This window comes from Sphingobium aromaticiconvertens, assembly GCF_037154075.1.
GTDB lineage: Bacteria > Pseudomonadota > Alphaproteobacteria > Sphingomonadales > Sphingomonadaceae > Sphingobium > Sphingobium aromaticiconvertens.
On the sequence record NZ_JBANRJ010000001.1, the window covers coordinates 1152844 to 1210514 of the forward strand.

A 57671-nucleotide genomic window follows, 5' to 3' on the forward strand; every position below is an offset into this window, starting at 1 on the left:
CCAGCCAGATCGGCCACCTGCTCTTGCGTCAATCCGGCGGCCAGCCTCGCCTGCCGCAGGAGTTCGCCGAGTTCGCGCAGGGTTTCAGATATAGCGCCCATAATGATCCCCATACGATTCAAAATGAAATCACATGAAGCGTCTACATATCTTACTTCGGCCGGCACGTCAAATTTGAATGATCCCTTTCCATATCATATAAGCTGAATGAGATATGTAAACATATCACGCTCTGGATGACGTCTGCCAGTTCAGGAGGGAAGAGAACGAGGCGCTGGTGGCGACGAGGCGCTGAAAAATGCCCATCTTAGGGTCTGGCGGCTCATAATCTGTCCGAAATTTGCAGTCGTATTTCGGACAGCGTTGGCTCCTCACCCTAGCGCGCGATACGCTGGGTCGAGCGCTTCGGGATGCGCAGATTTTAGGTTTATCGTGCTGCGCGAAAATTAGGTTTTCGTGTTTGAGAGGTCGGAATCGTACCATCCGAATCATTGGCCTGATTGATCTGTTTTTAGGTCGGAATTTTCCGTCGAGGGACTCGAACCTCCGAAGCAAAAAGTCCCAGGGTATCGATTATGGTATCGACAGATGACAACCACAGTAAAATATTGAATTATAATAATAAATATGCCGTTTTCGAGTCCTCTTCTGGCACCAGCACTTCTCAAGTGCTTGAAATCTCTTGGGGATCGTCCAGAAAACGGTCCCCAGAGAGCATCTGCTACTCCAAACTGCTACGGGAAAATGGCCCATCGTCAGGCCGAAAATCCCGGAAAATCGTGCCTGTTGAGGGCTGTGTTTGCTACGGTAAGCTGCTACGGGATTTGCCTCGCGGCGTGCTTCGACGGGGGCAAAAACTCTACTATCGGCACTCGATCCCGGTGGACGCTCAGCGTCTGCTGAATCGGCTCGAAATCTGGCGCTCGCTGCGCACCGACAGCCTTGCCGTTGCCATGCGTCGATTACCGGGAGTGATGGCCCGGATCGAAATGGAGATTGAGCATGTCCGCGCAATGGCGGGCTTGCCAGTCGATGCGATGCTCATCCGACCGTTGGACGACGATCTAGCCGACGATAGGATTTCGATCCCCGTCGTGTCGCTGGCCACTGAACGCGGCCAACTCGACACCCCACTCACGCTGGCTGAAGCGTATCGCAACTACATCGACGATCCGACACGCGCATGGACCGCCAACAGGCGGGAGGCGTATGAGACGAGCCGGAAGCTGGCCGTTGCCCTGATCGGTGAGGCGGTCCCCGTCGCATCGATCTCGCGTGCGCATTGTCGCGATATGCTCGATGTGCTGCGCTTCCTGCCCGCCAACGCGGGAAAGCTGTTTCCGAAGCTCTCGCCGCGCGAGGCGACGGATCGCGCCCGCCTGCGCGGCGACATCAAGGTGATCAGCGCGGCGAATGCCAACTCGCTGATGTCGAATATGAGCAGCTTCCTCAACTGGGCAGTCAACGAGGAACTGCTCGCCCGCAACCCGGCACGAGGGCTGCGCCTGCCCGATCCCATCAACAAGCAGGACAAGCGCTCACCGTTCGACCGCGACCAGCTTCATGCGATCTTCAACGCGCCTCTTTATCGCGGCTGCGTCGATGGCGCGCGCGGATATAATAAGGTTGGCACCCAGCGCCCACGCAATGCGCGGTTCTGGGTGTCGCTCATCGCTTTGTTCACCGGCGCGCGATTGGGCGAAATCTGCCAGCTTGATGCCACGGATATACGCCCAGACGATGGCAGAGCGCGGTTTTGCGGCGATCGCGCTTGACCCCTCCTATACCGGCGAAAGCGGCGGCGAGCCCGGCATGTCGGAAGCGTTCGCTCAAGACGCGTTTCGCTTGCTTATTTTTTCCAGGGAAAAAGCGGGTGTCCAGAGCTCCGGTTTAGGACTGGCAGTCGTTCACGCGATTGCGCGCGCATGGCGGCGAGACCACCTACGCCATGGCCGACGGAGTTTCGACTTTCCGCATCATCATCCCACGGCGGATCATCGTGGCGATCAGCAACGGGACTAAATCCGACAATGCCCAATGACGGAGCTGGTTTTGGCATAAGCCGACATCGCCGCAGCGGCGTACGAACGGCGCCTAGCCGCCTGGTCAAAAGCCTCATCGAAGGGGCAGCTTTCCTGCACTCGCCTTTCCGGACCTGACATTCCGCAAGCAGCCAAGAGCCGACATTCGCGGGGTTCACGGCATCCTGTTCCCGAACGAGCAAGTCTGCCGGTCCGGGCATAGGCGAATGTCCGGTCCTGAGAGAGGGTGCTGGGATAGCTGCCGTTCGCCTGGCGTCGCCTGCCGACCATTTGCCGTTCTAGGGCAAATTCCAGGTTTCGGAACCGGTCATTCATTCGGACTCCAAGCCGGACTCATATGGATGAATTAAGATAGTCAGTTTCGCCATGAGCTTCAGCGCAAGCCTAAAACAAGTTTCAGCCCAACTTCTGCTTCGCAATGTAATCCTCGATACCGGTCGAAAGAACAACAAGCGGTGCCGCGCCGGTCTGGATCACCGCATCATTAAAGTCGCGTATGTCGAACTTTGGCCCCAGTTCCGCCTTGGCCTTTTCGCGTAAACGCACAATTTCGCTGTGCCCGACTTTATAACCGCAGGCCTGCGCGGGCGATGCACAGTAGCGGTCAATTTCGCTGGTGCATGCTACCCTCGCGCGACCGGTGCTTGATGCGAGATAGTCGATCGCCTGATTGCGCGACCATTTCTTGGTGTGGAGGCCGGTATCGACCACCAGGCGAGACGCACGGAAGCGCATCGCTTGGTACATGCCGAGCTGACCGAAGGGGTCGTTCTTGTAAAAGCCCAGTTCGTCGACCAACTGCTCCGCATAGAGCGCCCATCCTTCGGTATAGGCATTGAACCCCATGATCGAGCTGATCAGCGGCACGTCATCGCGATGCTCGGCAACATAGGCGCCTTGCCATGCATGCCCCGGCAGGCCTTCATGCGCCGAAAGCGACGGAATGGTGAATTTTGGCCAATTTCCTGTGTCCTGAAGGTTGATATAGTAGATGGCCGGCCGCTTGCCGTCGAGCGACGCGAAGTTCATATAACCCAACGCTGCGCCCGCCTCGATGTCAGGTGGCACTCGCTTTACCTGGATGTCGGCCTTTAGCTGCATTTTCGAAATTTGCGGCAACATCGCGCGCAGTTCCGAGATTTTGCTCTGAACATAAGCGACCGCGTCCCCCTTGCCTGCGTCGGTGTTGGGGAAGAGTTGCCGGGAATCTTTACTGAGGGCTGCCAGCCGCTCGCCGATCGTGCCCTGCGTCAGGCCCTGGGTCTTGAGCACCGCATCCATATGGCCGTCCAACTCGCGGCCCTGGTCGATCCCCATCTGGTGGACCTGTTCAGGCGTCAGGTCTGTACTCGTAGCATATTGTAGCCCCCAGCTATAATAGGCTTCGCCCTGCGGCAGCTTCCATACACCAGCATCGCTTGTAGCCTTGGCGCGTGCAGCGGTAACAGCAGCAAGTTGGCGATCTAGCGCAGGATAGACGGTGCCGCTGACGATTTTGGTCGCGCGTGCGCTCCAATCTCCGGCGATGCCTTTCTCTTGGGTGCGACGCGTGATCGAGGCGACCATACGCAATTGTGCCGCCGGGGTAGCGCGCAGCCCCTTCATCTGGGCGAGCGCCGTGTCGAGCACGAAGTCGGGGGGCAACACCCCTGCCGCCACATCATGCCGAAACTGTTCGGTTTCCTGATCCAATACAACCGCAAAGGCCGCGAGGCGGGACAGATAGGCTTCTGCGTCTGCACTGACTTCTATCCGGTGTACCGAGTCGAGAAATTCAGGGATGCTTTGATAGGCACCATCCTGCTGGCTAATGACATAAGGTGAACCGCCGCCGAAAGTGCCGACGCTACCATAGGAAAAGCGTGCACCGGCTGCGCCATTCACCAGTTCATAGGCGACCGAATCGTAAAGCAGCACATCATGCCCCTGCAGGGATGCGCGATCGACGCTGGCGAGCATCTTCTGATATTTAGCGATGTTGGTAAAAGTCCTGGCGCGCGCCTTTACTGATCTATCGTCAAGTTTTGTACGGGCTGAGGCGCGATTGCCGCTGTCCATGCCCAGATAACTCAACTGCTCGGGCGATATGGCTAATTCATCATCGACGATCGCGTCGAGCATGGTTGCGAGCTTTGGATTGATTGCGGCAAAGGCTGGCCACCCCATACCTGCAAGGGCTGATGCAGCGGTCGAAGACAGGATAAAATTTCTGCGGCTGACGATCATGCATGGCTCCTTTTGCAGGGATGGCGCGCACGTTAGCGACTTCTGTACATGTGTACAACGGGCCGGGTTGGTGCGCATGTGCGCGGCGAGCGCCCAAGGATCGTGTAGCTTTATATTTCAGCCGTCCGTCCCAAATACGCAGAGATCACGCGCTCGTTCCTCATCCAAAGCTTCCGAATCCGATCACCGAAGCAAAATCTTGTGATCGACGCCATGGCCTGACAATGCCACAATGAACTAGACTAGGCTTCAAGTTCTGGGGAGGGGACAAGCAGATGGATATTCAGCTGGGCTGATGGCGAAGGCAGTCACCGACGCATCCGGGGAGGGACGCACATATCGGGCGTTTCTCAGCTACAGCCATGCTGATGAGCACGCCGCGCGACGGTTGCATCGATGGCTGGAGGCTTATCGCATCCCTTCACATCTGGTCGGTTCCGTATCGCCCTTGGGGGTGGTTCCGCGTCGATTGAACCCGATCTTTCGGGACCGCGCCGAACTGCCAGCGGCATCCAGTCTCGACAGAGAGGTTCGGCGGGCATTGTCCGCGTCGGACGTATTGCTCGTCCTCTGTTCGCCGTCCGCCAAGGCATCTCGATGGGTCGATGCCGAAATCGCCTTATTTCGCACTCTGCATCCCGATCGCCCAGTTATCGCGGCCTTGCTGACAGGCGACCCCGCCGACAGCTTTCCCACAGCGCTGCTCCAGCCGGACGCGAAGGGTGCGAAACATGAGCCGATCGCGGCGGATTTTCGCCCGGAGCACGACGGCGCGAAGCTGGCCCGGCTAAAGATCGTTGCGGGTCTGACCGGCGTGGCGCTGGATCAGATCATCCAACGGGAAGCGCAACGCCAATTGCGGCGCGTGATTGCCGTCACGCTCGCCACCTTCCTTTTGGCGCTATCCATGGCCCTCATGCTGATCTTCGTCATACGTGCGCGGAACGAGGCGGAAGATCAGCGGCAACAGGCAGAAGGGCTGATCGAGTTCATGTTGACCGACCTCAGGCAGAAGCTGCAAGGCGTGGGCCGACTGGATATTCTGCAAACGGTCAACAAGCGGGCGCTCGCTTATTATGCTGATCAGTCGGATCTGAAGACCCTGTCTGCCGATTCGCTGGACAGGCGCGCCCGTATTCTCCATGCAATGGGTGAAGATGATCACAGACGTGGCGATGTGGCTGGCGCCCTAGGGAAATTCCTCGAAGCCCATCGCGTGACCGGCGCCCTTCTTGCGGCCGCCCCCCGCGATCCAACGCGCCTGTTCGCCCATGCCCAGAGCGAGTTCTGGCTTGGTTACGTCGATTTCATACGCTCTCGCTACGATACCGCTTTGCCGCGTTTTACGGCTTATCGGGCCTTGGCGAACCGTCTTGTCCAATTGGTTCCGGACAATCAGGCCTATTGGCGGGAACTGGGCTATGCGCAGGGGAATATCTGCACTATCGCGGTATCGCGCCGCGGACCGCCTGCACATCTCAATGAATGTCGCAACGCGCTGGCCACGATGGAACGGGTGGGCCGGATGGTCCCGGATGACCAAAGCCTAGATGCAGACATTGCCAACCGTCATGCTTGGATGGCAGATGCCCTGCGCGTGCATGGGCGGGATGCGGATGCCCTGCGCGAGCGAACCCGCCAAGCCACGATCATCCAGGCTCTGCTCAGAGACGATCCGAAAAATGCGAGTTATTTGCAGGACTGGATGCTTGCGCGCTATTCCGTGTCACAATTACTCTATGCATTGGGTAGGACGGAGCGCGCGGAGCGGCTTAGAGAGGAAGCGCGTCGCGATGTGGACAAGTTGATCGTGTCGGACCCGGAAAATAATGACTGGCGCCTTTGGCAGAAAAAGCTCGAACAACCTTTAGACCGTTAAGGGGAATTATCATGTCGGCATGGAATTATAAGCAATATGCATTAGCGCCACTACCGCCCCTCGACATCACGTGCGAAAAACCGATACGCTTCAACGTCATTCTGAAAGCCGAAGACGGGAAGATCGTCCTGCGATACGAGCAGCCCGATGCGCCCGACCGGAACTATATCGCCATCACGCAAGATACGGTGGTGGAGGTGGCGCTGCTGGGGGATCAGGTCTATTTCTCAAATGAACTCGATGCTATCACGACCAAGGAAGCTCTGTCTTCCTTCTATGGCGGCCTGGAATATGATGGCTATGATGAGAAGTTGGACCGCTACAAGATCGTTCGTTTTCGGGCGCGCTATAACCAGGGTGGCAGATATGGCACGCGTCATCGGTTCAACATCAATGTCGATCTTTTGCAACTATCTGAGTGCGGAGAGCCGCATTGGATTACGCTGTCCATCGATCCCGATATTAAAAATCCGCCGCCCAAGGCTAACTGATTTCGGCTTTACCGAGCGATGATGTCATGAATCTTCCTATACTGGCCCAAATCAGGCAAATCGCGCGCGCAGGAGACACGCTCCGCGCCTGGCGCATGTTCGAGGGCGCAGGTCTTGTTGCATCGGAGGCGTCCGATGCGCTGAGTCTCAAGGGCAAGCTGTTGAAGGACCGGGCGCTTCGCAGTGGTAATCCAGAACGGAACTCGCTCCTTGGAGAGGCGCAAGATGCCTATTTGCGTTCCGCTGGAGATCGCCGCGCCACATATCCTTTGATCAATGCGGCGACGATCGCGTTTCTCAATGGCAAGAACGATCATGCCCGCCTGCTCGCCGAGCGGGTTCTATCCCTGCTGGAGAGCCGCGAGCATGAGCCAGAAACACGCTATTGGCTTGGCGCGACATCGGCAGAAGCACAGCTTCTTCTGGGCAATATAGATGCCAGTCGGGCGGCGCTCGAACAGGCAGTCGGTACTGCCCCGGACGCGTGGGAAGACCATGCGGCGACGCTCCAGCAGCTCAAGCAAATACTGGATCGGATGGGTGAGCCAGCCGGAATCTTCGATCATCTATGCCCACCCCCCAGCCTTTATTTTAGCGGAATCATCGGGCTACCGAACGATGAGGCAAGTACACTGCAAATGCTTGGAGCCGCGCTGGATGAAATCCGGCCTGGAGTGGTTTTCGGAGCGCTGGCGGCTGGCGCCGACATTGTGATTGCCGAAATGGCGATGGCAAGGGGCGCTCAACTTCATGTCGTTCTGCCGACGACCATTGATATTTTTCGGGCAACATCTGTCGCGCAATTTGGCGTTCAATGGGCCGAACGGTTCGACCGTCTGATCGACACTGCCCACATCGTCGAAACGCTCGATCGAATTCCGTATTTATCCAAAGCCGCGATCTTGCAGGGTTCGGAAACCGCCATGGGCCTGGCCCTGCGTCGTGCCCGCACATTGGCGACCCATGCTATCGCGCTACATATCGGCCGGGGGTCCGACGTGCCGACGCCACCTGAGATTATATGGCGCGAACAGGGCCTGCCGTTTCAAGACCTGATCCTAGAAGAATCGTTACCACCGAGCGGGCAGGATATGGAGGTTGCAATCAGCAAAGCAATCTTGGCCTCGCCCGATCCTTTTTCTGCCGGTCCTGGTTCGTCCGTTCGGAAGTCGGAAATAACCACCGATGGTTTTTCGATCCTGCAAGTGGATGACTTGACGGCGGCCATGGATTTGGCCGTCGCGATTCTACGGGCGACGCCAGATAGCCGATTGGGGCTTAATTATCGCGTCGTGTCGCCGAGGGAGGGCGTCGAGGAGTGGGGCAAACTGGCGACGTTGTTAGCGCAGGCCGCACCACAAGGCAGTATTTGCGCGCCCTGGCCTCAAATCGCGGCAATCGACTTATATGCGCCACATCATGGTTTCGAAACTGCTGGTGAGATTGTTACGCCGCTTGGTGATTTCCCGATTGGCCTGTTTTGCTTGCCTTCCTTAACCTAATTGACGACCCTATGCCGCTTCAGCAAATCAGTTCGAGTAGCATACGTGGAGCATGAACTGTCAGCGCATCGTCATCCCGGCTGACAATCCCGCGCCGGATTAATGCCGCGATAGCCCGAGATGCCGTTTCCCTGGTAGTGTTCGCACTCAGAGCCAAAGTGGTCACCCGCGGCGGCGGCGCGATATGGTCACGTCCATCTGCCAGCGCCAGCAACTCAGCATAGACACGCCCCGCCGCACTGTAGGTTGTGCGAGCCACCATCCGGTCAAGTGCCCGGTCAAGCTGCCGGGCAAGCAGCCGGGCCATGCCAGCGCCGATCTGGGCCTCTGTGGAAACAAGTGCGGCGATTATGGTCGTTTCCGCGCGGAGCAAATACGTATCGACAAGCGCGCATGTCTCGGCGCGATGGGTTGTCGGGACGGGATAGGCACCGAAAAACTCGCCTGGTCCATGCTGGGCGAGCTGCTGGCGCTGACCATCCATTCTAAACGCTTCGATTCTTACCCCGCCATCAATCACCAGCCAACAGTGGTGCGACGGTTCCCCTTGATGGGCCAATATCTGCTTTGCAGCGACGTGCTGAGGTATCAGAATGTGGCTGAGCAATTCCGCTGATCGACTGTCGCATCGAAAAATGGCACCGATCGCATCAATTTTCTCTTCGAAATTCAATGATACTGCCCCTTGCCGGATCAGTCGCCAACCGTCCTCTGCAGCCGGCATAGCCGATTCTGGCAGTTATGCGGAATAGGCAACACGCATCTGGTTTTTTGAGGTCCGTGATCTTGGTCACGCGCAAGGTGAATGCGGTCCGCTATTAAAGACTTGCGACCCGAAGGCCGCTTCTTAACAAGCAGCCTTTTCCTGGCCCGGATGCATTGGTGTCCGGGCCTTTTTTCATAGGTGAGGTGCGGCCCTCTCTTTGTCTGTGAATAATAGCCTTCGAATAGCTGCAAATAGCACATCTGAAGGTGGATTATGCCATGAGCGAACGGAGTCTTGCGTACTTTCCCAATCCGAAACCTGCACAACAGTTTAGTTCCAAAGTATGTCCGCTTTTCACGCCCGCCCCCTCGGAGCGGACAATCTGCAAGTCTATGGGTTTCGGGCGCCGGCAAGCGTACGAAAGCCTGACATGTACGACCCGCGGGGCTTGGCAAAGGTCTATGAGGATTTCGCTTTTCGGACGGTCCTGAGGAGCCATTGGTCGGTTATGAAGCCGGCGGCGTTCAATGCAGACGGGCGATATTGCTGCCGGCTTCGATACTTGTTTCGGCGAGAGTCACCTGCAAACAGCATCGACAAGAGCACGGGATTGGGAGGCGGCACAAGGGCGCCGCTGCCCCGGAGCAAGATGCCCACGAGCATCGTTACTGTCATGCCATGCCGGGCCATGGCGCGACCTCCCGGGTCGGCAATGCAGAGAACGGCGGCGGCCGGGGCTGTCGCCAGTGCTCGAAGGCCTCGATGATGATCATGCGCCCACCAGGGTGGACGCAGGTCGACAGGACTTTCCGGTTCGCCCTCCTCGGGTGTTGGCGGGACGACGTCGAGCAGTTCGCGGGCACGCGCAAGACTGGTTTTGCGCGAGGAACTGGCGAGCAGGCCATAGTGGCGGATGCGGTGGAAGCCGCGTGGCAGGACGTGAAGCAGGAGGCGGCGGATAAATTCGTCGGCGCTGATCGTTATGATGCTCTGCCGTTCGTCGCTGGCGCGCCGGTAATCTTTATAACGGAACGTAACGTCCTGACGGTCGAACGCGACCAGGCGCCGGTTCGAGATGGCGACCCGATGAGTGTAGCGCGAGAGATAGGCCAGTACGGCCTCGGGACCGGAGAAGGGCGGCTTGGCATAGACCACCCAGCGCTTCTTTCTGACCGGTGCCAGATGACGCAGGAAGGCCCGCTTATCGGCAAGGCCGGCCATGGATCCGAAGAAGGCGAGCTTGCCGGTGCGGTGCAACTGGATCAGCCGGGCGAGGAAGAGACGGCGGAACAGTGCGCCCAGAACCCGCACCGGAAAGAGAAAGGCGGGGCGCGAGGAGATCCATCGCGTTCCGTCCAGCGCAAGCGCAATACCACCGCCCGGCACGATCATGTGAACATGCGGATGATGTGTCATGGCCGATCCCCATGTGTGAAGTACAGCCGTGATGCCGATGCGGGCGCCAAGATGCTTCGGATCGGCCGCGATCGTCAGCATCGTCTCCGAGGCCGTGCGGAACAGCAGATCATAGACGACCGCCTTGTTCTGGAACGCGATATCGGCGACCTCTACCGGCAGGGTGAAGACCACGTGGAAGTAGCCGACCGGCAACAGGTCCGCCTTACGCTCTGCCAGCCAGGTACGCGCGGCGGCGCCCTGGCATTTCGGGCAGTGCCGATTGCCACAGCTGTTATAGGCGATCCGCCAGTGCCCACAGTCTTCGCAGGCTTCGACGTGACCGCCAAGGGCAGCGGTGCGACAGTTCTCGATCGCCGTCATGACCTTGAGCTGGATGTAGCTCAGATGCCCGGCATGGATATCCCGATAGGCGGGACCAGCAGTGCGGAAGATGTCGGCGACCTCAAGTGACGAGCGCAACGGCTCAGCCGTCGGGCGCCGCCTGTTTCGGAGCGAGCATTGCCAGCCGGTCGAGCGGACTGATGACGGCGCGCGCCGTTCGGGTCGCAACCTTGGTGTAGAAGGCCGTCGTACTCAGGTTCGCGTGGCCCAGCAGCGCCTGTATGACCCGAACATCACCCCTTCTTCCAGCAGATGGGTGGCAAAACAGTGCCGCAAGGTGTGCGGCCCCACCCGCTTGCCGATGCCGGCCACCTGTGCGGCTTCGACGACAACGCGATGCAGATGAACTCATCGGCTTGAGATAATGCTGGCCGGGGAATAGCCAGCCGTCGGCACGCAGGCCTGCCCCATAGCCTATCGCCTGAGGCCCCGCGGGTCGTACATGTGAGACTTTGGTACGCCTGCCGGCGCCCGAAACCCTTCGACTTTGCTGCCTTTCGAGCCAGCGGCGACGAACTACCGCTCTTGTCACGAACGGTCATTCGCCAAGTCAATCGGATGTCAAGATGGCTTGCCACAGCAACGGTCCGGGATTGAAGTCGGCGCCCGAGGCGCCGACCGGAGCCGATTGAGACGCTCGCTGCCTCTGGCGCTTCAAACTGTCGGGACAGTGCCGCCGTGCTGCACCGCATCTACCGATTAGGGACAGAATTTTCGATTGTAATGATCAGGCCTTCGCTGATCCAACGACCAAGCCATTGCCCGGCTCGCTCGATGCCCTCTTGCTGGCCAAGAGCCCTTGCAGTTTCGATGCACAAGTTGCCAAAGGTCAGGCCTGCGCGCATCCGCATCAATGCCTGACCCTCGATCTGGTCGATCGTCCGGAGGCGCGGCTGCTGGTCCTGTCGCCATATCAATATCGCTTCAGGATGGTCGAGCGACCTCGCTGGTGGGGGCTTTTCCCCGGTCGCCAGTGCCGACCATATCTCGGCTGCGTTGGTCCCTGACGGTATGACTTGCAGCGTCGGACCGAAACGTAGAATTGCGTCGTCCCAGTCCACGTCGATCATGTCGGAGACCGTCAGTGCGGCTGCATCGGCACCTATGAACACGTCCTCAAGCGCAAGCTCCATCTTTGCCAGTTCGACGATTTCCCGATCGTCCGGGTAAAGCACGGCCAGGGTATCGGGAAAGTCCCGCGCATAGGCGTCGAGTGTCCAGCTGCTCGGCGAAACGCGATCGATATGGGTCGCGGCGGCAGCCAGGAACGCCTCGCCGCCGATCCAGGCCTGCGTCCTAGCGAAACTCGCCTCCAGGCAGGCGACGAGCGAAGCGCGATAGTTGTTCTGGTATATACGCAGACCCGGCGCCGCGGCGGCACCCAAGCGGTCGGCTCCTTCGGCGTCCTCCTGTGTGAGCCAGTTGCGCATGTCTCGCTGCATGGCGAGCAGGCTCATGCTGCCTCCGACATCGCGTCTACGGAGATCTGCCGGGCCGTATCAAGTTCGCCAAGAAGATCACCTAGCGGTGGGATGTCGTCGTCGCGCTCGATCATCGTGGCGACCGGCCCCAGCCGAGGTAGGACGTGGGCATAAAGATCCCAGACCGATGACGGTACGCGCCGGTCATGCGTGTCGATCAGCATGTCTTCTCCTTGACTATGTCCTGCGAGGTGGATTTGCCGCACCCGCTCATATGGCAGGCTGTCCAGATACGCGATGGGGTCAAAGCCATGGTTCGTCGCGCTGACGAACACATTGTTGACGTCGAGCAAGAGGCTGCAGCCGGTCCGCCGGCACATGGCATCCAGGAAATCCCATTCGGTCATGTCTGCAGGCGCAAAGTCGATATAGGTGGAAGGGTTCTCGATCAGTATCGCCCGGCCAAGCGCATCCTGCGCGTGGCCGATATTGGCGCAGACGATATCCAGCGCCTCGTTCGTATAGGGCAGCGGCAACAGATCGTGCGAACTGAACCCCTCGATCCGCGACCAGCTCAGATGATCGGAGACGAACAGCGGCTCGATCTCGTCAACCAGGGTCCGCAGCCGCGCCAGATAGGCGCCGTCCAGGCCGTCAGCCGATCCGATCGACATCGACACGCCGTGCAGCGCGACGGGGTAACGTGCGCGGATGTCGCGCAGAATCTGTCGCGGCCGCCCGCCGTCGACCATGAAATTTTCCGAGATGACCTCGAGGAAATCGACCGCGACACGATGTTCGAGGAACGCGGCATAATGCGGCTTGCGCAGGCCGAGGCCGAAACCGGCGAGTGACGGGGTCATCGGGTTGGCTCCTTAATGCGGGCATGCGGCCCGGCGCTATTGGAACGCCGGGCCGCTCACCTTCACTTCGCTTCGGTCAAGCTGCCGCCGGCCGCCGTGCAGGCCTTGCTGGTCATGGCCTTGAAACCCTGCCCCTTGCAGGCATTCTGGCCCTTGCACTCGTTCTTGGCGGTTTTGCAGTCGGACGTGCCCTTGCAGCTGTTGATCCCGTAGCAATGGATGGTCTTGGCGTCCGAAGCGCCTTCGGCGATGGCAGCGGACGGGGCTGCGGCCGCGACCATGGCAATGACGGCGGCGGAGCCGGCCATGCTGAGACCGGTGCTGAACGTGGTCATTATACAAATTCTCCTGAAAATATCCTGCCAGACTGGCTCTCATCATTCGGCCAGATACGCCGGTCGGTTACAGCAGGTCGAAAATTGATCATCCCTGCCGATGGGGCGCCCCGGGAGCGGAGGACATCACCAGCGCAGCAGGCGCGGTCCCAGCAATGCCCCCAGCGCCGTGGCGAGTAGGATGCCGAGCGAGTACCAGGTCAGCACGAAGATCGCCGACACCTCCGGGCAGTGGATGCAGTAGACGGTTGCTGCGAAGGCCCCAGCCGTCAGCCCGGCTGCCGCGCCTGCGGCGCGCAACCGGGTGGGCGCCAGCCGTCGGAATGACCAGAGCAGCCCGATAAAGATCGGGATCGCCAGCGACAGCACCAACCACGGGCACATCATCCAGCTATGCCCCAACCACATCGCCAGCCATTGCGCAGGCGGGGTCCGTGACAGCTCGAGCAGGCTGACGCCGGCGAGCATCATCACCGGAATAGCCGTCAGCCACACTCCTCGCAGACGCCCGGTATCGGGGCGCGCCAGTTGCATGGTCATCGCCAATGCCGCCAGCGCGAGCGAGAGGGTATAGCCCCACTTAATCCAGAAGGCAGCACGATGCATGGCGATGCCGAGATCAGGGCGATAGCCCAGCAAGGCGATGACCATGATCGCCGAGGCGACCGCACCGAGGCCGACGCCGACAAGGATCCTTCGCCCCATGGCGCCCTGCCGTATCGGTTGGCTATCCCGCGCGAGTTGCAGGATCAGGTCGTCGGTCTTCATCGACCGCCTCCCTGGACGCGCTCGATCAATGCCTTGAGACCACGATGTACGGAAACCTTCACGTCGGATTCACCGATGCCATCGGCGTGTGCGGCCTCTGCTATGCTCGCCCCTTCGATGCGGGTGGCGCGGATCATGCGCGCCTGTTTGGAGGGCAGATCGTCGAGAAGCCGGTCGATATCCACACGCGCGAGGGCGCCGCCCTCGAAATCATCGGCCACCAATATGTCTTCCAGTCCTTCAAGAGGGCAAAGCCGGGCCACCCGGCGAAAATGATCGATCATTTTGTAGCGCGCGATCGCGAACAGCCAGGCGCTGAAGGCACGGTCGCGATCATAGGTCGCGCGCCGTGTATGAACGGCAATCAGGGTTTCCTGCACTAGATCCTCGACATCGTCATCGGCGCCGCGCATGCGCCGCCTATAGAAACCCCGCAGGAGCGGCACGAGCAGGCGCAAAAGGGCCGCATGTGCCGCGGCATCGCCATCGAGCCCATCGATCATCAACCCGCGTATCACGCTCTCGTTCGTCCGCATTCCCACTCCTCGCACGGGACTTCGCCGCAACCAGATGAGAAGTTACAGGTCGTAGCGCTTTTTTTCTTCCCGGCCGATGTAACTCCTGCCGCAGATGGGCCGAACTGACTTTCGTGACACGGGCACCCGCCTCCTTCCCGGGCCGCGCGCAGAGGCGCCTCATCCCGAAGGGAATTATCCATGCGTTCCAACCATGCTGCATTTGCGGCCAGCATTGCCATCGCTGCCGCCACCGCAGCAATTACGACCGACGCCTCCGCGCAGGCCAAGCCGGCGATGGAAAAATGCTATGGCGTATCGCTGGCTGGCAAGAATGATTGTGCGGCTGGGCCGGGCACAAGTTGCGCCGGCACATCGAAGGTGAATTATCAGGGCAATGCCTGGAAGCTCGTCAAGGCGGGCACCTGCACATCCATCAAGACGCCCAAGGGCCAGGGCTCATTGTCGCCAAAGGCCTGAACCGGCTTGGCCAGGGCGCATACCTGGCCAAACCGTTGCCGGAGATTTGCCATGTTTTTGCCAGTTCCGCTGTATCGCGACCTCACTCGACGCGCCTCCCTGTTTTTGCCCGAGGCCCTGCTGCTGCTCGTTGCGCGCCTCGCCATCGCTGCCGTGTTCTTCATGTCGGGACGGACCAAGGTGGATGGCGTCATCCATATTACCGATGGCACCTATGCACTGTTTCAAAGCGAATATGCCCTGCCGTTCATTCCACCCGACCTCGCGGCGGTTGCCGCGACATGGGCCGAGCATATCTTCCCCCTTCTGCTGGTGGCCGGACTGTTCACCCGATTTTCGGCACTCGCCCTGCTCGGCATGACCCTGGTCATTCAAATCTTCGTCTAGGGTCGGCCTACTCTGAAGCGTTCTACCTGTGGCCATCATGGCCTTAGGAGACGTGTCATGGGATTGTCAGAATTTGATCCCGCCGCTCGCGAGCGAATATCTTGGAACGCCGGAGGCAAGGTGGGCGCGAAGCGCGCACTCAAACCTCGCCAGATCTGGGCCGTCCGCTTCTTTCTCGACCAACATGGACGCATTCGGGATCGGGCCCTCTTCGATCTCGCCATCGATAGCAAGCTGCGCGGCTGCGACCTGGTCAAGATCAGGATCAGCGACATCGTTTGTGATCGGAAAATTCGGACGCGAGCCACCGTGGTTCAGCAGAAGACCGGGAGGTCAGTTCAGTTTGAGCTGACGGATGATGCTCGCGCCAGCCTCCTCAAATGGCTCGAGTATCCGTCTTGGTCAAGGTCGTTTTGGCTGCCAATCACGCCCTTCACGCAGCAGCGTGTTTGCCAGAACGATGATGCGACGCATGACGGCGGTGATGGCGACCTTTTTCGCCTTTCCTGCATTTACGAGCTGCTGATATTTGTCGCGGAGATCGTGATTAAAGCGAATGGCGACCAACGCAGGCATGTAGATTGCCCGCCGGAGTGACGCCCGGCCACCAATAATCCGCTCTTTGCCCTGCCACTTGCCTGACTGTTGCGTCATGGGCGCAAGTCCAGCCAGAGCGGCAATCTTTTTGCTGTCGAGATGCCCAAGTTCCGGCATGTCGATCACCAAGATGGTCGCGGTTAATCTGCCGACCCCCGGAATGGTCATCAGACGCCTGATGCGCTCATCAAGGGTTCCACGCTGTTTGGCGATCTGGGCAACGACTTCATCCAAGGCTTTGATGTCGGTGTCGATGTCATTGATCCGGCGGCAGAGTTGGTCTTTCACCAAAGGGTTGGTTACTGTAGCAAGGCGTGTCTTTGCCGTGATCTGATCTTTGACCAAGGCACGCCGTGCTGTCAGCAACTCCCTGAGATCATGAACATCTTCACCTTCTATGCCTTGAGGGGTCAAATCCAGAACAATCCCCATGCGAGCCAGCATTTTGGCGTCAACGCTATCGGTTTTGGCCAGTCGGCCGATAGCCTGTGCAAATCGTCGCGCTTGTTTCGGATTGACCTTGATGAAGGGGTGCCCCGCCAAACTGAGATATCGCTCAAGCCCACGATGATAGGCACCGGTCGCCTCGAAAACGAACAGTACCCCATCATTCTCGCCCAGCCAGGCGCATAGCTGAGCGAAACCTTCAGCCGTATTAGGCAGGCTGAGCGCTACGTCATGGGAGTGCCAGAAAGCGTCCAGACGGTCTTTCGACACATCGATTCCGATGGTATCCTTTGCCATCTTTTCTATCCACCTTTGCTTGTCGTTCGGGCCCGGAGCCCACGTATCCGTTCAGGTCGTAAGAAAAGACAGGGGCTCGCCAAACTCGACCGCGGTCCTGCAAGACCAAGCTCCGCACGGCGCCGCCCCCGCCACTACCCGGCACCGCAGCTGCGGTGCCGGGTAGTGGCTCCCTTTTGCCTCAGGAGCCAGGGATTCTCATAAGACAAGCTCCGGGGTGGATCCCTGGAGGATTACGCCTTCCCCAGCCGCACCGACCACGCCGCCCACATCAGCACGCGGCAATATGCCCGCCTTGTTGACGAATGGGTCACGGGAATCGGCTTGCCGAGCAAGGATTATGGTGCCCATTCCTTGCGGCGAACCAAGGTGTCAATCATATACAAAGCCACGGGCAATCTCCGCGCAGTCCAGATCCTGCTGGGGCATACGAAGATTGAAAGCACGGTAAGATGCCTCGGGGTGGATGTGGAGGACGCACTGACATTGGCAGAGGGCACGGAAATCTAAGGTTATCTGGCTCCTCGCCGTAGCGGGGAGCCCGAACCTGTTTCGCGACTGCTACGCGCCCTTTTACGACATCGCCGGGCAAATTTGGCCTGCTTGAAACCGGTCGTTCATACATGTCGATCGGGGCCTGTTCAGCGACAAACCTTTCGGCCGGTTTCCAAAGATAGAATTCGAGGCGGCTTTTTTGGACCGAATGGCGAACGCAGGCTGTCACCCAAAACGTAGTCCTGACGAGGGCCGCGTCATCCATCACCGAGATAGGCCGCTGCCAGCGCCGGATTAGCCGCAATATCGATGGCCGACCCTTCCGCAACGACATGGCCTTCACGCAGGACATAGGCTCGGCTTGCCACGGCCAGCGCCAGATCGGCCAATTGGTCGACGATAAGTAAGCTGATACCGTTCGCGCACAGCTGCCGAAGTTGCTGAAAAAGCTCTTCCGCTATCTGTGGTGCCAGGCCGAGCGACGGTTCGTCGAGCAGCAATATCTTGGGTTCTGCCATCAACGCGCGGGCAACCGCCAACATCTGCTGCTCACCGCCCGACAGCAGGCCCGCCCTCTGGTCGATGCGCTCGCGCAGGCGTGGGAACCGCTCCAGCATGGACTCTAGCCGTTCGGATGATCCGGCCCGCCTGATAAAGCCCCCCAAGCGAATGTTGTCGCGCACCGAAAGTTCGGGAAAAACCTGCCGCCCCTCCGGCACCAGCGCCAGGCCATGACGCACACGCCCCGCCGCTGACAGGTTGTCGATCGCGGTATCGTTGAGGCGTATGGTGCCCTGCGTTGGTGGCAACAGGCCCGCAAGAACGCGCATCAGCGTTGATTTCCCAGCACCATTGGCGCCGAGCAAGGCGACCGCTTCCCCCCGGCGCACGCTGATGTCGATTCCCGACAGCACGGATGCGGCGCCATAACCCGCGTGCAAGGCATAGGCATTAAGGTGGTCGGCGCCCCGTGCAGGCACGGCGGGGGCATCGTTGCGGATGGTGCCCCCGCCCAGATACGCTTCCCGCACCACGGGGTCGGCCTGAACCTGCGCCGGGGTTCCTGCCGCAATGAGGGTGCCGGTGCGCAGGACGACGACCGCGTCCGACGCGGTCATGACCAGCGCCATGTCATGCTCGACAAGGCATATGCCGATGCCAGCGCCGGCGATGGACCTTAGCAGCGATCCCAACTGCCGCTTTTCCGCCTGTGAAAGACCCGCCGCAGGCTCGTCCAGCAGGATGACGTCGGGATCGGTGGCCAGCGCACGGGCAATCTCGACCAGCCTGCGATCGACATGGGCAAGGCCACCTGCCAACGCGTCGGTCGACCCCAGATAGCCGCAGGCGCGGAGCAGGCCGCGCGCCCGGGCGGCATCCAGCGCAAGGGCCTTTCCGCCCGCCGCCAGCAACGGCCCCAACCGTCCGCGCCGCATGGCCAGTATGACATTGTTCTCGATGCTCAGACTCTCGAACAGTGCGGAGCGCTGGTAGGTACGCGCAACACCGGTGCGTGCAGAGAAGAATGGCTTTCCGGGGGCCAGGCGATCGGCGCCCAATCGGCACTCGCCCGTATCAGGGCGGTAGAAACCGCTCAGCATGTTGATCACGGTCGACTTGCCCGCGCCATTCGGGCCGATGAGAGCCGTGACCTGGCCGGGTGCTATCGTCAGGTCGACGCTGTTCACCGCACGGATGCCACCAAAAGCGATGGTGAGGCCTGTCGCCCCCAGCGGCCTGCGCGCTCGCGCAAACAGAAGATCGGCGATGGTGCGCCCGTCTTCGCTGTCGGGCTTTGATGCCTTGGCGCGAGGGAGGAAGGCGGCGATGCCGCCCGGTGCGAGCCAAAGGACGATCAGGACCAGGACGCCATAGGCAAGCAGTCGATAGGCTTCGAATGCCGACAACAGCTCAGGTAGCAGGCCCACGACGATTGCGCCGATGATCGGGCCGCTGCGGGCACCAGAGCCGCCGATCACCACGACGAGCACGAACAGGATCGACAGGCTGAGGTTGAAACTCTGCGGCGTCACGAACGCCGCCATCGGCGCGAACAGCCCACCGGCAAGCCCCGCGCAAAAGGCGGACAAGACGAACGCCACGATCCGTACATGGATGGGGTCGATGCCGATGGAGGCCGAGGCAGCTTCCGAATCGCGCACCGCACGCAGGGCAGCACCCCAGTTGCCGCGCGACAGGCGAAGGAAACAGACGAAAAGGATAGCGGCCGTTACCAGCGCCAGGATCACCGTGCCCCTGTCCCCCAGCGCAAGGCCTGCCAGCGAGATTGTCGGGATATCCAAGATGCCATTTTGGCCGCCGGTCAGCCCTTCGAACTCGACCAGCGACTGTTCGATGACCAGCCCAAAAGCGATCGTCACCATCGCCAGATATGGTCCCTTCACGCGCAGCGCTGGCAGCGCCAGCACCGCGCCCAGCGCTGCGCTGATCAGCGCGCCGAGCGGCCAGGCGATCCAGAAGCTCAGCCATCCCCGCGACGTGGGGATCGCAACGGCATAGGCGCCCAGTGCGTAAAATCCGGCATGGCCAAAGGAAATCTGACCGCTCAGGCCAATCAGGATATTCAGGCCGATGCCCACGATCGTCAGCAGAGCGATCTGGCCAAGCACGAAGATATAATAGCCGTTAAGGACGCAGGCAGCGGCGATCACGGCGACCAGCAGGGCGAGGCCACCGCCAAGGCGAAGCGCGGCGGTCATGCCTTGCGAACCAGCGCGCGACCGAGCAGACCCTGCGGCCGGATCGCTAGCGCGGCGATGACCAACGCAAAGGTCACAATCTGGGTAAAGCCCGATCCCAGCGACAGGGTGACGGCCGCTTCCGCCATGCCGAAGAGCAGGCCCGCCGCAACGATGCCCCATGCGTTACCAAGGCCACCCAGAATCGCGACAGCGAACGCCTTGAGGCCCAGTACGACGCCCATATCAGTCTGAACGTTGGCGAGCGGCGCAATCAGGATGCCGCCTATGCCGGCGAGAAGCGAGGACAGCATGAAGGCGATGGCGATCATGATCGGAACCGGGATGCCGACCAGACTGGCGGCATCGCGATTCTGGGCGACCGCCTGCATCGCGATGCCCGCCAGCGTCTTGCGACGGACAAGGTCGAGAGCGCAGGCAAGCACAAGCACCACCACAGGCATCAACAGATGCAGCGGATAGATGCCAAGGTCCATGCCCGCCACGGACACGGAGCCGGTGGCAAGCGGGGAGGGCAGGGAGCGAGGCTCCGCGCCGAAGACCAGCATCATCCCATTGTCGCACACCAGGCCCAGCGCAACCGTGGCCATCAACCAGGCGTCAGACCTGCGCGCCAGGAATGGGCGCACCGCCAGTTGCTCGACCAGCAGGCCGTAAAAGGCGCACAGCATCAGCGCCAAAATGATGGCGAGCGGCATGGGCAGCCCCGCCTGCCAGAGCATGAATGTCGCGACCGCGCCCATCATGGCGCTGCTGCCCTGCGCGAAATTCACCGCGCCACAGACGGACCAACTGATATGGAACCCCAAGGCGACTAGGCCATAGACGCTGCCCAGCGCCAGGCCGCTCAACAGGACGGAAAGGCTGTCCATTGCCGGTCAGGCCACCGGGCGCGAGGGGATGGGCTTGATACGGTCGCCATCAAACTCTGCCCAGATATAGTCGGCATCGGTCAATGCGTCATGATGGCCATCGGCGAAGGGCCGGTCGTAGCTTTTGATGAGACCATCATAGCGCCCGATCTTCGCAAAGCCGTCACGCACCGCCTTGCCGTCGAGCAAATTGGCGGCCTTGATCGCCAGTGCGCCAAGCTGCATCGCGTCGTAAGCGTTGGCGACACCGACGGCGGGCGTGACATCGCCCGGCCCCTTGATGTCCGGATATTTTGCCTGAAGTGCCTTCATCACCTTGTCCCGCACCGGGGTCGATGGACCAAAGAAGCTGTAGGTCTGGACGAATTTCACCCGCGATGCACTGCGACCCGCCAACTCGCCGAAACGGCCGCCAGCCGGACCCCAATGGGACACCACCGGCACGTCCCAACCCATCTGATCGAGAGCCTTCACCACTTGGGCCGACGGGCCGACGGTAGCGACCAGCATCAGGACATCGGCGTCCGCCGCGCGCAGGCGGCCAAGCTGCGGGCCAAGATCGACATCGGATGCCTCGAACTTTTCCGATCCCGCGACGGGCAGGCCTGCGGCGCCGAGCGCGGTCTTCAATCCCTTTTCATTGGACTGCCCCCAAGGGTTGTTGAGCAGGATAAGACCGGGACGTTTGGCCGCATAATTGGCGGTGGCGAACGTCACCATTGCCTTGTCCACCTGTTCGTCCACGGCAGAGACCCGAAAGACGTAGTTGGGATTGGTGCCATTGTGGGTGATCGCCGTGCCCGCCGCCCACGGAATGATGAAGGGTACACCCGCCTCGGTCGCCACCGGCACGATCGCGCGGGCGACTGGCGTGTCGAGGCCGCCGAACAGCAGCACGACGCCCTCCTTGTGGATCAGCTCCCGTGCGGCGATCACGCCCTTGGCCGGATTGCTTTCATCATCGCGACGGATGAGTTCCAATTTCTTGCCGAGCAGGCCGCCGCTGGCGTTGATCTCGTCAATGGCGATAGTCAGGCCGCGCGTAATCGCTTCGCCCGACCGCGCCGACTGGGCGGAAAGGGCTGTGATCAGACCCACCTTGATCGTGTCGCCACTTCCGCAGGCGCCAAGGCCCAAGGTCATACCGGCGGTCGCGAGGATCATGCCGGTCAGCATTGCACGGCGGTTGGGGTGAATCACGGCGAAGCCCTTCTGTCCTTGTCGTCTTCCTTTGCTTAGCAAGGCGTCGAAACATATCAACTAAAAATCGTTGACGATTTGAATGATATTTTGTCCATCATTTTATCTTGCAAACTTGCAATATTCTGGTGCAAGGCTGTTATCGGATACCCGTCAATTCTATAAGGCGTGGATCCGGCGGAGACGCAGGATGCCGGGAACGCCGAGGCCATTCGGTTTGGGTGACGGGCAAGCAGGCAGTGGAACAGATGACCAAGACCAAATCACCCAAGCCCAGGCAGAGTGCAGACCCGGCGGCGCCGGAAGCTGGCACCAGCGGCCTGATTGCAAGCGCACCTGAAAAGGGTACGGATATAGAACAGCATATCTATCAGACGGTGTTCGACAGCGTGCTGAACCAGCGGCTGACGCCAGGCACGAAGCTGCCTGAACCCGCGCTGTGCGACCTGTTCGGCGTAAGCCGCGCGGTGGTGCGCAAGGTGCTGCAACGGCTGGAGCATGACCGGATCGTCGAATTGCGGCCCAATAGAGGCGCGGTGATCGCCGCTCCGACGCCGGAAGAAACCCGGCAGATTTTCGAAGCGCGGCGCGCGTTGGAGGTGTCGATCGTCGAACTGGCTGCCAAGCGCCATAACAAGGCCGACATCGCCGCGCTCAACCATCTGCTCGACCATGAGCATGAGGTGACACAAAGTCCCTATCAGCCGACATGGGCGGCCTGCGCGCGCGAATTTCACCTGAAAATCGCGGCGCTGGCGGGCAATCCGATCCTGATCAATTATCTGACAGAACTGATGTCGCGCTGCTCGCTGATCGTCGCGCTCTACGAGCCGGTGGGCAATGCGGCGTGCGAACATGCCGAGCATCGGAAGATCGTTGAATATATCGCCAAGGGCGATGTCGCGTCGGCTCGGGCCGAAATGGGGCGGCATCTGCGCAGCCTGGAGGATCGGATCTGCCTCAACCATGGGACGTCGGCCCAGACGCTCGCCCAGATGCTCAATCTGGGATGAGCGACGCGGCCACCAATGCCGGCGTCGCTGCACAGACGCATGTCGATTTCGCAGCGATCACGGCGTATCAGCGCTATAAATTGATGGCGAGCCTGATAGTGCCCCGGCCCATCGCGCTGGTGACGACGGTGAACGCCGCGGGCGTGGTCAATGCTGCACCCTTCAGCATGTTCGCGATGATGGGTGAGGATCCGCCGCTGGTGATGATCAGCATCAACCGGTTGACCGACGGAACGCTCAAGGACACGGCCGCCAACATCCTGCGATCGGGCGAATTTGTGGTCCATATGACCGATGAGCCGATCACGCGGCAAATGCACGACTGTGGCACGGCCTTACCCTCCGACCAGAGCGAACTTGACCTTGTCGGTTTTGCCGCCGAGCCATCGCTGGCCATCACCCCGCCGCGCATTGCGCAGGCGCCGGTGGCCTTCGAATGCGCGCTATGGGAGAAGGTAGAGACGGACAGTCGTTACATCTTCTTCGGCCGTATTCTGCATATGCATGCCCGCAACGGGCTGATTGACACGCAGGCGTGGCGCGTGAACCTTCAGGACTATTTCCCGGTGGGGCGTTTCGGCGCCAGTTTCTACATGAAGACCCGCGATCGATTCGCTCTGGAAAGCGGCGATGATGCCCGCGTTACCGAGATCGATCGAATCTAGCGCAAAAGCGCCCATGAATCGTCAACGATTCATTCTTAAAAAACCAAACAATCAATGAGTCCAGCGGTGCAGCGATGGTAATCCTGCGCCAGCGCGCTGCCGCGTCCAGCTAATGTGGATGCAAAAACAACGTTATCGACTTTTTATAATATCGTTGACGATTTTACCTTGGATGATCGACGCTTTTTCCCTTATGACTGATTCGGCAAGGCAGGGCCGCAAGGGAGCGGCAGGGCGGTACGGGGCAATGCCCGGCCAGAGGATGCTGCTGCACAACATCTGAAGGGGTGAAGATGATACGCATCGCTAAACTCGCGTCCGGCGTCGCCTTTGGCGCAATCAGCCTGGGTATGGTCGCCGCGCCGTCCATGGTGCAGGCGCAGGTCATCACCGGCGCGATCAACGGGCGGATCACCGGCCCGGACGGCGCGGCCGTCGGCAATGCGCCTATCACGATCGTCCATGTGCCGTCGGGCACCACAACCAGCGCCGTGACCAGCACGGACGGCGTATTTGCCGCGCGCAACCTGCGCCCCGGCGGTCCTTACACCGTGACGGCGACCTCGCCCGATCTGGGCACGCGGTCGATCGAAGTGCCTTCGATCAACACCGGCGACGCCTATCAGGTCAATTTCACGCTGGGCGAGGATCAGGCGATCGTCGTCACCGCAGCCACTGTCGGCGGCACCGACCTGAAGACCGGACCCAGTTCCAACTTCTCCGCCGCGCAGATCATGGCTGCGCCGTCGATCAGCCGCGACTTGAAGGATCTGGCGCGGATGAACCCGTTCGTCACGATCGATCCCACCAACAATGACGCGCTGGTATGCGGCGGGGCCAACAACCGTACCAATTCGCTGACGATCGACGGCGTGCGCCAGAATGACGATTTCGGCTTACAGGCCAACGGCTATCCGACCCAGCGCTCGCCCATTTCACTCGATGTCGTAGAAACGCTGGGTGTCGAACTGGCACCCTATGACGTCAATTACGGCCAGTTTGGCGGCTGTACGCTCAACGCCACCACCAAGTCGGGCGGCAATCAGTTCCACGCCGTCGCCTTTTACGAATTTACCGGCGACAAGCTGCAGGGTAACGGTTTTCGCTATACCGACTTCCAGGATGGATCGCGCCAGTCGCGCCAGCTTGGCGGTAAATTCTCCGAAAAGACTTTTGGTGTCACGCTGACTGGTCCGATCATCAAGGACACCCTGTTCTTCACGCTCAACTACGAAAAGTTCAAGCGCAGCGAACCCTCACTGGTTGGCCCGACGGGTTCGGATTTCGCCAACCAAGTGCCCGGCGTCAGCGTTGCGCAGGCCAATGAAGTGCGGCAGATCATCACGGACGTCTATGGCTTCGACCCGCTAGGTTATGAGGCCACCAAGCTGCCCAGCAATGACGAAAAGATTTTCGCCAAGGTCGACTGGAACGTGACCGATGGCCACCGTGCAGTCTTTTCCTACCAACAGACCAAGGGATCCACGATCCAGTCGAGCGGCAACACGTTGACCGGCACCAGCACATCGCTGGGCCTGTTGTCCAAGTGGATCGAACGACAGAATAACCTGTGGGTCTATAAGGCGCAGATATTCTCGGACTGGAGTGACAATTTCAGCACCGAAATCAGCGCGTCCTACAAAAAAATGGACAATCCGGGTCGGCCGCTGGCAGGCAATGATTTCGCCCAGTTCCGTGTTTTCCTGAACGGCACGATGACGGGCCCCAGCATTTATGCAGGCACCGACGCCTCCTATCAGGCGAACGAACTGACCACCTACCTCCAGCAATATCGCGCCAAGGCGACCTACAATACCGGGGCGCATCGCATCACCGGCGGCTATGAGCGCGAGACGTTGAAGATCTGGGATTTGTTCGTTCAGAACGCCAATGGCGCCTACACTTTCAACTCAATCGCGGACCTGCGAGCCAAGTTGGCGTCATCGCTCAGCTACGCCAATTCACAGAGCAACGAGAAGTCGGAGGCCGGTTTCACCGCCCACACCACGACCAACACCCTGTATCTACAGGATGAGTGGGCGGTCCTGCCCGAACTGACGCTGAAGGCTGGCCTGCGCTACGATTTCTTCGAGCAGTCGGATCGTCCGGCTGAAAATCCGGTGGTGATGCAGCGCTACGGCATTTCCAACACCGAAAATCTCGACGGCAAGCATATCCTGCAACCGCGCATCGGCTTTAACTGGAAGCCCGATCCCAGCTTGACGGTTTATGGCGGTGTCGGCCTGTTTGGCGGTGGATCGCCAACCGTGTGGACTGCCAACACCTTCTATAACACCGGCATGATGCTGGGGAATGTAAACTGTACGCGCAATGCCGCAGAATCGTCTGCTTGCCTGGCCGCGCTTACCAATGTCGATGGCCTGAACGTCAACCCGGCGGTGCAGAATCTCAACACCATCAGCGCTCAGCGCGGACAGGGGCTGATCAATGTGCTCGACAAGGATTTCAAGCCGCAGTCCTCGTGGAAGATGTCGATCGGCGCGCAGAAGCATTTCGACCTGGGACGCTTTGGCGACGGGTGGATGGTCGCGGCGGAATATATCCATACAGAGGTGAAGGACGCAGTCGCCTGGATCGACCTCTATGCCCAGGCGAACCCTGGACCAGCCGCGCCCGACGGACGTCCGACTTTCCTGTCGACGCGCGAAAACCGCAACGATATCCTCGTCACCAACACGCATCAGGGCTATGCCAATCAGGTCGGGCTGGCGCTGAGCAAGCGCTGGACCCAGGGGCCGCTCGACGGATTGCAGGCGCAGGTGTCGCATACCTATATCAGTTCGAAGGACATGAATCCGGGCATCACCACGGTGGCCGCGTCCAACTATAGCGGCGTTGCGACGTCGGACCCGAACGACCCGGCGATTGCGCGGTCCAACTATGAATTCACCCATATGACAAAGCTGTCGGCCAGCTATGACCATGCCTTCTTCGGTGACTACAAGACGCGGCTTACGGTTTTTGCCCAGCGGCGTTCGGGCCAGCCTTTCAGCTACACCTATGATGTCGCCGCCAACGCGAACATCGCCGCCGATAGGCTGGTGGGCGAGAATGGCGCGCTCGCTTCCCGCAACCGTCAGCTGCTTTATGTGCCCAAGGCAGACAATGGCGTCGTCACCGCGACCAGCGATTCGATCGTGCGCTATGCCCCCGGCTTTGATCTTGCCGCGTTCAACGCTTTTCTCAAGCGTACGAAACTGTTGAAATATGCTGGCGACATTGCCCCTCGCAATGCTTTCAAGGCGCCGCCGATCACCACGATTGACCTGCGGATCAGTCAGGAAATTCCCGGCTTCTTTCCCGAAGGCGCAAAGGCGGAAGTCTATTTGGACATCGAAAATTTCGGTAACTTACTGAACAAGAAATGGGGCGTGATGCAACAGGTGCCCAACCCGTTCGTGTCCGCCAACGTCGCGGCCCGTAACTGCCAGATTGCGGGCAACTGCGCGACCGTGGGCGACTTCTACCAATATGACAGTTTTGCCGGGCGCGCCGCCACCAGCTTCAACACCCAATCTGTCTGGCAGATGAAGATCGGCGCACGCTTCAAATTCTGACCTATCCTCCTGTTTCCACTCCAATCTTCGGGATCGCATCCATGACGCACAGCATCGACCTCTCCCGCCGCAGTCTCCTTACCGCCACAGTGGCGGTCGGGGCACTGGGGGCCATGCCTGCGCTGGCCGAACAGGCAAAAGCGACACAGGCGAAGGCAACACTGGCGCCCGACTATGTGTTGAAGAATATCGTGCTGGAAACAGGCTATGCGCGGGAAGCGGGGGAGGTGATCGGCACCCTCACGCAAAAGGCGGCAATTGTCGTGCGCCAGGGCAAGATCGCCGCCGTCATCCCTGACGGTGGCGCGCTCCCTGTGGGCCTTGCCGTCAGGGATGGTGGCGGGATGCTGCTGCTTCCCTCTTTCCGCGACATGCACATTCATCTGGACAAGACCTTCTATGGCGGCCCCTGGGTTCCCCCGCGCAAGCGCAAGGGCGGGATCGCGGGGCAGATCAAGCTGGAAAACACGCTATTGCCAAAGATGCTGCCTACGCTGGAGGAGCGTGCGAGCAAGCTGGTTGAACTGTTACAGGGAAACGGCACCACCTTCGCGCGCAGTCAGTGCAATGTCGATCCGGTGATCGGCACCAAACATGTCGAACTGCTCAGGCATGCGCTTGAACAGCGGAACGCGACCTTCGGGCATGAAATCGTCGCCTTCCCGCAGCACGGGCTGGTCAGCGCCAACCTGATCCCCACGATGCGCGCGGCGATGGCGGCCGGCGCAACCCATGTCGGCGGGATCGACCCGACTGCGGTCGATGGCGGCATGGAAAAGTCGGTCGACGCGATGATGGATATCGCCATCACCATGAAGAAGGGCGTCGACATCCACTTACATGAACCGGGCGCGAGCGGAATCGCGGCGATCCGGCGGATCGCCGACACGGTGGAGCGCGAACCAAGCCTGAAGGGCAAAGTCACGCTGAGCCACAGCTTCTCGCTCATGTCGCTCTCCGAGCCGGAACTGGCAGAGCTGGCGACGCGTCTAGCCGCGCTCGATATCTCCGTGGCCTCCACCCTGCCGTTTGGCGGTCGCATCATGCCCATCCCCGGCCTGCTGGCAAAGGGGGTCAAGGTCTATACCGGGACAGACAGCGTCATGGATCATTGGTCCGTGTTTGGATCGGGCGATGTACTGGAAAAGGCCAAGCTGGCCTGCCAACTTTACGGCTGGAGTGACGAATATGGCATCTCGCAATCCCTCAAGATCGCGACGGGTGGCCCGACGTCGCTGAACGCGGCTGGCGAGCAGGTCTGGCCCAAGCCAGGCGATGCCGCTGATATGGTGCTGGTGCCGGCAAGTTGCTCGGCGGAAGCCGTCGCCCGACAGGCCCCACGCAAGGCGGTGTTCCATGGCGGCAACCTGGCCGCCGGAGCGCTGCCTGACGCGGTAGCCTGAGCATAGCGATCATGCCGCAATCGCAAGAGAATGTGCCGTCGCCAACGGTGACCGAGGCCATCGTTCGGTCGCTTGGCATACAAGCGGATCCGGCCGCATTGACGGCGCTGGCCGACAACTGGGCAGTATTAATGACGCACTGGGCCAATCTGACCGACCGGCCGGATCGGGAAGCCGCATGATCGCGCGCATGCTTCCCGGCGTCATTGCGATAGCCAAGGCCGTGCATGAAGGCCGCACTACGGCTGTCGAGCAGGCCCGGTCGGCGATCCTGCGTATCCGCGCGATGGACCCCGTCATCAACGCCGTGACCCGATTGCTGGAAGCGCGTGCGCTGTCGGAAGCCGCCGCCGTGGACGCGAAACGTGCGGCGGGGCTTGACCCTGGCCCGCTCGCGGGTGTGCCCTATGGCGTGAAGGATCTATTTGACGTGAGCGGACTGCCGACGACGGCGGGCGCCGCAATGCGTCGCAGTGCAGCGGTCGCTACCGCGGACGCAGAGGCGATTTGTCGACTGCGCGCGGCGGGGGCCGTGCTGGTCGCGACGCTCAACATGGATGAATTCGCCTATGGCTTTGCTACGATCAACGCCTGTTGGGGAACGACCACCAATCCGCATGATCCGACCAGGCTGGCGGGGGGGTCGTCAGGTGGATCGGCCGCTGCAGTTGCGGCGGGCATGCTGCCCTTCACGCTGGGTTCCGACACCAACGGGTCGATCCGTATCCCCGCCAGCCTGTGCGGCATCTGGGGATTGAAACCGACCCACGGCGGATTGCCGATGCAGGGGGTTTTCCCTTTCGTCAATAGTTTCGATGATATCGGGCCAATGACGCGATCAGTCGCTGATCTGGCAGCCGTCACCGCCGTGCTATCTCCAGAAGGATCAAGTCCTTCGAAGGGCACACCCAGAATAGCCCGCCTTGGCGGCTGGTTCGCCGATAATCTGCATCCCGACTTGGCCATCGCCCTTTCGACACTGGACGCTCAGCTCGGCGGACTGCCTATCGTGGAACTGCCCAATGTCGAGCAGGCGCGTTCGGCGGCATTCCTGATGACTGCGGCGGAAGGTGGGCATCGGCACCTGCCTGCCTTGCGAACCCGCGCGCTTGATTTCGATTCGGCAACCCGCGATCGCCTGATTGCCGGGGCTGCGCTGCCGGTAGCGGCCTATCGCGATGCGGACCTGTTTCGCAGTTTGTTCAAAAAGCAGGTGGCCGATCTCTTCACCCGCTACGATATTTTGATTGCGCCGACGACAGTCGGTCCGGCGCCCTTGATCGACGATCCGATGATCGAGATATCGGGCAAGCGTGTCCCGGCACGCGCCAATCTGGGCTTCTTCACCCAACCGCTGAATTTTGCAGGCTTGCCTGTGGTCGCAGCGCCCCTAGGCTTCAGCGCCGGGCTGCCGCTGGGCGTACAGCTTGTCGGCGCGCCGGGCAGTGAAGCGCGATTGTTCGATTTTGCCGCCAGCCTGGAAGCAAGGGGGCTGTTGGGCCTTGGCCATGATGGTGCAGTGTTGGTGAAGGCATGATGCATAACACGCCGAAATCCTACAGGGGTATGGTGACGTCCCCGCATCATCTGGCCAGTCAGACGGGGCGCGACGTGCTGCGCGATGGCGGCAATGCAGTGGAGGCGGCGGTGGCGGTCGCGGCATGCCTTGCCGTGGTCTACCCGCACATGACCGGCATGGGCGGCGATGGCTTCTGGTTGATTGCCGAGCCTTGCGGCACCGCCCATTCCATTCATGGCTGTGGTGGCGCCGCCGCGAGGGCGGACCTTTCGCTCTATGCCGGCTATGACGCCATACCGACACGCGGGCCGCTGGCGGCGAATACGGTCGCGGGGACGATTTCCGGCTGGGCAGCGGCACTGGAGACGGGGGATGGCAGGCTGCCGCTCGCTCGACTGTTGCGCGATGCAATCCACCATGCCGAAGAGGGCGTAGCGGTGACGGCGGGTGGCGCAGCGATTGCAGCGGCGAAGGGACCGGAGTTGCGCAGCCAGCCGGGCAGCTATGCGACGATCTTTGAGCCGGATGGGCGGCCGCTGGTAGAAGGACAAAGGTTGCGCCAGCCTGCACTCGCAAAGACACTGCGAATGCTGTCCGAAAATGGCCTTGCGGATTTCTATACTGGCGCTCTCGGCAGAATGATCGCGGACGACCTTGCCGCGCTCGGTAGCCCTGTGTCGCGAGAGGATCTGGCTGCCCATGTCGCCAGCCGCCCGGAGCCGTTGCGTGCGCGTATTTCTGGCATCGAGCTGTTCAACAGTGCACCGCCGACCCAGGGCTTCGCCTCGTTGATGATCCTTGCGCTGTTCGATCGGCTGCATGCCGAGGATGTGGACGGGTTCGATCATATCCACGGACTCGTGGAGGCGACCAAGCAGGCGTTCCTGCTTCGCGACACACATGTCGGGGACCCGGCCTATCATGATTTCGACTGGCAAGGCCTGCTGAACGACGGCGCCGCGCTCGATGCGCTGGCGGCGGGCATCGACGCGGCACGTGCGTCTGCTTGGCCGCGTTCGTCGGCGCAGGGCGATACCTGCTGGTTCGCTGCCGCCGATAGTGATGGCCGCGTGGTCAGCGCCATTCAGTCGACCTATTTCGAATTCGGGTCCGGTATTGTTCTGCCGCAGAGCGGGATCACCTGGCAAAATCGCGGGAGCTCGTTCACGATCGCCACCGACGGCTGGAATGCCCTCGCACCAGGCCGTAAGCCTTTCCACACGCTCAACCCCGCGCTGGCGCGTTTCGAGGACGGGCGTATCATGGCCTATGGCACGATGGGCGGCGAGGGGCAGCCGCAGACACAAGCAGCCCTCTTCACCCGCTACGCCCGTTTCGGTGTCGGGCTGCAAAAGGCAGTCAGTGCGCCGCGTTGGCTGCTGGGGCGTACATGGGGCATGCAAAGCACGACGCTGAAGCTGGAAGACGGCTTCGATCCCGGCCTCTATGATCGATTGGCATCAGCCGGTCACGATGTGGAGCGTGTCGGACCATTGACCGCCATGATGGGCCATGCCGGCGCAATCGTTCGCCATCCCGATGGCTTGCTGGAGGGTGCGACGGACCCGCGCAGCGATGGGCAGGTGGCTGCATGGTAAGGGGAGGCCTGCGGGCCGTGGCCCGGTGCGATGCGCTGGGCGTTGCGCCTTATAGCGGCATGGATGGCGGGCTGTACCGTGGTTATCTGACCCCGGCTTATTATGCCGCTCAACAGGCGGTCGCGGAATGGATGGTCGAGGCGGGGATGGCGGTGACACGCGATCCCGCCGTCAATCTCGTCGGTCGGTATGAGGGCACCGTCCCGGACGCGCCCACGTTGCTGATCGGCAGCCATCTCGATAGCGTGCGCGACGCGGGACGCTATGATGGGCCGCTCGGAATCATGCTTGGCATCGAGGCGGTGGACGCGCTTCATCGGAATGATGCGCGCCTTCCATTCGCAATCGAGGTCATCGCCTTTGGCGATGAGGAAGGATCGCGCTTTCCTGCTGCGATGCTCACCAGTCGCGCCGTCGCGGGAACGCTTGCCCCCGAAGCACTGGTAATCGCCGACAGGGACGGCGTGTCGCTGGCCCATGCGGGCGTGGACGTGGCGCGCTATCTGTCAGCGGCCCGCGCACCCGGCTCGGTGCGGGCTTACCTTGAGGCGCATATCGAGCAGGGACCGGTGCTGGAGGCGGAGGGGCTTGCTGTGGGCACCGTCACCGGCATCGCAGCGCAGTTGCGCTACATGGTCGCCGTGCGCGGGGCAGCGGGTCATGCCGGTACGACCAGCATGACCCTGCGCAGCGATGCGCTGGCGGGCGCCGCTGAGATGATATTATCTGTCGAGGATGTCGCACGTTTGGCGGCTTCCGATCTGGTAGCGACCGTCGGCCAGATCGCTGCCGCGCCGGGCGCGGCCAATGTCATTCCCGGATCGGTCGAATTCACCATAGATATACGGTCAGGCAATGCGGCGCGACGGGACGAGGCTGCCGAAGCGATATTGGATCGCATCGCTGGTATCGCCGATACGAGGGGGCTGGGCTTCGCCATCAAGCGCATCCACGACCTACCCGCCAGCCCCTGCGACCCGGCGCTCATGGACCTGATGGACGATGCGGTCGCGGCTGAAGGGCAGTCGGTGCGCCGCGTTGTCTCGGGTGCCGGGCATGACGCGATGGTGATGGCCGCTCTCTGCCCCACTGCCATGCTGTTCATCCGGTGCCGCAACGGCATCAGCCATAATCCTGCCGAGCATGTGGACGCCGCCGACGTTGAAATTGCCTTGCGCGTCATGCTGGGGTTTATCGATAGACTGGGAGCCGCGTGTGACGACTGACCTGCCATTCGACCTGTTCGGAGAGATTAACCCGCCTCAGCGGTTACTGATGGGGCCGGGTCCGATCAACGCCCATCCCCGCGTGTTGCGCGCCATGTCGGCCGACCTGCTGGGCCAGTTCGATCCCGAAATGACGGCCTATATGAATCAGGTCATGGCGCTCTATCGCCCGATTTTTGGAACGGCCAATCCCTGGACCTTCCTGGTCGACGGAACCGCGCGAGCAGGGATCGAAGCCGCACTGGTTTCGCTGGTTTCGCCCGGCGATCGCGTGTTGGTGGTAAATTTCGGGCGTTTCGGGTTGCTGCTGACGGAAATCCTGTTGCGTATTGGCGCGATGATTGCGACCGTTGACGCGCCCTGGGGCGAAGTCGTGTCGATGGACGCGATCACCGCTGCGATTGAGCGGACCAGCCCCTCACTCGTCGCCTGCGTTCATGGTGACACATCTACCACCATGACACAGCCGCTGGAAGGGATTGGCGCACTCTGTCGCGCGGCTGGTGCCTTGAGCTATGTCGACGCCACCGCGACAATTGGCGGCATGGAGATCGCCGCGGACCGCTGGGACGTCGATATCGTTACTGGCGGTCTGCAGAAATGTCTTGGTGGACCGTCCGGGTCGGCGCCGATCACGGTGTCGGCACTGGCCGCCGAACGGATATTCGCACGCCGCCATGTCGAACAGGGTATCCGTACCGCCCACATGGCCGACGGTGTCGGGCCGCGTATCGGCTCCAACTATTTCGATCTGGCCATGATCATGGACTATTGGTCGGACAAGCGCCTCAATCATCATACAGAAGCCACCACCATGCTCTATGCCGCACGCGAATGCGCGCGCACGGTTCTGGAAGAAGGGCTGGGGGCGCGCTACGCTCGCCATGCGGCCGCCGGACGTGCCATGGCGGCGGGGTTGCAGGCCATGGGCCTCTCTCTCTTCGGCGATGACCGTCACCGAATGACCAACGTTGCCGGCGTTTACATTCCAGACGGGGTTGACGGCGAGCGGGTCCGTACCGCCATGCGCGGGCAGTTTCAGATAGAGATCGGCACGGCCTTCGGCCCGTTGCAGGGGCGTATCTGGCGGATTGGCGCAATGGGATATAACGCCATGCTGCACAAGGTGCTGCTGACGCTCGGCGCATTGGAGGCGTGCCTCGCCGCAGAGGGATTTGCGTTGCCCGGCGGCGTTGCAATCAGGGCCGCGACGCAGGCGTGGGAAGGATGAGCCAAGCCCGCGATTTTGTCGGCTACGGCGCCAACCCGCCCGATCCCCGCTGGCCCGGCGGCGCACGCATTGCGGTGCAGTTTGTCATCAATTATGAAGAGGGTGCCGAGAACAACGTCCTTCATGGGGACAAGGGATCGGAGGCCTTCCTGTCGGAGATGGTCGGTGCGGCCAGCCATCCGGCTCGTGCGATGGCCATGGAAAGCCTCTATGAATATGGCAGTCGCGCAGGCTTCTGGCGGCTCCATCGGCTGTTTACTGAACGGCGCCTGCCTCTGACCGTTTTCGGTGTGGCAAAAGCCATGGAACTGAACCCGGATGCTGTCGACGCGATGCTGGCGGAGGACTGGGAGGTCGCCAGCCACGGCTTGCGCTGGATTGATTATCAATATGTGCCGGAGGATGTCGAGCGCGCCCATATTGCCCAGGCAATCGCGTTGCACACGGCGTTAACAGGCAGTCGACCGCTAGGCTGGTATCAGGGGCGCACGTCGCCCAATACCGCCCGCTTGATCGCGGAGGAGGGGGGCTTTGTCTATGATGCCGACAGCTATGCCGACGACTTGCCTTATTATGATCGGCGGCACAGCCATGCTCAGTTGATCCTCCCCTATACGCTCGACGCCAACGATATGAAGATGGTCGCCTATAATGGCTTTACCGAAGGCGAGCAGTTCTTCCGCTACCTGCGCGACACGTTCGATCAATTGCGCGAGGAAGGGGGCCGGATGATGTCGGTGGGTCTGCACGGCCGTATCGCCGGCCGGCCGGCCCGCGCCCGCGCGCTCGCCCGCTTTCTCGACCATGTGATCGCTTGTCCGGATGCCTGGGTCGCGCGCCGCATCGACATTGCCCGCCACTGGATGGAGGTCCACCCCACATGATCATAGACGACCCGATCTTGCTCACCGAAGTCACGGCCGCGTTCATGGAATATGAGCGCGCGCTGATGACGGACGACGTGCCCGCGATGGATGCGCTGTTCCACGATGCGCCGACCACCAACCGTTATGGCGTGGGCGAGGTGCTGTATGGGATCGAGGAGATACGCGCATTCCGCAAAGGGCGTGGCGGATCGCCGCAGCGCACGCTGGGGAGGGTCGCGATCACCGTCTATGGCGACAGCTTCGCCACAGCCGATGCAGAATTTTTCCGCGAAAACAGCGATCGGCGCGGTCGCCAGACCCAGACCTGGGCGAAATTCCCCGATGGCTGGAAGGTGGTTTCCGCGCATGTCAGTTTGGAAGGCAGCACCTCTTGAGCGGGTATCGCTGGACCTGTCTCACGGACGCATTGTCATGAAAAGACTGATTGCCCTTGTCGATCCCTATATTCTTGCGCTGCTGGCGACTGTCGGGCTTGCTTCAATCCTGCCCGCACGGGGCGTTGGAGCACAATGGTTTGAAGGAGCGGCCGACATAGGCATAGTCCTGCTGTTCTTACTGCATGGTGCAAAATTATCGCGGGAGGCGATCATCATAGGCGCGGCCAATTGGCGCCTGCATTTGACCGTTCTGATGACGACGTTCGTCCTTTTTCCAATGCTTGGCCTCGGCATCAGCGTGGTTCCAGGGCTTGTACCCCTCGTGGCGACAGGCATGTTGTTCCTGACGCTGTTGCCGTCGACCGTGCAGTCGTCGATTGCGTTCACGTCTATTGCCCGTGGCGATGTCGCGGCTGCAATTTGCAGCGCCTCCTTTTCCAACCTTTTGGGCATCGTGATCACGCCATCATTGGTTGCGTTACTGATGCAGGGGGGAGGCGCGTCGCTCTCGCTCCATTCCGTCGAAACGATCCTGCTGCAATTGCTTCTGCCGTTTCTTGCAGGGCATCTGCTCCGGCCCGTTATCGGCGCCGTTGTTGCTCGGCACAAGACGTCAATAACCTATGTTGACCGGGGTTCGATATTGCTCGTCGTTTACACAGCTTTCAGCGCCGCAGTTGTGGAAGGGTTGTGGCACCAGTTGTCAGTCGAGACTGTGCTGCTCGTCGCCAGCCTTTGTCTATTGCTCCTTGGTGTCATTCTGACATTCACCTATGTCATCGGCAAAATATGTGGATTTAGCAGGGAGGAGGCAATCGTCCTTTTATTCTGCGGGTCGAAGAAGAGCCTGGCCGCTGGGGTTCCTATAGCTGGCGTTCTCTTTCCAGCAACCCAGGTCGGGCAACTCATTTTGCCACTTATGTTATTTCACCTGTTGCAGCTGATCGCCTGCGCCCTGATCGCACGGCGATTGGGCAAATCTGCCAGCCCGGTCGTAAGTCCCGCGCCAAAGTTCAATGCTGCCTGATCCACCCGATGAAAATAGCAGAAAAAGCAGCAATGCTTATATTCTTGCTGCGGACATCGAAGGCGTTGATGTCATGCGAGCTCGGATTAGATAGCCCTTTTAACGGCATCGGACCATGCCAGTCGCCATGTCTAAGCGAAGAAAACGGCAGTTTTCTTTACTTTCAGCCGGAAAGCTGACTTTCAGCAAATTGGCCAGTTTTGGAGGCAACAGTTCGACTAGCTGACTCTCCGCAGCATGCCAATCATGAAAACGTCGACGGATTACTCCGCCAGATCGTCATTTTCTCATGCTTCAGGCACGGCTCAGTCGGTAAGGCCGGCCTGGCACGGAAATTCACCGGCCGCTGACCATGGGCACGCCACAGCGTCGATCCTGATATGAAATGGCGGGTGGAGAGGCATGGCCTCTCCACCCGTTTCACTTCCGGATCAGGCAGTCCGGCTCTTGACGAGCCTGTAGATCCACAAAAGAATCACGGCGCCCGCAGTCGCCAGCAGAATATTGACAATATTGCCGCCGCCAATGCCAATTTTGGTGCCGATGAAGCCCCCCAGCAAGCCGCCGGCGATCCCGATCAATATCGTGACGATAATGCCGCCGGGATCTTTTCCAGGCATGATCCACTTCGCAAGGGCGCCCGCGATCAGGCCAACGACAATCCAGCCGATAATTCCATAATCCATTCCTGTTCTCCTGCTTGCGAAGCCCATTAATCCTGACAATCAGGACCCGCCAATGGGCTGTGGCGGCTCCTTTCCTCCACCGGGTACACCCGATGAAATTGCGCGCATACGCCGCCAGATCCGGCGCAGCAGCAGTAGGGTGGCAATGGCCGCGACGGCCAGAAACAGTGCGACGATTATCGCAATTGCCGGGTTATAGAGTGAAAACAGCAGCAGCGTGCCTGTCGCGGTATCTTCCACGAGGGACACGGCAACATTGCTCACGGGTTCAGGGCTGGTGTTGACGACGGCGCGCGTGCCCGCCTTGGCGCCATGGGTCAACAGCGCCGCACTGCCGCCGAGCAACAGACTCACAATCTGCCAGGCTGGATCCTGTGGGTCCACGATCGCCATGGCAAGCAGGGCGCCGCCAACCGGGCGTACCAACGTGTGAATACCGTCCCAGATAGAATCCAGCCAAAGGATCTTGTCCGCGAAGAATTCGGCAACCAGACCGATCGCGGCCACCCCGATCACCCACGGATTGGCAAGGATGGCAAGGCCATGGAGATGCTCGGGCAGCGCGACCCAGCCGGTTCGCATGGCCAGGCCCGTGGCAAATATGCATAGATATAGCCGCCAGCCAGATAGAAGGCTGACACTGCTTGCCAGTCCGATAAGCGCCAGCGCGTCTATATCCGCCTCCCCCCAGATTTAAGGCATCCTAACCTATTTTACAACGTTCTCCCAGAAGAGATGCTTTGCAAGAGGACGAGGTTGCCGCTTATAGTGCCTTGCTCCTATGGTACAATGGCTGGAAATAAGAGCGCTTTCGGCGCAATTGCAGCCCATGCCGGGACGCGGCCTTGATCGGGCACCGTGCGCATTTCGCTGACATGAATGAGCGTCCAGAACCTCAACGGCCTTCTGTATCCACACATGTTCCTGCACCCAGCACGGCCTGCAAGCGTAAGATTTGCTGGTTGCTCATGACCCATGCGTCTTCAGCGGGCAGCCCTATGCAAATCCTGCGATGGCCGGTCATGAGGCCCGAGAACAGCGCGCCGTCGAGATGGGATACCGGCCGTTTGGGACCGATCATCGCCTGGAGTGCGCCCCGGCTCGTGCGACCGCGCCAATAGCGCAACTGCGGTGCGAAGGCGCGCATATCCGGGCTACGGGCAACAGCCACCAACAGTTCGTCCAGAGCCGGCAGCACTTTCGCGATCGCGCGATGATCGCCGGGGGACATGGTCAGGTCCAATGCCGCACTGTTCTCCTCTTTCGCTACTGCACCTCCGCTCAGTGCGACGGCCTGGCGATAGATCACTTCGAACGCCGCGCGGGCCAGATCTGCACTCGACCGGAAATTATAGGACACGACGCCCAGAGTCAGTTCGGCCTGCGCGGCGACGGCGCGGTGGGTAAGGCCCGCAATGCCCTGTCTGGCCAAGATCTTGGCCGCAGCATGGGCGATCCGTTCCATGATTTCGCCCCTGATCTTCAACTCCGGCATCTCCCGCGCCGCCTGTTCGCGGGCAAACAACCGCCATTCCCCGTCGCTCGCCAAACGGCCCGAAAGCCATTCGCTCCAGCCCCGGCACGTTTCATCCAGGCAGGCGCGATCGACCATCCGTCGCCACCGCATCAGGTGAAACAGGCTTTCGCCATCGAACATATGGGTTGTGAGTGCCCCATGGGCCGCCAGATCACACCGCGCGCATATGTCCTGCCAGAAATCGCGCCAGAGCGCCTGCCAGTCCCGAAGAACCGGGACATATTGTGGATCTCGCATCGCCATCAACTGGCACTCGCGCCAGGCGAAGGCGAGCGATCGGTTATTTTCACACCAATCATCGATCAGCGCCGCAAACAGGGCAGGAAAGGCGTCCGGGGACAGCATGCCTGCCTCGGCAAGCGCCTCAAGTTGTGCATGGCACCACCGTTCCGCGGCAGCTTTTGCCTGCTGCTGCGCCAAAAGAAACAAATGTTCCATATTTTCGAAGTGATGATAGATGCTCGATACCGGCGCATCGGCTTCCCGGCTCAGGGTACGGGCCGATATGCTGCCATGGCCCTGGCTTCCCCACATATCGATAACAGCTTGAATCAGACGATCAAATGAGGGGGTGTCGGCATTAGTTGGCAATTTTTTGGCACTTGGCATCGGACGCTCTTGGATATTGGCGGGAAGAGAATGGCGCTTTCAGTCCGCGACAATAATGGGTTCAACATAATTTTATAGCGGGCATTTTGTCATCAAACTGAGATGCAAACGTCACTGCAGATACATACGATCGTTCTAGCTGCCGCCCCGGCGCATCAAGCGAAAAGGGCGAAACTTGTGATCAATCTCCATTGCCGATCCATCCGCAGCATCATCCTGACCAGTACCGCCATATTGAGCGCCTTCATGGCTCCGGCCGTCTGTGCCGAGGAAACGCCGATGGTTGATGAGAGCGAGGGGCTGGGCGCTATCACTGTCACGGCGCAGAAGCGTGAAACCAACTTGCAGCAGACGCCGGTATCGATTTCCGTACTGAGCGGCGATGACCTCAAAGCGCGCGGTGTCGTCGGCCTCAAGGATCTGATGGATGGCGCCGTCCCTTCATTGCGTATCGCTCCCTTTGCCTCGCGCACGTCCGCATTGACCGTCGGCATTCGCGGCATCGTGCCGTTCGACGCCAACCAGCCTAGCCGCGATGCGGGTGTCGGTGTCTATATTGACGGCATCTATCTGGGCCGGTCGCAGGGCCTTGGCGCGGCCCTCTATGATATTGAGCGGATCGAGGTGCTGAAAGGTCCGCAGGGCACATTGTTCGGTCGCAACTCCACCGGTGGCGCACTCAGCATCGTTACGCGCAAGCCTTCGGGCGAGTTCCACCTGACCCAGACCATGGGCGTCAGCAATTTTGACGGCTACAAGGTGGAGACCCATCTCGACCTGCCCCGCTTCGCCAATTTCAGCGTCAAGCTGGACGGCATCGTCACCAAGCGCGACGGCACGCTCGATAATCCGATGGCGGGTGAGCAGGATTATAACCAGCTCGACCAGCGCGGGATGCACGCCGCTGTGCTGTGGGAGCCGTCGGACAATTTCAGCGCCCAGTATGATTTCGACATCTCGCGTGACGCCAGTACGCCCTATTATATGCAGGTGCTGGCGAAATCGGCGGCAATACCCTTCGCCGACATCGCCAAGGTTCAGCCCGATCGCGTGAAGACCGCCGATGTCGGCGTGCCCGAGCAATTGAGTATCGGCAAAACGCACGGCCATGCACTGCATCTGGACTGGATGGTCGCCGACGGCATCCATCTTCGCTCGATCAGCTCCTATCGCAAGCTCAGCCAGAGCCAATATGACAATGGCGGTGCGCATCAGGGTGCCTTCGCACCGAATGCGCGATTTGCCCGGTACAGCCTCGCGAACCTGAACCAGGAACAATATAGCCAGGAATTGCAGCTCGTGGGATCGCTCGACCGGGTCGAATTCGTCGCGGGCGCCTATCATTATCATGAGAAAGGCGATGACTGGGCCTGGGCGCCCTATACGATGCAGTGGGGCGCAACCGCCAGCGCCATGCCGACCCGCCTGCCGACGCTCGAAGCCGGGCAGGTCAGCCCCTATCCCGACCGCGCGAGCGATGCGGTCGCCAACAGCATCGCCCTTTACGGCCAGGGCACATGGACCCCGCCAGTCCTGAACGATGCGCTGCATCTGACAGCGGGCGCGCGCTACACCCGCGACAAGAAGCATGGCGACCTGTTCAAGGTGAACGGCGTCGATACGCCTTATGCCTTCCGTATCTCCAGCAGCCGGGTGGACCCCACCTTCACGATCGCCTTTGATGCGACCGACAGCATCCACCTCTATGGCAAGTGGGGGACCGCTTATCGGGCGGGCGGCGCGAACTCCCGCTCGATCACATACCGCTCCTATGCCCCGGAAGAGGTGGAAACGTCGGAAATCGGCTTCAAGAGCGAGTTTTTCGACCGCCATGTCCGCCTGAACGTCGCCGCCTACAAGACGATCTACAAAAACCAGCAGATCGACTTCAATGCCGTGCTTTCCGCAGTTCCTGGCGGCCCCACGCGCACGACGATCGAGACGGTCAATGCCCAGGGCAACGGCACTATCAAGGGCATTGAGGCGGACCTGACGATCGCGCCGATCGAAGGCCTGACCCTGACGGCCAGTTATGCCTATACCAAGGGCGACCTCGACAAGGCGGCCAATCCGTTCAAGAACAACGCATTGGACAATGTCTTCCTGGTCTACACGCCGAAAAATGCCTTCAGTGGCGCGATCGACTATAGCCTGCCGCTCGACTGGGCGACGCTGCGCGCCCATGTCGATGCCAGTGGTGGCGACGGCTATCATTCGCAATCGAGCGATCCGATGCTGACCGATAGTTCCTTCCTCGTCAACGCGCGCTTCTCGCTTGCTGACATCGCGCTCAATGACACCGCCAAGCTCCAACTCTCGGCCTGGTCGCGTAACCTGTTCAACGAACAACATACATTCTTCACGACGGGAACCCCGCAGTCGCTGCTGCTGGGCATCTATAACGAACCGCGTACCTATGGCGTTGAAGCCACGATTCGCTTTTGACGGAGAGGAAAGAGAGATGATGACACGCATGATGATACGCGCGGCGGCCCTGACCTCGCTGCCCCTCGTGGCGATGCTCGCCGGTCCCGCCGCCCTTGCCGGCACGATCACTGATCCGATCGTGGAGCGCGTTTCTCCTGATCGGCTGGTGGTGCGATGGAAGGATGCCGATGCCGTCGACGTGCTGCAGGCTGACGGGGCGGACACCGCCGCCGGGTCTGCGACGCTGGTTTCGGCCAAGGACAAGGATGGCGTCCATGAAGTGCAGGTGAGGGGCACGGCGCGTCCCTATTTCCTGTTGCGCGACACGCGCAGCGGGGATGTGGTCCGCGTTGCCGAGCGTGTTCTGCCGCTGGAGCAAGGCTCCAACTTCCGTGACGTGGGAGGCTATGCAGCGGCGGGCGGGAAGCATGTCCGCTGGGGTATGATCTATCGCTCGGGCGGCCAACCGATGCTGACCGATGCCGATGTGCAGGAGGTGAAGGGGCTGCGTATCGCCAATCTGGTCGATCTGCGGTCCGATGAGGAAAGGGTGATCGCGCCGACCCGGCTGGACGGTATTCCTTACAACGCGGTCGGCTATTCGATGGCGGGAATATTGGCGTCCATGGCGCAAGGAGCAAAGGGCGGGCCGACCGACCCGGCCAAGGCGATGGAGGGCATGGCGAACGGCTATCGTGCATTCTCGACCCTGTCCGCCGTCAGCACCAATGGCACAGATTTGAGGTTGTAAATTAAGGAGGGTTTGGGCTTCGTCGTAGTGACGAAGGAACGAAGATGAAGCCCAAACCCTCCTTGAAAAATTCGCCGACAAAGGCCCCTGCTGAGCGTGTTGTGAAGGATATCCGGCGGCAGACCCGGCGCCATTTCTCAGCCGAAGACAAGATCCGTATTGTGCTGGACGGTCTGCGCGGCGAGGACAGCATCGCCGAGTTGTGCCGCAAGGAAGGCATTGCCCAAAGCCTGTATTACACCTGGTCGAAGGAGTTCATGGAAGCGGGCAAGCGGCGCCTGGCCGGTGACACCGCCCGTGCTGCGACCACTGGCGAGGTGCAGGATCTGCGCCGCGAGGCCCGTGCCCTGAAGGAATGCGTGGCCGACCTGACGCTGGAAAACCGCCTGCTTAAAAAAAGCATGATCGCGGATGGGGGCGACGACGAATGAGGTATCCCGCATCCGAAAAGCTCGAGATCATCCGGATCGTCGAGCAGTCGCACCTGCCCGCCAAGCACACGCTGGACAAACTCGGCATCCCCCGCCGGACGTTCTACCGCTGGTACGATCGCTTCGTCGAAGGCGGGCCGGAGGCGCTGGAAGATCGGCCATCGGCGCCGAGTCGGGTGTGGAACCGCATCGGCGACGATATCCAGGGCCAGATCGTCGAGATGGCGCTGGATTACAGCGAGCTGTCACCGCGCGAACTGGCGGTGCGCTTCACCGACGAGAAGCGCTACTTCGTGTCGGAGGCCACCGTTTACCGCCTGTTGAAGGCCCACGATCTGATTACCAGTCCGGCCTATGTGGTGATCAAGGCCGCCGATCGCTTCCATACCCAGACCACGCGTCCGAACGAGATGTGGCAGACCGATTTTACCTACTTCAAGATCATCGGGTGGGGCTGGATGTACCTGTCGACCGTGCTCGACGACTTCTCGCGCTACATTATCGCCTGGAAACTGTGCACCAACATGCGCGCCGAGGATGTCACCGACACGCTGGACCTGGCCCTTAAGGCTTCCGGCTGCGACAGCGCCACCGTGCTGCACAAGCCCAGGCTGCTCAGCGATAACGGCCCCAGCTACATCGCGGGCGAACTGGCGGAATACATCGATGCCCAGAAGATGAGCCATGTACGCGGCGCTCCGATGCACCCCCAGACCCAAGGCAAGATCGAGCGCTGGCACCAAACCCTGAAAAACCGCATCCTGCTGGAAAACTACTTCCTGCCCGGCGACCTTGAGGCCCAGATCGAGGCCTTCGTCGAGCATTACAACAACCAGCGTTACCACGAGAGCCTGAACAACGTGACGCCCGCCGACGCCTACCTCGGCAGGGCTCCCGCCATCATCAAACAGCGCGAAAGGATCAAGCGAAAGACCATCGAATATCGGCGCTTGCAACACCGCAGGCTCGCCGCTTAACATCAACCCCAAGACGAGGCCCGCACTCCGCTAATTTACGACGCGACGTGTGCCAAATGTTCTGACGACGGACAGACACGATCGACCAGCCCCGCGGGGTTGCTGATCGCGGGCCATCCGGCGCGGTCGGCCTCGCCCAGATAATCGACGCCGGTCCACAGGAACATGCCCGCATAGGCCGGATCGTCGCGCACCACGAGCCAGCTTGCGCGGTTCTTGCTGTTCTCCGTGCCGATGATCTTGCGGCTGGGCTTGTCTGCATGGGCCTTGGCCAATTCGGTTTCGCGATAATTCTGACCCACCACGTCCAGCAGGTCGGCGGTGCCATTGTCATAGTCATGGGTGGTGTTGGGCCGGAACAGAGCCATGGTGACGGGCCGTGTGGGGTCTTCCTGATGGAAGATGCTGGTCAGCCGTTTGATGACGGACTGGGCCACCAGCGGATAGGGGGTATCGTGGATTTCGTTGCCGATCGACCAGATGACGACGCTGGGATGATTGCGGTCGCGCCGCACGAAATCGCGCGCGTCGATGGAGGACCAGTCGGTAAAGAACAGGTGATAGTCCTGGCTGTTCTTCGCCACCGTCCACATGTCGAAGGCCTCGTTCATGACGATAAGGCCAAGGCGGTCGCACAGGTCCAGAAATTCGGGTGAGAAGGGGTGGTGCGCGGTGCGGATGGCGTTGACGCCCAGCGCCTGCAAGCCCTTCAGGCGACGCTCATACACCGCCAGCGGTACGGCCATGCCGAACGGCCCGCCATCGGCATGGATCGCCACGCCCTTCAGCTTGATATTGCGCCCGTTGAGCCAGAAGCCGCTCGCCGCCTCGAACCGTGCATCGCGGATGCCGAAGGACACGCGCTCTTCATAGAGGATCGCGCCATCGGTGCCGCGGACGCGGACCAGCGCGCTGTGCAGGGCCGGATCGTCTATGTCCCAGCAGCGCGGCTTGGTGAGGGTGCCGGTGATGGAGAGGGGGGTGCTGCGTCCGGCGAGCAAGGCGATCGGTGCGCCGGTAAATGTCGCGAGGGCGCGGCCGTCCGGTCCCTGAATGACCGCTTCCAGCCGTCCCTCGACCGGCGCCTTGCCCTGATTGGTGATGCTGCTGGCGATCGAGAGGCTGGCGGCGGCGGCGTCCAGCCTCCCGACGCGCACGGTCGTCGCCCATGTGTCGGCATGGACGTCGCCCAGCGTGATGAGGCGCACATGGCGATAGATGCCCGACCCGGCATACCAGCGCGATGCGGGCTGCGACGATGTGTCGGAACGGACCGCGAGGATATTTTCGCTGCCGTCGGTTTTCAGATGGGGGGTGATCTCATAGCGGAAGCTGGCATAGCCATTGGGGCGATGGCCGACATGGTGACCGTTGATCCACACGCCCGATCGTTCCATCACCCCGTCAAATTCGACGAAGATGCGCTTGTTGGCGCTGCTGGCGGGCAGGGTGAAATGCTTGCGATACCAGGCGACGCCGCTCGGCAGGAAGCCGCCCGATCCGGTGGCGGGCGCATGTTTGTCGAAGGGACCGGCAATCGCCCAGTCATGGGGCAGGCTGACCTGTTTCCAACCTGAATCGGCAAAGGCGGGCTGCTCCGCGCCAGCGGTGTCGCCCTAAAGGAAGCGCCAGTCCGCATCCAGCGATTGCGAGCCGGTCGGTTGCGCCGCGACTGGAAGCGCGAAGGCCAGAGCTATCGCGGCCATCGCTATCTTGCTGGAAATACCCATAACCTGATTACTCTCCCGACGCTCTTACGGCTCAGGGGAAGATAGCGGAGAGTTCCGATATGTAAAGCATGATCCCATAAAGTGATATGACCTGGGTGCGCCTCTTTTCCTCCGTGCATCGGGAGGGTAAGGCCGTCGAATGACATTGCGCTTTCTGACCGTGGCCCTTGGCCTCATTGCCCTTCCCGCATCCGCTCAGACGATCGCGCCAAAACAGCTTGAACAATCGGTCCGCACCCTCGCCTCCGACCTGTTCGAAGGGCGCGCGCCCGGCACGGCGGGGGAGGAGCGGACGATCGGCTATCTGGTCGGCCGGTTCGAGGCGCTGGGGCTGGAGCCGGGCGGCCCGGATGGCCAGTGGGTCCAGCCCGTGCCGCTGCTCCACACCCGGCTTGGCGAGGCACAGACGCTGGCCGTGGCGCAGGGCGGCGCCGCGACCCCCTGGACCGTGGGGAACCAGGTCTATCTTTCCACCCTGCAACCCAAGGACAAGGTGGCGGTCGACAAGGCGCCGATGGTCTTCGTCGGCTATGGCGTGTCCGCGCCCGAACGCGGATGGGATGATTATAAGGGCGTGGACCTGAAGAGTAAGGTGGCCGTCTTCCTCATCAACGACCCGGATTTCGAGGCGGTGAAGGGCGAAGATGCGGTGGGCAAGTTCGGTGGCCGGGCGATGACCTATTATGGCCGCTGGACCTACAAGTTCGAGGAAGCCGCGCGGCGCGGTGCCGTTGCGGCGTTGATCGTCCATGACACGCCGGGGGCAGGCTATGGCTGGAATGTCGTCGTCAGCCCCGGTGGCGAGAATTACGACCTCGTCCGTGCGCCCGACAAGGTGACGAGCCTGGCGGTACAGGGCTGGATCGAGGGCGGTGCCGCCACCGCCTTGTTCGCGGGTGCGGGGCAGGATCTCGCCGCGCTTCGCAAGCAGGCCCGCTCAAAGAGCTTCCGCCCCGTAGACCTGAAAGGCGCGACTTTTTCCGCCGCCTTCCCGGTTCGCCAAGAAGTCGTCCGCAGCGCCAATGTCCTCGCCCGTATTCCCGGCGCGAAACGCCCGGACGAAACGGTGATGTATGGCGCGCACTGGGACGCCTATGGCAAGGGCGCGCCAGACGCGCAGGGCCGCGTCTATCGCGCGGGCGCCAATGACGACGCGCTGGGCATTGCCGGGCTGTTCGAGATCGCCCGCGCCTTCAAGGCTGGGCCAGCGCCCGACCGCAGCATCGTCTTCGCCGCCTGGACCGCCGAGGAGCGCGGCCTGCTGGGGTCCGAACATTATGCGGTGAACCCGGTCTATCCGCTCGACAAGACCGTCGCCAATCTGGCCATCGATATATTGCAGACGGCGGGCAAGGCGAAGGATGTGATCTTGGTCGGCAAGGGGCAGGGCACGCTGGAGGATGACCTGACCCAAGCCGCCGCCGCGCAGGGCCGGGTGGTGACGCAGGAAAGCCTGCCCGAACGCGGCCTTTTTTACCGCGCCGACCATTTTTCCATGGCCAAGCGCGGCGTGCCGGTGCTCCTGCTGATGGGCATTGCCGGGGCATCCGATCTGGTCGAGGGTGGCCGTGCGGCGGGGCAGGCCTGGGTCGATTCCTATACCGGCAAATGCTATCATCAGGCCTGCGACGCCTGGGGACCGGACTGGAAGCTGGATGGCGCGGCACAGGATATCGACCTGATGCTCGCGATCGGGCGCGATCTCGCCACCTCCAGCCACTGGCCGGAGTGGAAGGCCGGATCGGAGTTCAAGGCCATTCGCGACAAGAGCGCCGCGGTCCGTAAATAGTCGCCTATGCCGTCGCCTGTTCCGTCATGGTCGCATAGTCGATCTTGCCCGTGCCCAGCAACGGCAGTGCGTCCAGCACCCGGATTTCGCGGGGGATCGCCAGTTCCGTGACGCCATTGGCCTTGCCCCAAACGTGCAGCGCGTTCGCCTTGGCATCCTTGCAGGTGGTGAACAGGACAAGCTGTTCGCCTTTGCGCGGGTCGGGGCGGGTGACGACGGCATGGTCCGCGTCGGGCCAGAGGGTGGCGGCATAGCCCTCCACGGCGGGCAGGGAGATCATCTCGCCGCCGATCTTGGCGAAGCGCTTGGCGCGGCCCCGGATCGTGACGAAGCCCTGATCGTCGATCGTGACGATATCGCCGGTATCGTGCCACCCCTCTGACGGCGGCTGCAACAGGCCGGGGGCGTCCGCCTTCATATAGCCCGCCATGATGTTCGGGCCACGGATCGACAGGCGTCCGCCCTCCGCGATACCGGGCACTTCGTCGAGCCATGCTTCGACGCCGGGAAGCAGGCGCCCGACCGATCCTGCGCGAAAATGCATCGGCGTGTTGACGGCGATGACTGGTCCCGCTTCGGTCGCGCCATAGCCCTCAAGGATACGCAGGCCGAATTTCTCGGCATAGGCCTTGCGCGTTTCGTCGCGTACCCGCTCGGCCCCTGCGAAGATGTAGCGCAGCGAGTAGAAATCATAGCCATGCGCCATCCGCGCATAGCCCGACAGGAAGGTGTCGGTGCCGAACAGGATCGTCGCATTGGCGTCATAGGCCAGCGCGGGCACGATCCGGTAATGCAGCGGGCTGGGGTAGAGCAGGGTTTTTACGCCATGGAAGATCGGCAGCAAGGTGCCGCCGGTCAGACCGAAGCTGTGGAAGACTGGCAGGGCATTGAGCACGACATCGGCTGAATTAAAGTCGATCCGCGCGGCGAGTTGGCGGCAATTGGACAGAAGGTTGCGATGGGTGAGGACGACGCCCTTGGGCAGCCCCTCCGATCCGCTGGTGAACAAAATCACCGCAGGCGCGTCGGGACCAATGCGGAGCCGGGCGTGGGACCGCGCGGCAAAGCGGCTGGCGATCAGGCCGCGCAGCTTCGCGCCCGTGCCGATCGTCGCGGCCAGATCTTCCAGCCAGAGGATCGTGATCCCTTCGGCCTCCAATGCGGTCACGATATCGCCCAGCTTCGCCTGTTCCACAAAGGCGCGGGCGGTGATGATGGTGCGGACCTGCGCGGCGGTGCAGGCGGCCTTCAGATTGGCGAGGCCAGCGGTATAGTTCAGCATGGCGGGCACGCGCCCGGTCGACTGGAGCGCGAAGAAGGTCGCCACCACGGCCGAGACATTGGGCAGAAGTACGCCGACTGCCTCCCCCTGCCGTGTCGAACGGGTGAGCGCGCGGCCCAGCACCAACGCGCCGGTGACGAGCCGGGCATAATTTAGCGGCTCGCGCTTCACATCCTCGACGACCGGCGCCTTTGGCCCATGAACATGTTTTGCCTCCAGCAGCGCCTGGAACAGCGTCTGGTCCGTGTCCGACGTGGCGAACATCATCTGGCTCATCTCGTCATAGAGGCGGCGACCGGCGATGGCGCGACGCGCGCGGGCGGTCATCTCGCCCTCTATGGCGAAACGGCGCGGGGGGAGGATGGTCAGTCTGATCTTGGGGAAGCGGCGCAGGCGCACCTTGCCGCGCAGGCGGGAGAAGGCGGTGAACTGGGCGCCGTCGATCCGCACCGGGATGATCGGCGCATCGGCCTTGTCCGCGACCATGCCGGGACCGTCGAACACTTTCATGAGTGCGCCGGTGACGGTGATGCGGCCTTCGGGGAAGATCACCAATGTTCGGCCTTCACGCACCGCCTTCACCATTGCCTTGGCCGACATCGGGTTGGTGGGATCGACCGGGAAGGCGTCGAACAGAGCGAGGAAGGGCTTTATCCACCAGGCGCGAGCAATGCTGGTGTGGACCGCAAAGGTCGGCTTGCCGGGCAGGAAGGCGGCCAACAGCAGGCCGTCGAGAAAGGAGACATGGTTCACCACCACGACGGCGGGTTCGCCGACCTGCGGCATATTTTCAGCCCCGCTCACTTCGACCCGGTAGCAGAGGCGCAGCAGGCCGCGCACGATGGATTTGATGACTGTTTCGGGCAGCAGCCAGCAGGAAATGAGCGCGATCGACAGGGTCGCAAAACCCATGACGCCGATGACGCCAGGCACGCTTTCCCCGCGCGCCAGCATCAGCGTGACGATGACGACGACCACCACCGTGATCGCCGCGTTGACGATGTTATTCGCCGCGATGGTGCGCGAGCGTTCCTCACGCGGGCTGTGCGTTTGCAGGATGGCATAGAGCGGCACGATGAACATGCCGCCGGCAAAGGCGATGCCGAACAGGTCGACCATGATCCGCCAGCTACCGGCGGACCCCACGAAATCGGCAATGCCCGCGCCCGTCCGCGTCGGCACATAGGCTGTGGTGGAGAGCCACAGGTCGATCATGAAGCTCGCCAGCGCCAGCGCGGAAACCGGCACGAAGCGCGCCGACACCGCGCCGCCCAGCAGCCGGTTCACCAGTAGCGAACCGAGCGCGACGCTGAGCGAGAAGATCAGCAGGAAGAAGGTGGCGACTTCCTGCTTTGCTTGCAGAACACCGCTCACCAAGGGCGCAAATTCGGCCAGCAGGACCGCGCCGATCGCGAAGAACCAGCTTATGCCCAGGATGGACAGCCACACGCCCCGACCGTGGCGCGCGGCCTTCAATATGTGCCATGTGCTTTTGAAGATATTGCGTTCGATCTTCAGGCCGGGAACGACCGTGGGGGCTGGCGGCACGGCCAGGCTGATGAGGAAGCCCAGTGTTGCCAGGCAGATGGCGACGACGCCTGCCTCCCATGGCGGGATGACGCCCGCCAGCAACTGGCCGCTCAGTATCGCGATGAAGGTGCCCGCTTCTATGAGGCCGGTGCCGCCCATAATCTCCTGCGGTCCCAGATGTTGGGGCAGGATGGAGAATTTGACCGGACCAAAGAGGGTGGAATGCAGCCCCATCAGGAACAGGCAGGACAGCAGCATTGGCACGGATTGCAGCCAGAAGCCGGTGAGGGCGATCCCCATGATGACGACTTCGGCCGCCTTTACCGCGCGAACCAGCTTGGCCTTGTCCCAGGCGTCGGCCACCTGTCCGGCCAGCGCGGAGAAGAGAAAATAGGGGAGGATGAACAGCCCGGTGGCGATCGTCGCCAGCATTTCCGCCTTGTCGGGCTGCGCATGATAGAGGCCGAAATTGGCAAGGAACAGCAGCGCGAACTTCAGCAGATTGTCGTTGAAGGCGCCCAGAAACTGCACCACGAACAGCGGCGCGAAGCGGCGTTTGCCAAGCAGCGAAAGATCAGGTGCGGACATCATTTACCCCTTCGGGTCTGGATTATGCAGCAAAGATCAACGGGATGTTACTATTCAGGTGCGCGCAGCACGCGATTATAGAGCCAGCCGATCCCGATCAGGCTGAAGCCCAGCGCCAGGAAAGACGCGATGCGGAGCAGCCCCTGAAGGCCGGAGGCATCGAACAGGAACACCTTGGCGACCGCCGCCAGCATCAAGAGCAGCGATGCGATGCGCCAGTCCCGGCTATTGGTGCAAATACCCCATAGAAGGAAGCCGATCGCAAGGCCAAGCGCCAGCACGGAGCGCAATATATCCTCCATTTCGCCAAGACCCGGAATGGTGAGGATGGACCCTGCGAACAGGTGCCGCAGCGTGGCGGTGGCGAACAGGATGATCACCAGCATCCGTAGCAGATCAGCCGGTCGGGCGAGCTTTCCGGCAAGATCCGGATGGATGCGCGTCGCCATCCACAACGCCGCGAACGGTATTGCGAAGGCAGGGATCAGCAGGTTGAGGATGGGCAGGACGCCGACATATTGCGCGTACCAGAGCGGATTGTGGAGCAGCAGCGTATAAAGGATGCTGTGCCCAAGAGCGACGCCCAGCAGGACCAGCGCCGCAAGCTGCGCACCTGCAAAGCGCCAGACGGCATAGGCGGCGGCCAGCAATAGAGCCTCCCACACTGTCCGTTCGGCCAAGGCCAGCCGGGTTACGTCAGCCATGTCCGACAGCGCGAACAATTGCTTGTAGCCGATGTGCAGGGCGATGCCGCCCATGGCGCTCGCTGCGACGGCCGAGGCTCGGCAGGCCAGCGGATGAATGGCGCCCTTCGCATGCCACAGGGCGATGGCCAGCAGCAAGGCCGGTATGGCGAGGCGGCGCAGGCTTTCGCCAAGGCCGGGAAGCGCGCTGGCCAACATGGGTTCGCCGAGCAGAGAGGTGAAAGCCTGTGCGCTCCATTCCGCCATGGGCCAGATCGCCCAGAGCAACAGGATCAGACTGAGCGTGCTGAACGCTGGCAAGAGGCCGTTTTGACGCAGGCGTCGGGCGGCTTGGGCCAGCAGGGGAAGGCCGAGCGCTGTCACCACGGGGAGCGTGGTCGATGACAGGCATTGCGCCAGTGCGCCATAGCCGAGGACTATGGCGGCGCTTTGAGCGACCAGCTTGCCCTCATCAATAAAGCGTGCGCGCCATGCGAACAGGGCGGCCACAAGAGCGACGATCGCCCAGCGCAGAAAAGGCTCGAACGATGCGGTGGGCGCCGTCTCACCCAACAGGCGGATGGCCTGCCACTCCCCGTCCCTGCCCGCGACCAGCCCGACGATCGCGCTGAAGGCAAAGGCCCAGCTGCTCCATTCGACCCGCTGGTCGTCCGCGCGTTCGGCAAGCAGTAGCAGTCCGGTAGCCACGATCGCGATCACGATCGGCAGCGTCCATGCGAACAGCCCCAGACCACCGGCGACAACCAGCAGCAGGGCCGTTATTGTCGCCAACAGTGCAAAACGCGCATCGTCGCGGCGACCGGCGTTGCGCCAGCCCAGCGCCATGGCGATTGCGGGCAGCATGGCGGCGGCAAGGGCGAGCAGCCCGAACCCGCCGTCCAGGCTGGCATCCGGGCGATAGAAATGGATCATGCTGATGGCAACGCCGCCCAGCGTCAGTCCGGCAATCTGCCCGGCCTCTACCAGACTGCCGCCCACGCGCCACAGGCGCCAGAGCGCGCCACCGCCGTAGATCGTTGCCATAATGAGCATGACGAGGGTGAACTGTCCCGCATTGGGTGCGGTCCAGGCGCCCGCGAGCAGCAGCGCCACGCCAAGGCCCACAGCGCTCAGCGGGCGAAGGCTCTTTTCACGACCGCCGAGCCAGACCAGCGCGATCGAGAGCAGGCCGAAAAGGCCCCAGTTAAGCAGCGCAAAGCCGCCGGTCGCGACCAAAGCCGCCATCTGCGCGGCGGCGACGATGGCGGCGCCAACGCGGATGATCGTGCCGCGCGTACCGGAGAAGGCGAAGAGGGGCAGAAAGATACCTAATGCCAGCAGCAACAGGCCCACCGAGATGGAGGCCGTCATGTCCAGCGCACCCATGACGAGTAACGCCGCGCCCCAGCCCGCTCCGCCGATGAGCGCGCTCACGCCCAGCCACATCCAGCGCTGGGTGCGTGACAGCGCGCACAGGCCCCCGATCGCAAGGGCGAGATAGCAGCTAAGCAGCGGAATATTGGGCTGGCCCGCGTTAACAAGCGCCGGGGCTGCCAATCCGCCGACCAGTCCGAGCAGGGCGCTGGGTGCACCGAAGCGGAGCGCAAGCCCCATCGCCAATGCAGTTACAGCAGCCAGGCCGATAAAGGCGGTCGTCGGGCCGACCAGAGCATAGAGGGTGTGGGCGGCGAGGATGCTTGCATACAGGGTCGCAAGGCCCGCGCCGGCCAGCGACTGGCGCACCCGCGGATCGCGCACCCGCTCCTCCTGCCGCAACGCAAGCTCCGCGCCGCCGATCAGCGCGCCGCCGAACACCAGGCCCATCAGGATACGCACCAGTGGCGACAGCAGCCCGGCGTCGATTGAATATTTGACGAGCAGCACGCCAGCAACGGCCAGCGTCACGCCGCCCGCCCAGATCGGCAGGCGGCGACCAAACAGCTCTTCGAAGCCGAAGGAGGGCTTGGCAGACTGGCGTTGAGCGGGTTCGGACTGAGCGGGTTCAGGGTGGACGGGCGCCTCTCTCTGCTCCGTGCCGCTATCCATCTGCCCTTCCATGGCGTGCGGGGCTTGCGTATCGGCAGGTTCGGCTTCGTGGGGAGCCGGGATCGCTGCGGCGGGTGGTGCAGCTTCATCTGCCCAGGGTCTGGTGTACACCACCCTGGCGGGCGATGACCGGGATTCCGCGCTCTCGTGGAAGGCATCGTTTGAGGACGATGCATCCGGCACGGCCCGCTCTGTTTCCAGCATGGCGAGTCGGCTTTCGAGCGCCTTCAGGCGCTTCTTCGCGTCGAAGGCCATGATGCCAAGGATCAGCAGTATGAAAGCAACCAGCATAAGTCGATGCCTCTCCAAGCCCGAGATGAGGATGTCGTAAGTTAAAATTAGACACTGTTCAATAAAATAATTAGACAGTGATCAATTGCATTGGTAGCAGGCGATCATGGGACGGCGATCGGATCATAGCAGGGCAGAACTGGAGGCCCTGATCGTGGCGGAAGGACATCGTCATATGGCGCAGGTCGGCTTTGCCCGCTTTTCCTCGCGCGAAGTGGCGAAGCGGATCGGTTATGCGGTTGGCACCCTTTATAATGTGTTTGGCAGCTATGATCGCCTGATTGCCGCCATCAATACCCACACTTTTACCCTGTGGGCGCAACATCTGGAGGCCCTGCTGGCCTCCCTGCCAGATGACCGCATCGCGGCGCTGGTCGAGGGCTATTTCAGCTTCGCATTCGAAAACAAGAATATCTGGATGGCGATCTACGATCATCGCCTGCCGCCGGATATTCCCCAGCCGGACAGCTATGCCGAGCAGCGTGCCAGCCTGACTGCGATCGTGGTCAGGGAAGTCGCCGCGATTCTGCCTGAAGATGCAAAGGCGGGCGCTCCGCGTCTGGCGCGTTCGCTGGTCGCGACCGTCCACGGCCATTGCACCTTCGCGCTGAACGGCACCTTCGCCTTGCTGGGGGAAACCGAGCCACTTGAAATGGCGATTGCGCGGGTCAAGGAGTCGCTGGCAGCGGCCGGGGCAAGATTGTAGAAATATCCGGGGGCAGGGGAACGGAAGATGGCAAGCTGGTTCGAGAGGCTGGAAAAAGACCTGCAATCGCCCATCGCGGTGCGGCGGTTTGGCAGCGGCTGGTTCTCCGGCTTTTTCGGGCTGCTGCTCGCCATTGCGGGTCTGTGCATGGTGATGGCGCTGCGCTGGCCGGACTGGTTCGCCATGCCCGAACTGGCCATGGTGCGCGAATGGGGCGGCTTGCGGCCGCTCGTCCATTTCCTGTTGATCGGGGGCTATGCGCTTGCGTTGCTCAGCCTGCTGCTGCGCCCGCGCAAGGCGATTGGCGCGACCGCGCTGGTCATCGCCCTGTTGGCGACCTTGCTGGGCGGTGCGGAAGTCCAGCCGCGTGAGACGCATGACTGGGGCATTTTCTTCGGCGTCGATTTCTTCGCGGTCAATATGATCGCGACGGGACTCATGTTCGCGCCGATCGAGCGGCTGTTCCCGCGACGGGCGCAACAACGTCTGTTTCGGCAGGAATGGCGGGAAGACCTGTTCTATTATCTGCTCAGTTCGATGATGGTCCAGCTCATCACTTTCCTCGCGCTCGCGCCATCAGGCTTCATCAACGCATCGACAAGCGGTCTTGCCGACTTCCGCGCGCTGGTGTCCAGCCAGCCCTGGCCGCTCCAGTTCGTTGAAGTCGTGTTGCTGACCGATCTGGCGCAATATTGGTTCCATCGCGCTTTTCACCGCTTTCCCTTCCTGTGGGGATTCCATGCGGTGCATCATTCGGCGAAAGCGATGGACTGGCTGGCAGGTGCGCGGATGCACTTTTTCGAGATTATCGCCCTGCGCGGCGTAACCTCCCTGCCGCTGCTGACGCTGGGTTTCTTGCCGTCGGTGATGCAGGCCTATATCGGTTTCGTCTATATCTACTCCTCGCTGCTGCACGCCAATCTGCGGGGAGACTTCAACTGGCTCGGCCACTTTGTCGCCACGCCGCGTTTTCACCATTGGCATCATGCAATCGAGGATGTGGCGGTGGACAAGAATTTCGCCATCCATTTCCCGTTTCTGGACCGTCTGTTCGGCACCCATCACTTGCCAAAGAGCGCATGGCCGAGCGGCTATGGCGTGCCGGAGAAGGTGCCGCAGGGTTATTGGGCGCAGTTCGCCTATCCGTTCCGCCGGGGCGTGAGCGCGCCTGAAGCGGAGTGAATGCGCCGATACTCTATAGCTTTCGCCGCTGCCCCTACGCCATGCGGGCGCGCATGGCGTTGCTGGTGAGCGGGCAGGCGGTCGAGATCCGAGAAGTTGCGCTGCGCGACAAACCGCCGGCGATGCTGGCAGCCTCCCCCAAGGGGACGGTGCCGGTGCTGGTGATAGCCGAGGGCGCGGTGATCGACGAGAGTCTGGATATCATGCGCCATGCCTTGACCCGGAATGATCCCGAAGGCTGGCTGGCGGGGGACGATGCGGAATTGATCGCGGCCAATGACGGGCCGTTCAAACATCATCTGGACCGTTATAAATATCCCGAGCGGCATGGCAGCGATCCGCTGGGCCATCGTGCGGCGGCGCTGGACCTCCTCGCCCCGCTGGAGGCGCGGCTGGCCCGAACGCCGCATTTGTGCGGGCCGACGCGGACGCTGGTGGACATCGCGCTGTTCCCCTTTGTCCGCCAGTTCGCAGCGGTGGAGCCAGACTGGTTTGCTGCACGATCGTTGCCGCGCCTGCAGCATTGGCTGGCGGCGCATATAGGATCGGACTTGTTCGAGCGGGCGATGGTGCGACGGCCCGCGTGGCGGGAGGGCGATCCGCCCATTCTGTTATCCTGATCTACTGGGCCTGCGCTGCTGACCAGGCGGCGACCTTGGCACGGGTGTCCGTCAGCATGGCGTCGAGCGCTGCACGGTCGAACGCCCTGCCGCCCATCACCACCATGCGGATCGCCCGCGTGGCGTTGATGGCCTTCAGCGGATCGCGGTCGAGCAGCACCATGTCCGCCGCCTTGCCAGTTTCCACACCGCCATAGCGGCCCAGTTGATTGAACCAGGCAGGCCCCGCCCGCGTCGCCGCCGACAGCGCCTGTGCGGGTGTCAGTCCCTTGTCCACGTACAGGGACAGTTCGTCATGCAGGCCGATGCCCGGATAGTTGAAGGAATTGAGGAAACCCGCGTCCGTCCCGGCGATGATGGTGACGCCCGCCTTCTGGAGCAGCGGCAAGATGGCGGCCATCCGGTTGAAATGGTCATGGCGCGCGGTGATCGCGGCGGCACTCGCCTGCGCCGCGCGCTGGATGCGCCAGTCATAGGTTTTTTGTAGCTTTGGCCTGATATAGGCCTGACGTCAACAGGCGCGGCCCAAACAGCGTGCCGTTGGCGATCTCCCCACGCCAGACCACAGCCTGATGGCTCTTGGCCTTGCCCTGTTCGGCGTCGATCAGGGTGACGTGGCGGATCATCATGTCGCCCTGCTACGGGGCGGCCCATGCGGATGCCGACATCAGGGCCAGAGCCGATAGCGCGCAACCACAAACTGTCTTCATCACACTGTGTCCTTCAAGATCGGTCGTGCTCTACAGCATCATGGCGGAGAGATCATCCTGACCGATGCGCCTATTTGACCGTGAAGAAATATTTGCCCTCGATCCGATGCTGATCGGCGCCGACGATGTGCCAGGCGAGGTCGTAGCTGCCAGCCGGAAGGGCGCGGGGCAGGGTGACGACCAGGGTCTTGCCGTCACCTTCGACCGATGTCTTGAAGCCCTTGATCGGCATTGGCGGGTGATCGGGCATGCCGGGCATGCCGGTCATGACCAGCGTAACGCCGCTCATGGACGGCTGAAGCGTGTCGGAAAAGTCGAGGGTCAGCTTCGTTGGCTTGGCGACGGTGGCATTGGCCGCCGGGCTGGCCGACAGCAATTGGGCATGGGCGAACGCCGCGCCGGGCAGGGCAGCGATGGCAAGGGCGGTGACAGCCATAAGCAGGCGGGACATGGGTTTCTCCGATTGTTGCGGTTAAGGAGAATACGCATGGCCTTGCCCAATCCCTCGGGGGAGGGGGGCATATTTTTT

46 protein-coding genes and 5 pseudogenes (1 of these 51 running past the window's edge) are annotated in these 57671 nt (G+C 61.5%); 28 read left to right on the forward strand and 23 right to left on the reverse strand.

Going from position 1 to position 57671, the window contains the following annotated elements:
• A protein-coding gene (locus WFR25_RS05595) for a helix-turn-helix domain-containing protein (RefSeq protein WP_013848070.1) crosses the window boundary here: on the reverse strand, nucleotides 1-101 show its 5' end (the start). It extends 193 nt beyond the left edge of the window; only the first 101 of its 294 coding nucleotides appear in the window; it begins with the start codon at nucleotides 99-101; its stop codon lies off the left edge, out of view.
• Nucleotides 102-836: 735 nt separating this feature from the next.
• Between WFR25_RS05595 and WFR25_RS05600 the strand changes: the two genes are divergently transcribed.
• Nucleotides 837-1775 (forward strand): DUF6538 domain-containing protein, encoded by a 939-nt coding sequence (locus tag WFR25_RS05600; RefSeq protein ID WP_336969352.1) that lies wholly within the window; start codon nucleotides 837-839, stop codon nucleotides 1773-1775.
• Nucleotides 1776-2438: 663 nt separating this feature from the next.
• Here the strand turns inward: WFR25_RS05600 and WFR25_RS05605 are convergent.
• Nucleotides 2439-4268, reverse strand: coding sequence for a DUF885 domain-containing protein (locus tag WFR25_RS05605; protein WP_336969354.1), 1830 nt, complete (start codon nucleotides 4266-4268; stop codon nucleotides 2439-2441).
• Nucleotides 4269-4563: 295 nt separating this feature from the next.
• Between WFR25_RS05605 and WFR25_RS05610 the strand changes: the two genes are divergently transcribed.
• The 3 genes from WFR25_RS05610 to WFR25_RS05620 are packed head-to-tail and all read left to right on the forward strand — an operon-like array spanning nucleotide 4564 to nucleotide 8140.
• Nucleotides 4564-6147: a toll/interleukin-1 receptor domain-containing protein gene (locus WFR25_RS05610; protein WP_336969356.1), complete on the forward strand. Its 1584-nt coding sequence runs from the start codon at nucleotides 4564-4566 to the stop codon at nucleotides 6145-6147.
• A gap of 11 nt (nucleotides 6148-6158) precedes the next feature.
• Nucleotides 6159-6638 carry a nucleotide synthetase gene (locus tag WFR25_RS05615; protein WP_336969359.1) on the forward strand — a complete coding sequence of 160 codons (480 nt, stop codon included), beginning with the start codon at nucleotides 6159-6161 and terminating at the stop codon, nucleotides 6636-6638.
• A gap of 26 nt (nucleotides 6639-6664) precedes the next feature.
• Entirely contained in the window at nucleotides 6665-8140 is a 1476-nt protein-coding gene (locus tag WFR25_RS05620; protein ID WP_336969362.1) for a TRAFs-binding domain-containing protein, read from the forward strand.
• Between the two features lie 19 nt (nucleotides 8141-8159).
• Here the strand turns inward: WFR25_RS05620 and WFR25_RS05625 are convergent, their stop codons facing one another.
• The 8 genes and pseudogenes from WFR25_RS05625 to WFR25_RS05660 all read right to left on the reverse strand — a co-directional run bounded on the left by WFR25_RS05625 (nucleotide 8160) and on the right by WFR25_RS05660 (nucleotide 14569).
• A complete protein-coding gene (locus WFR25_RS05625) occupies nucleotides 8160-8813 on the reverse strand; it encodes a Crp/Fnr family transcriptional regulator (protein WP_336969363.1) in 654 nt (217 codons plus the stop codon).
• 704 nt (nucleotides 8814-9517) lie between these two features.
• Nucleotides 9518-10724: pseudogene (locus tag WFR25_RS05630) on the reverse strand (IS91 family transposase).
• Nucleotides 10725-10728: 4 nt separating this feature from the next.
• Nucleotides 10729-11046: pseudogene (locus WFR25_RS05635) on the reverse strand (tyrosine-type recombinase/integrase); the annotation flags it as partial.
• Between the two features lie 292 nt (nucleotides 11047-11338).
• Nucleotides 11339-12103 carry an HvfC/BufC N-terminal domain-containing protein gene (locus WFR25_RS05640; protein ID WP_336969365.1) on the reverse strand — a complete coding sequence of 255 codons (765 nt, stop codon included), beginning with the start codon at nucleotides 12101-12103 and terminating at the stop codon, nucleotides 11339-11341.
• Nucleotides 12100-12930, reverse strand: a complete 831-nt coding sequence (gene bufB / locus WFR25_RS05645; protein ID WP_336969368.1) for an MNIO family bufferin maturase — start codon at nucleotides 12928-12930, stop codon at nucleotides 12100-12102. Before bufB ends, WFR25_RS05640 begins: the two co-directional genes overlap by 4 nt.
• Nucleotides 12931-12992: 62 nt before the next feature.
• Nucleotides 12993-13265, reverse strand: coding sequence for a BufA2 family periplasmic bufferin-type metallophore (gene bufA2 / locus WFR25_RS05650; RefSeq protein ID WP_336969370.1), 273 nt, complete (start codon nucleotides 13263-13265; stop codon nucleotides 12993-12995).
• A 126-nt stretch (nucleotides 13266-13391) separates the two neighbouring features.
• Nucleotides 13392-14033 carry a DUF1109 domain-containing protein gene (locus WFR25_RS05655; RefSeq protein ID WP_336969373.1) on the reverse strand — a complete coding sequence of 214 codons (642 nt, stop codon included), beginning with the start codon at nucleotides 14031-14033 and terminating at the stop codon, nucleotides 13392-13394.
• The gene (locus WFR25_RS05660; protein WP_336969375.1) at nucleotides 14030-14569 is read right to left on the reverse strand and encodes a sigma-70 family RNA polymerase sigma factor; all 540 of its coding nucleotides are present in this window, start codon (nucleotides 14567-14569) and stop codon (nucleotides 14030-14032) included. Before WFR25_RS05660 ends, WFR25_RS05655 begins: the two co-directional genes overlap by 4 nt.
• A gap of 180 nt (nucleotides 14570-14749) precedes the next feature.
• Here WFR25_RS05660 and WFR25_RS05665 point away from each other — a divergent pair, with 180 nt between their 5' ends.
• From WFR25_RS05665 to WFR25_RS05675, 3 genes and pseudogenes are all read left to right on the forward strand, one after another.
• A complete protein-coding gene (locus tag WFR25_RS05665; RefSeq protein ID WP_336969378.1) occupies nucleotides 14750-15028 on the forward strand; it encodes a BufA1 family periplasmic bufferin-type metallophore in 279 nt (92 codons plus the stop codon).
• Nucleotides 15029-15079: 51 nt separating this feature from the next.
• Nucleotides 15080-15412: pseudogene (locus tag WFR25_RS05670) on the forward strand (DoxX family protein); the annotation flags it as partial.
• A gap of 60 nt (nucleotides 15413-15472) precedes the next feature.
• Nucleotides 15473-15805: pseudogene (locus tag WFR25_RS05675) on the forward strand (site-specific integrase); the annotation flags it as partial.
• A 12-nt stretch (nucleotides 15806-15817) separates the two neighbouring features.
• Here the strand turns inward: WFR25_RS05675 and WFR25_RS05680 are convergent.
• Nucleotides 15818-16756, reverse strand: a complete 939-nt coding sequence (locus tag WFR25_RS05680) for an IS110 family RNA-guided transposase (RefSeq protein ID WP_336969380.1) — start codon at nucleotides 16754-16756, stop codon at nucleotides 15818-15820.
• Between the two features lie 213 nt (nucleotides 16757-16969).
• On the opposite strand from WFR25_RS05680, the pseudogene WFR25_RS05685 reads away from it, so the two are divergent.
• Nucleotides 16970-17266: pseudogene (locus WFR25_RS05685) on the forward strand (tyrosine-type recombinase/integrase); the annotation flags it as partial.
• Nucleotides 17267-17508: 242 nt separating this feature from the next.
• Here WFR25_RS05685 and WFR25_RS05690 read toward each other — a convergent pair.
• From WFR25_RS05690 to WFR25_RS05700, 3 genes are read right to left on the reverse strand one after another with little or no spacing between them, the layout of a single operon-like run.
• On the reverse strand, nucleotides 17509-19971 hold the full coding sequence (locus WFR25_RS05690; protein ID WP_336969383.1) for an ATP-binding cassette domain-containing protein: 2463 nt from the start codon (nucleotides 19969-19971) through the stop codon (nucleotides 17509-17511).
• Nucleotides 19968-20843, reverse strand: a complete 876-nt coding sequence (locus WFR25_RS05695) for a branched-chain amino acid ABC transporter permease (protein WP_336969386.1) — start codon at nucleotides 20841-20843, stop codon at nucleotides 19968-19970. Before WFR25_RS05695 ends, WFR25_RS05690 begins: the two co-directional genes overlap by 4 nt.
• A 6-nt stretch (nucleotides 20844-20849) precedes the next feature.
• Entirely contained in the window at nucleotides 20850-22043 is a 1194-nt protein-coding gene (locus WFR25_RS05700; protein WP_336969389.1) for an ABC transporter substrate-binding protein, read from the reverse strand.
• Nucleotides 22044-22291: 248 nt separating this feature from the next.
• Here WFR25_RS05700 and WFR25_RS05705 point away from each other — a divergent pair, with 248 nt between their 5' ends.
• From WFR25_RS05705 to WFR25_RS05760, 12 genes are all read left to right on the forward strand, one after another.
• Entirely contained in the window at nucleotides 22292-23056 is a 765-nt protein-coding gene (locus WFR25_RS05705) for a GntR family transcriptional regulator (RefSeq protein WP_336969392.1), read from the forward strand.
• Nucleotides 23053-23721 (forward strand): flavin reductase family protein, encoded by a 669-nt coding sequence (locus WFR25_RS05710; RefSeq protein ID WP_336969395.1) that lies wholly within the window; start codon nucleotides 23053-23055, stop codon nucleotides 23719-23721. The genes WFR25_RS05705 and WFR25_RS05710 overlap by 4 nt, the downstream gene beginning before the upstream one ends.
• Before the next feature lie 293 nt (nucleotides 23722-24014).
• A complete protein-coding gene (locus WFR25_RS05715; RefSeq protein ID WP_336969398.1) occupies nucleotides 24015-27299 on the forward strand; it encodes a TonB-dependent receptor in 3285 nt (1094 codons plus the stop codon).
• Nucleotides 27300-27340: 41 nt separating this feature from the next.
• Nucleotides 27341-28702, forward strand: coding sequence for an amidohydrolase (locus tag WFR25_RS05720; RefSeq protein ID WP_336969401.1), 1362 nt, complete (start codon nucleotides 27341-27343; stop codon nucleotides 28700-28702).
• Between the two features lie 11 nt (nucleotides 28703-28713).
• Nucleotides 28714-28884, forward strand: a complete 171-nt coding sequence (locus tag WFR25_RS05725; RefSeq protein ID WP_336969403.1) for a hypothetical protein — start codon at nucleotides 28714-28716, stop codon at nucleotides 28882-28884.
• The gene (locus tag WFR25_RS05730; RefSeq protein ID WP_336969406.1) at nucleotides 28881-30239 is read left to right on the forward strand and encodes an AtzE family amidohydrolase; all 1359 of its coding nucleotides are present in this window, start codon (nucleotides 28881-28883) and stop codon (nucleotides 30237-30239) included. The genes WFR25_RS05725 and WFR25_RS05730 overlap by 4 nt, the downstream gene beginning before the upstream one ends.
• The gene (locus WFR25_RS05735) at nucleotides 30236-31819 is read left to right on the forward strand and encodes a gamma-glutamyltransferase family protein (RefSeq protein ID WP_336969408.1); all 1584 of its coding nucleotides are present in this window, start codon (nucleotides 30236-30238) and stop codon (nucleotides 31817-31819) included. Before WFR25_RS05730 ends, WFR25_RS05735 begins: the two co-directional genes overlap by 4 nt.
• The gene (locus WFR25_RS05740; protein WP_336969410.1) at nucleotides 31813-33045 is read left to right on the forward strand and encodes an allantoate amidohydrolase; all 1233 of its coding nucleotides are present in this window, start codon (nucleotides 31813-31815) and stop codon (nucleotides 33043-33045) included. Before WFR25_RS05735 ends, WFR25_RS05740 begins: the two co-directional genes overlap by 7 nt.
• Before the next feature lie 49 nt (nucleotides 33046-33094).
• Nucleotides 33095-34276: a pyridoxal-phosphate-dependent aminotransferase family protein gene (locus WFR25_RS05745; RefSeq protein ID WP_336974724.1), complete on the forward strand. Its 1182-nt coding sequence runs from the start codon at nucleotides 33095-33097 to the stop codon at nucleotides 34274-34276.
• A complete protein-coding gene (gene puuE / locus WFR25_RS05750) occupies nucleotides 34273-35160 on the forward strand; it encodes an allantoinase PuuE (RefSeq protein WP_336969411.1) in 888 nt (295 codons plus the stop codon). The genes WFR25_RS05745 and puuE overlap by 4 nt, the downstream gene beginning before the upstream one ends.
• Entirely contained in the window at nucleotides 35157-35537 is a 381-nt protein-coding gene (hpxZ, locus tag WFR25_RS05755; RefSeq protein ID WP_336969414.1) for an oxalurate catabolism protein HpxZ, read from the forward strand. The genes puuE and hpxZ overlap by 4 nt, the downstream gene beginning before the upstream one ends.
• Before the next feature lie 37 nt (nucleotides 35538-35574).
• Nucleotides 35575-36567, forward strand: coding sequence for a bile acid:sodium symporter family protein (locus WFR25_RS05760; protein ID WP_336969418.1), 993 nt, complete (start codon nucleotides 35575-35577; stop codon nucleotides 36565-36567).
• Between the two features lie 431 nt (nucleotides 36568-36998).
• On the opposite strand, the gene WFR25_RS05765 is transcribed toward WFR25_RS05760, so the two are convergent.
• From WFR25_RS05765 to WFR25_RS05775, 3 genes are all read right to left on the reverse strand, one after another.
• Nucleotides 36999-37280, reverse strand: coding sequence for a GlsB/YeaQ/YmgE family stress response membrane protein (locus WFR25_RS05765; RefSeq protein WP_419723146.1), 282 nt, complete (start codon nucleotides 37278-37280; stop codon nucleotides 36999-37001).
• Nucleotides 37281-37292: 12 nt separating this feature from the next.
• Nucleotides 37293-37946 carry a DUF4126 domain-containing protein gene (locus tag WFR25_RS05770; protein ID WP_336974727.1) on the reverse strand — a complete coding sequence of 218 codons (654 nt, stop codon included), beginning with the start codon at nucleotides 37944-37946 and terminating at the stop codon, nucleotides 37293-37295.
• Nucleotides 37947-38148: 202 nt separating this feature from the next.
• Nucleotides 38149-39324, reverse strand: a complete 1176-nt coding sequence (locus WFR25_RS05775; RefSeq protein ID WP_336969419.1) for a TetR/AcrR family transcriptional regulator — start codon at nucleotides 39322-39324, stop codon at nucleotides 38149-38151.
• A 252-nt stretch (nucleotides 39325-39576) separates the two neighbouring features.
• On the opposite strand from WFR25_RS05775, the gene WFR25_RS05780 reads away from it, so the two are divergent.
• The 3 genes from WFR25_RS05780 (at nucleotide 39577) to WFR25_RS05790 (ending at nucleotide 43985) form a co-directional block, all read left to right on the forward strand.
• Nucleotides 39577-41844: a TonB-dependent receptor gene (locus tag WFR25_RS05780; protein ID WP_336969421.1), complete on the forward strand. Its 2268-nt coding sequence runs from the start codon at nucleotides 39577-39579 to the stop codon at nucleotides 41842-41844.
• Between the two features lie 16 nt (nucleotides 41845-41860).
• Nucleotides 41861-42577: a tyrosine-protein phosphatase gene (locus tag WFR25_RS05785; RefSeq protein ID WP_336969424.1), complete on the forward strand. Its 717-nt coding sequence runs from the start codon at nucleotides 41861-41863 to the stop codon at nucleotides 42575-42577.
• A gap of 44 nt (nucleotides 42578-42621) precedes the next feature.
• A protein-coding gene (locus WFR25_RS05790) for an IS3 family transposase (protein ID WP_336967452.1) occupies nucleotides 42622-43985 on the forward strand; the annotation gives its coding sequence in 2 pieces (ribosomal slippage) (nucleotides 42622-42969 and nucleotides 42972-43985; 1362 coding nt in all).
• 35 nt (nucleotides 43986-44020) lie between these two features.
• On the opposite strand, the gene WFR25_RS05795 is transcribed toward WFR25_RS05790, so the two are convergent.
• Nucleotides 44021-45433 (reverse strand): glycoside hydrolase family 2 protein, encoded by a 1413-nt coding sequence (locus WFR25_RS05795; protein ID WP_473829114.1) that lies wholly within the window; start codon nucleotides 45431-45433, stop codon nucleotides 44021-44023.
• Here WFR25_RS05795 and WFR25_RS26680 point away from each other — a divergent pair.
• Both WFR25_RS26680 and WFR25_RS05800 read left to right on the forward strand, forming a co-directional pair.
• Nucleotides 45347-45562 (forward strand): hypothetical protein, encoded by a 216-nt coding sequence (locus tag WFR25_RS26680; RefSeq protein ID WP_473829104.1) that lies wholly within the window; start codon nucleotides 45347-45349, stop codon nucleotides 45560-45562. The genes WFR25_RS05795 and WFR25_RS26680 overlap by 87 nt on opposite strands.
• A 292-nt stretch (nucleotides 45563-45854) precedes the next feature.
• The gene (locus WFR25_RS05800; protein WP_336969427.1) at nucleotides 45855-47504 is read left to right on the forward strand and encodes a M20/M25/M40 family metallo-hydrolase; all 1650 of its coding nucleotides are present in this window, start codon (nucleotides 45855-45857) and stop codon (nucleotides 47502-47504) included.
• Nucleotides 47505-47508: 4 nt separating this feature from the next.
• Here WFR25_RS05800 and WFR25_RS05805 read toward each other — a convergent pair whose 3' ends face one another.
• Both WFR25_RS05805 and WFR25_RS05810 read right to left on the reverse strand, forming a co-directional pair.
• The gene (locus tag WFR25_RS05805) at nucleotides 47509-50907 is read right to left on the reverse strand and encodes an acyl-[ACP]--phospholipid O-acyltransferase (protein ID WP_336969430.1); all 3399 of its coding nucleotides are present in this window, start codon (nucleotides 50905-50907) and stop codon (nucleotides 47509-47511) included.
• A 47-nt stretch (nucleotides 50908-50954) separates the two neighbouring features.
• Nucleotides 50955-53924 carry a DUF2339 domain-containing protein gene (locus tag WFR25_RS05810; protein WP_336969431.1) on the reverse strand — a complete coding sequence of 990 codons (2970 nt, stop codon included), beginning with the start codon at nucleotides 53922-53924 and terminating at the stop codon, nucleotides 50955-50957.
• A 106-nt stretch (nucleotides 53925-54030) separates the two neighbouring features.
• Between WFR25_RS05810 and WFR25_RS05815 the strand changes: the two genes are divergently transcribed.
• From WFR25_RS05815 to WFR25_RS05825, 3 genes are read left to right on the forward strand one after another with little or no spacing between them, the layout of a single operon-like run.
• The gene (locus WFR25_RS05815; protein WP_336969433.1) at nucleotides 54031-54630 is read left to right on the forward strand and encodes a TetR/AcrR family transcriptional regulator; all 600 of its coding nucleotides are present in this window, start codon (nucleotides 54031-54033) and stop codon (nucleotides 54628-54630) included.
• Between the two features lie 27 nt (nucleotides 54631-54657).
• Nucleotides 54658-55812, forward strand: a complete 1155-nt coding sequence (locus WFR25_RS05820; RefSeq protein ID WP_336969436.1) for a sterol desaturase family protein — start codon at nucleotides 54658-54660, stop codon at nucleotides 55810-55812.
• On the forward strand, nucleotides 55809-56432 hold the full coding sequence (locus WFR25_RS05825; protein WP_336969439.1) for a glutathione S-transferase: 624 nt from the start codon (nucleotides 55809-55811) through the stop codon (nucleotides 56430-56432). The genes WFR25_RS05820 and WFR25_RS05825 overlap by 4 nt, the downstream gene beginning before the upstream one ends.
• 1 nt (nucleotide 56433) lies before the next feature.
• Here WFR25_RS05825 and WFR25_RS05830 read toward each other — a convergent pair whose 3' ends face one another.
• From WFR25_RS05830 to copC, 3 genes are all read right to left on the reverse strand, one after another.
• Nucleotides 56434-56832 (reverse strand): amidohydrolase family protein, encoded by a 399-nt coding sequence (locus WFR25_RS05830; protein WP_336969442.1) that lies wholly within the window; start codon nucleotides 56830-56832, stop codon nucleotides 56434-56436.
• Nucleotides 56833-56902: 70 nt separating this feature from the next.
• Complete coding sequence (locus tag WFR25_RS05835) at nucleotides 56903-57061, reverse strand: hypothetical protein (protein ID WP_336969444.1); 159 nt, start codon at nucleotides 57059-57061, stop codon at nucleotides 56903-56905.
• 151 nt (nucleotides 57062-57212) lie between these two features.
• Entirely contained in the window at nucleotides 57213-57593 is a 381-nt protein-coding gene (gene copC, locus WFR25_RS05840) for a copper homeostasis periplasmic binding protein CopC (RefSeq protein ID WP_336969446.1), read from the reverse strand.
• Nucleotides 57594-57671: the final 78 nt, after the last annotated feature.

What these genes read in the sequence shown, in the direction of transcription:
- WFR25_RS05605 (WP_336969354.1), bottom strand. Translation starts at nt 4,268, where the DNA reads ATGATCGTCAGCCGCAGAAATTTTATCCTGTCTTCGACCGCTGCATCA.
- WFR25_RS05610 (WP_336969356.1), top strand. Translation starts at nt 4,564, where the DNA reads ATGGCGAAGGCAGTCACCGACGCATCCGGGGAGGGACGCACATATCGG.
- WFR25_RS05615 (WP_336969359.1), top strand. Translation starts at nt 6,159, where the DNA reads ATGTCGGCATGGAATTATAAGCAATATGCATTAGCGCCACTACCGCCC.
- WFR25_RS05620 (WP_336969362.1), top strand. Translation starts at nt 6,665, where the DNA reads ATGAATCTTCCTATACTGGCCCAAATCAGGCAAATCGCGCGCGCAGGA.
- WFR25_RS05640 (WP_336969365.1), bottom strand. Translation starts at nt 12,103, where the DNA reads ATGAGCCTGCTCGCCATGCAGCGAGACATGCGCAACTGGCTCACACAG.
- bufB (WP_336969368.1), bottom strand. Translation starts at nt 12,930, where the DNA reads ATGACCCCGTCACTCGCCGGTTTCGGCCTCGGCCTGCGCAAGCCGCAT.
- bufA2 (WP_336969370.1), bottom strand. Translation starts at nt 13,265, where the DNA reads ATGACCACGTTCAGCACCGGTCTCAGCATGGCCGGCTCCGCCGCCGTC.
- WFR25_RS05655 (WP_336969373.1), bottom strand. Translation starts at nt 14,033, where the DNA reads ATGAAGACCGACGACCTGATCCTGCAACTCGCGCGGGATAGCCAACCG.
- WFR25_RS05660 (WP_336969375.1), bottom strand. Translation starts at nt 14,569, where the DNA reads ATGCGGACGAACGAGAGCGTGATACGCGGGTTGATGATCGATGGGCTC.
- WFR25_RS05665 (WP_336969378.1), top strand. Translation starts at nt 14,750, where the DNA reads ATGCGTTCCAACCATGCTGCATTTGCGGCCAGCATTGCCATCGCTGCC.
- WFR25_RS05680 (WP_336969380.1), bottom strand. Translation starts at nt 16,756, where the DNA reads ATGGCAAAGGATACCATCGGAATCGATGTGTCGAAAGACCGTCTGGAC.
- WFR25_RS05690 (WP_336969383.1), bottom strand. Translation starts at nt 19,971, where the DNA reads ATGACCGCCGCGCTTCGCCTTGGCGGTGGCCTCGCCCTGCTGGTCGCC.
- WFR25_RS05695 (WP_336969386.1), bottom strand. Translation starts at nt 20,843, where the DNA reads ATGGACAGCCTTTCCGTCCTGTTGAGCGGCCTGGCGCTGGGCAGCGTC.
- WFR25_RS05705 (WP_336969392.1), top strand. Translation starts at nt 22,292, where the DNA reads ATGACCAAGACCAAATCACCCAAGCCCAGGCAGAGTGCAGACCCGGCG.
- WFR25_RS05710 (WP_336969395.1), top strand. Translation starts at nt 23,053, where the DNA reads ATGAGCGACGCGGCCACCAATGCCGGCGTCGCTGCACAGACGCATGTC.
- WFR25_RS05715 (WP_336969398.1), top strand. Translation starts at nt 24,015, where the DNA reads ATGATACGCATCGCTAAACTCGCGTCCGGCGTCGCCTTTGGCGCAATC.
- WFR25_RS05720 (WP_336969401.1), top strand. Translation starts at nt 27,341, where the DNA reads ATGACGCACAGCATCGACCTCTCCCGCCGCAGTCTCCTTACCGCCACA.
- WFR25_RS05725 (WP_336969403.1), top strand. Translation starts at nt 28,714, where the DNA reads ATGCCGCAATCGCAAGAGAATGTGCCGTCGCCAACGGTGACCGAGGCC.
- WFR25_RS05730 (WP_336969406.1), top strand. Translation starts at nt 28,881, where the DNA reads ATGATCGCGCGCATGCTTCCCGGCGTCATTGCGATAGCCAAGGCCGTG.
- WFR25_RS05735 (WP_336969408.1), top strand. Translation starts at nt 30,236, where the DNA reads ATGATGCATAACACGCCGAAATCCTACAGGGGTATGGTGACGTCCCCG.
- WFR25_RS05740 (WP_336969410.1), top strand. Translation starts at nt 31,813, where the DNA reads ATGGTAAGGGGAGGCCTGCGGGCCGTGGCCCGGTGCGATGCGCTGGGC.
- WFR25_RS05745 (WP_336974724.1), top strand. Translation starts at nt 33,095, where the DNA reads ATGGGGCCGGGTCCGATCAACGCCCATCCCCGCGTGTTGCGCGCCATG.
- puuE (WP_336969411.1), top strand. Translation starts at nt 34,273, where the DNA reads ATGAGCCAAGCCCGCGATTTTGTCGGCTACGGCGCCAACCCGCCCGAT.
- hpxZ (WP_336969414.1), top strand. Translation starts at nt 35,157, where the DNA reads ATGATCATAGACGACCCGATCTTGCTCACCGAAGTCACGGCCGCGTTC.
- WFR25_RS05760 (WP_336969418.1), top strand. Translation starts at nt 35,575, where the DNA reads ATGAAAAGACTGATTGCCCTTGTCGATCCCTATATTCTTGCGCTGCTG.
- WFR25_RS05765 (WP_419723146.1), bottom strand. Translation starts at nt 37,280, where the DNA reads ATGGGCTTCGCAAGCAGGAGAACAGGAATGGATTATGGAATTATCGGC.
- WFR25_RS05775 (WP_336969419.1), bottom strand. Translation starts at nt 39,324, where the DNA reads ATGTGGGGAAGCCAGGGCCATGGCAGCATATCGGCCCGTACCCTGAGC.
- WFR25_RS05785 (WP_336969424.1), top strand. Translation starts at nt 41,861, where the DNA reads ATGATGACACGCATGATGATACGCGCGGCGGCCCTGACCTCGCTGCCC.
- WFR25_RS26680 (WP_473829104.1), top strand. Translation starts at nt 45,347, where the DNA reads ATGGTGACCGTTGATCCACACGCCCGATCGTTCCATCACCCCGTCAAA.
- WFR25_RS05800 (WP_336969427.1), top strand. Translation starts at nt 45,855, where the DNA reads ATGACATTGCGCTTTCTGACCGTGGCCCTTGGCCTCATTGCCCTTCCC.
- WFR25_RS05805 (WP_336969430.1), bottom strand. Translation starts at nt 50,907, where the DNA reads ATGATGTCCGCACCTGATCTTTCGCTGCTTGGCAAACGCCGCTTCGCG.
- WFR25_RS05810 (WP_336969431.1), bottom strand. Translation starts at nt 53,924, where the DNA reads ATGCTGGTTGCTTTCATACTGCTGATCCTTGGCATCATGGCCTTCGAC.
- WFR25_RS05815 (WP_336969433.1), top strand. Translation starts at nt 54,031, where the DNA reads ATGGGACGGCGATCGGATCATAGCAGGGCAGAACTGGAGGCCCTGATC.
- WFR25_RS05820 (WP_336969436.1), top strand. Translation starts at nt 54,658, where the DNA reads ATGGCAAGCTGGTTCGAGAGGCTGGAAAAAGACCTGCAATCGCCCATC.
- WFR25_RS05830 (WP_336969442.1), bottom strand. Translation starts at nt 56,832, where the DNA reads ATGGCCGCCATCTTGCCGCTGCTCCAGAAGGCGGGCGTCACCATCATC.
- WFR25_RS05835 (WP_336969444.1), bottom strand. Translation starts at nt 57,061, where the DNA reads ATGATGATCCGCCACGTCACCCTGATCGACGCCGAACAGGGCAAGGCC.
- copC (WP_336969446.1), bottom strand. Translation starts at nt 57,593, where the DNA reads ATGTCCCGCCTGCTTATGGCTGTCACCGCCCTTGCCATCGCTGCCCTG.